This window comes from Amycolatopsis sp. NPDC049691, from assembly GCF_040675005.1.
Taxonomy (GTDB): domain Bacteria; phylum Actinomycetota; class Actinomycetes; order Mycobacteriales; family Pseudonocardiaceae; genus Amycolatopsis.
Map to the genome: position 1 here is coordinate 1 of NZ_JBFANX010000015.1, position 57,671 is coordinate 57,671.

The window sequence follows — 57,671 nt, forward strand, 5'->3', positions numbered from 1 at the left end:
GAAGGCCACCCCGGTTCCCCGGGGTGGCCTTCGCGCGTTTCCGGTCCGCCGTCAGCCCGGTGCCGGGCCGAGCTTGCGGTACACCGTCTCCAGCAGGCCCGCCGCGTCCGCCGCCGTGATGCCCAGCTTCTCCGCGATCGCCTCGATCGCCGTCGCGTCCGCGGCCAGCTCGGCGACCTTCAGCTCGGTTTCGGTGAGCAGCACGGTCACTGCGCGCTTTCGGCGTTGTCGAACTCGCCGGCCAGCGCGGCCCGGCCCGCGACGCCCAGCTTGCGGTACACGCGGGTCAGGTGCTGCTCCACCGTGCTCACCGTGATGTACAGCGACTCCGCGATCTGCCGGTTGGTCCGGCCCGCCACGGCCAGCTCCACCACCCTCAGCTCCGCCTCACTCAGCACGGACGCCGACGGCGAGACCGGCTCCGGGCGCCCCGCCGGGCGCGGGACCGGCGGCCGGGCCCGACCCTGACGTGGCACGTGCACCGCTTTCACCAGGCTCCCGGCGCGTTCCGCCCGCTGGCTCAGGTGGTTGATCGTGCGCATCGTCTTCGCCAGCTCGAGCCGGTCGCCGGACGCCTTGAACTCTTCCGCCGCCCGGTTCAGCAGCCCCGGGCGCGCCGCCGCGTCGCCCGCCAAGGCCAGCACCCGCAGCGCCGACCCGCGCGTGTATGCGTCGGCCGGGCCGGCCAGCGACTGCTTGGCCAGTTCGACGGCGACGGCGGTGTTGCCCAGCCGCAGGTTCGCGTCCGCGAGGTCGGCCTGCCAGGGCAGCACGGCCGGCAGCTCCAGGTCCTGCTCCTGCAGGATGCGACGGCACTGCCGCAGATCGCTCACGGCCGCGAGGCCGCGGTTGGTCGCCAGGTGGAAGTGACCGCGCGCCCGCAGGTACCGGACACCACCGAGGGTCCCCCACGCCGCGTCCGGCAGCGGGTGCCGCAGCACCGCCGCCGCGTTCTTGAACGCGCCCGAAGCGGTGTAGGCGATCAGCAGCGTGGCCAGCGGGTAGCTGATCGCGACGCCCCAGTTCGGCGCGTCCAGCGTGCCCAGCGCCCGGGTGCCGAGGTCCACCGCACCCGTGACGTCACCGCGGCGCAGCAGCAGGCTCGCGCCGATCGCGTCGAGCATCGCCTTCCACGTGATCGCGCCCCGGTACTCGGCTTCCTCGCTGAGCGACGTGCACCAGCCCTCCGCGCGGTCGGCCTTGTCGTCGTAGGCCAGCGCGAGGATCGCCGTGGACAGCGCTTCCAGCGAGGTGTCGGAAAGCCGGCAGTTCTGCAGGATCCGTTCCGCGCACGCCGAAGTCGTCTCGGTACCCCCGGTGTGCCAAACCGCGGCCAGTGAGGTCGCCGTCTGCAGCCAGGGATCGCCCGGTTCGGCCGTCGTCGTCGAGACGCCGTAGTGCCAGTGGCCGGCCAGGACGAGTTCCGCGCAGGTGCGCGGGTCGAGCGGTTCGCTGTCGTGTTCGAGCGCGGCGAACGAGCGCTCGAAGGTGTCGCGATCGCCGAGCCACAGCGACTGCCGCGCCAGCCCGATCCGGTCGGACCGGTCCAGCGAGCCCGCTTCGCGCAGCGACCGCAGGTGCGGTGCGGCGGCGGCCGGGTTGACGCGCCAGGTGATCTTGGCCAGCAGCTGGGAGATGGTCTGCTGCTCCCACCGCGCCGTCGAGACCGACGACGCGAGCTTCAGGCAGCGGGTGGCGAAGTCGATGTCGTCGCCGAGCATCACCTGCTCCGCGGCCGCGACCAGCACCGGCAGCGCCCAGTCGGCCGTCGCCTCGCCCGCCGCGACCAGGTGCCGGGCGACCTCGGCGGGGCTCAGCCCGCGGGCGTGCTTGACCTCGGCGGCCCGGACGTGCAGCCGGGCCTTCTCCGGCCCGCGCAGCCCGCCCACGACCGCCGCGGCGGCCGGCGGCCGGAACCGGACGCCGGCGACCAGGCCCGCGTCGGCGAGCCGCCCGGTGGACGCCTCGGCCTCCAGCGGGTCGACCCCGGCGACGATGGCCACGGCCTCGGTGGTGACGTCGCTGTCCAGCACCGCGATCGCCGTCGCGACCTCGCGCAGCGGCGAGCCGTAGCGGTGCAGCAGCCGCTGGACGGCTTCGGAGTACGCCGAGCCGGTGTCCGCGCTGTCGCGGTGGGCGTCGACCAGCGCGCGGACCAGCAGCGGGTTCCCGGCGCTCAGCTCGTGGATCCGCTCGGGCAGCCCGTCGTCCGGCACCAGCTCCGCGATGGCCTGTACCGACAGCGGCGTCAGCTCGACGTGCCGGTGCGGCAGCGAGGTGAACGGCGAGTCGGCGTACGAGCCGTCGGCGTGGTTGAGGACCAGCAGCAGCGCGGCGGACGGCGCCCGGCGCTGCAGGCGCAGCAGGAGCCGCGCCGAGGTCTCGTCCACGTGGTGGAGGTCGTCGACGGCGACCAGCACCGCGCGTTCGCGGGCCAGCCGGTGGATCGCGCTGCACAGCCCGGCGATCCGCTCGTCGGTGTTCCCGCCGTCGCCGCCGGCCGGGTGCCCGGTCAGCGACGGCGGCAGCAGCGGGCTCGCCAGCAACTGGTCGATCACGCCGCCGTCCACGTCCCGTTCGTCGGCGGCACCGGTGGCGGTGAGCGTGACGATGCCCAGTTCCTTCGCCCGCACCACCACCTGGTGCTGCAAGTGTGTCTTCCCGCTGGCCGGTCCCCCACCGACCAGCACCGTCTCTCCCACGCCGGCATCGCAGTCGATCAGCAGGCCCTCGAGAAAACCCAAGGCCCCCTGCGGATTTTCGCGGCGGTTCTGCCCCCAGATCGCGCCCATCGCAAGCTCCTCGAAGCAGGCGGTTGTCTTCCTGCCCCCACAACGTTCGCAGCAGGCGCCTAAGCAGGGCCAACAGCGATCTAAAGTCACCCAACGGAGTGAATTGGACACAGGTTCGGTAGGGGTTGCCAGAGCGCGGAAAGGCCCGAACACTTCGGAAACTGTGACTGCCCTGAACGAAAGAACGAGCCGGTGGATCCGGCGCTTCCACGCGGCCGACGACGCCGCCGTGCGGCTGGTCTGCCTGCCGCACGCGGGCGGGTCGGCGACGGCGTACTTCCCGTTCTCGCGCGCGGCCGCCCAAACCGGGCTGGACGCGGACGTCGTCGCCGTCCAGTACCCCGGCCGCCAGGACCGCCTCGGCGAACCCTGCTACGACGACGTCGGCGCGATGGCCGACGCGATCGCCGACGACCTCGGCCCGTGGTTCGACCGCCCGGTGGCGCTCTTCGGCCACAGCATGGGCGCGACGCTCGGCTACGAGGTCGCCCGCCGCCTCGAAGCGCGGGGCGCCAAGCCGCTGGGCCTGTTCGCCTCGGCTTGCCGGGCGCCGTCGGCCCAGCGGATCGAGTACGTCCACCAGCGCGACGACGACGGCCTGATCGCGGCGCTCAAGGAGCTCAGCGGCACCGACAGCGCCGTGCTCGGCGACGACGAGCTCCTGCGCATGGTGCTGCCGTCGATCCGCGGCGACTACACCGCGGTGGAGACCTACCGGCACCGCCCGGGACGTGAGCTGGAGTGCCCGATCCACGTGCTGGTGGGCGACGACGACCCGGTGACCGACCTGGCCGAGGCGGACGCGTGGCGGGCCCACACGACCGGCGAGTGCGTCGTGGAGGTGTTCCCGGGCGGGCACTTCTACCTGCACGCGCAGCTGGCGGGCGTGCTGGCCAGTGTCAAGGCCCGGCTGGGTGACTGGGGCCCCTGACCCGTGCCCTTAGGGGATGGGGAAACCCCAGCCGGAGATCAGGTGCCGACCCCATGGTCGGCCGGGCGCCGGTCCGCGAAACTGGGTACATCGAGAAAACGACCCGCCCCTCGGAGGTAGTCATGATGACGATCCAGACCGTTCCCGGTGTCACCCAGCGGATGCTCCCCAACGGCCACCTCCGGCTCAGCTGCCGCACCACGAGCCGCCAGATCGAGTGCGAGCCCGTGGCGGCGGCGATGTGGATCGCGCTGAAGCAGCACAACGGGGACATCGACCGGGCCAGCGCGGTGCTGGCGGCGCTGTGGGAGACCGACGTCGAGGACACCCGCTACGACATGGTGCTGCTGGCGGGCTCGCTGTGCTCGCTGGGGCTGCTCGCCGAGGTCTGATCGCCGCTTTCGAGGCGGTGCACGGTTCGGGTCGCCGTGCACCGCCTTTTTCGTGCCCGGAAACCGGTCACCCACGACCTGCCGCGCACGCAAAAGGACCGCTTCCGACGCCATTGGCGGAAGCGGTCCTGGTGTCCCGGCCGGGGGAGTCGGCCGGGAAGCTCAGCCCTGCGACTCCAGTTCTTCGTCGAGCATCGCGAACAGCTCGTCCGCGCCCGCTTCCTCGAGTTCGCGGTCCGCCGGGGAGAACGTCGCCACCAGCTCACGCAGGCGGGCCACCACCGAAGCGCGCTCGTCGGAATCCAGCGACCGCAGCTCGGCCTCCAGGTCCGTCAACCGGACCTCCACCGCCGACGGCGGGTCGGCCAGGCCGGCACCCAGGAACTCCGCCAGCGCCGAAGCCGACGGGTGGTCGAAGATCAGCGTCGCCGGCAAGCGTTGCCCCGTCACCGATTCCAGGCGGTTGCGCAGCTCGATCGCCGTCAGGGAGTCGAAGCCCAGCTCGATGAAGCCCTTGCGCGGGTCGACCGCGTCACGGCGTTCGTGGCCGAGTACCACCGCCGCCGTGCCGCACACCAGGTCCAGCACCGCGCGGCCGCGCTCCGCGGCCGGCCGGGCCACGATCCGGGCCCACGAGTCGTCCGCGGCCTCCGCGCGGCGACGACCGCCGCGGACCAGGCCGCGCAGCATCGCCGGGACGCTGTGCGCGTCCGCGCGCAGGCCCGACATGTCCAGCCGGACCGGCACCAGTGACGGCTCCGACGTCCCGAAAGTGGCGTCGAACAACGAAAGCCCGTCGTCGAACGACAAGCCGAACACGCCCGAGCGCGCCATCCGGATCAGGTCCGTCTCCGCCAGCTCGTTCGACATGCCGCCCTCGGACCACAGGCCCCACGCCAGCGACACCGCGTGCCGCCCGGTGGCGGCCCGGTGGTGGGCCAGCGCGTCGAGGAAGACGTTCGCCGCCGAGTAGTTCGCCTGCCCGGCCGCGCCGAGGGTGCCGCCGGCCGACGAGTACAGGACGAACGGGATGTCCAGGTCGGCGGTCAGCTCATGGAGGTTCCACGCCGCGTCCACCTTCGGCCGCAGCACCGCGTCCATCCGCTCCGGTGTCAGCGCCAGCAGGACGCCGTCGTCGACGACACCCGCCGTGTGCACGACCGCCGCCGGCTCGATGCCGGCGAGCAGCTCGGCCGCCGCGTCGCGGTCGGCGAGATCGCACGCCGCCAGGGAAACCTGGGCCCCCAAGGAAGTCAGCGACGCGACCAGCTCGCCGGCCCCCGGTGCCGCGGCACCACGACGGCTCGTGAGCAGCAGGTTCTTGACGCCGTGGTCGGTCACCAGGTGCCGGGCGATCAGCTGCCCCAGCACGCCGGTGCCGCCGGTGACCAGCACCGTTCCCTCGGGATCCAGGCGGCCCACGCCGGGCGTGGGCACGAACTTGGCCAGCCGGTGCACCAGCACCGCGCCGTCGCGCACCGCGACCCCGGGCTCGTCGGCGTACATCGCCCCGAGCACCGTGTCCAGCGGCAGGTCACCGCCGTCGACGTCGACCACCATGAACCGGTCGGGGTACTCCAGCTGCGCCGTCCGGATCACGCCCCACAAGGCGGCGTGCGTCAGGTCGTCGACGCCCTCGTCCGGTCGCGTCCCGATCGCCCGCTGCGCCACGACGACCAGCCTCGACGAGGCCAACGTCTCCTCGCCGACCCAGGCCTGGGCCAGGGCCAGCAGCCGGTGCGTGGCTGCTCGAGCCGCGGACGGCGACGCCGTCGACGGCGCCACGAACGGCGCGAACACCACGTCCGGCCGCACGCCGTCGGCGACCAGCGCCGCGAGGTCCACATAGGACTTGCCCGGCAACCCGAACCCGGTTCCGAGCACCGCCGACGAGACACCCGGAACGGCGTCGCCCGCGAACGGCTGCCACTCGACGCAAAAGAGCGAGTCGTCGACCGCCGAGCGCGTGCCCCGGAACGCGTCCGCCGCGATCGGCCGCAGCGACAGCGATTCGACGCTCAGCACCGGCGAGCCCGCGGTGTCCGTCGCGGTCAGCGACACGGTGTTCTCGACGTCCGAGGAAATCACGACCCGCAGATCCGACGCGCCGGCGGCGTGCAGTGCCACGCCCGACCACGCGAACGGCAGCACCGGCTTGTCCTCGGTCGGCCCGGCGAGGCCGATCGTTTGCAGTGCCGCGTCGAGCAGGGCCGGGTGCAGGCCGAACGCCGAAGCGTCGGTGCCCTCCGGCAGGGAAACCTCGGCGGCGAGGCGGTCGCCCGCCTGCCACACGCGGCGCAGCCCGGCGAACACCGGGCCGTAGTCGAAGCCCTGCGCGGCCAGTTCGTCGTACCGAGCGGTGACGTCGATTTCGGTCGCTCCCGCGGGCGGCCACTCGGCCCCCGCAGCCGGAGCGGAAGCGGCGGCGGACAGCCGGCCGCTGCCGTGCTGCACCCATTCCGAAGCGTCCTCGGCCTGCGAATAGATCGCCAGAGAGCGCTGCTCCGATTCGAGAGCACCGACGACGACCTGCAGCCGGACCGCCCCGTCGGCGGGCACGATCAGCGGCGCGGCCAGGGTCAGCTCGTCGAGCCGCCCGCAGCCGACCTCGTCGCCCGCGCGGATCGCCAGCTCGACGAACGCCGTGCCGGGGAACAGCATCGAGCCCTGCACGACGTGATCGGCCAGCCACGGCTGGGTCCGCGCCGAAAGCCGGCCCGTCAGCACCGCACCGCCCGATTCGGCCGCGACGACGACGGCGCCCAGCAGCGGGTGCCCGGCGTCGCGCTGCCCGACCTCGGCGACGCCGCGGACGCGGGCCCCGGTCGGGTTCTCCAGCCAGTAGCGCTTGCGCTGGAACGCATAGGTCGGCAGTTCGACCGGCGCGCCGCCGGCGTAGAACGCCGAGAAGTCCACAGTGGACCCGGCGACGAACAGCGCGGCCACCGCGGCGGCCGCCGACTCGCCTTCGGGCCGGTCCTTGCGCAGCACCGGGACGAACGTCGCCCGGTCGTCGTCGCCGAGGCACGTCTGGCCCATCGCGGTGAGCACCGCCGACGGGCCGACCTCGACGAACGTCGTGACCCCGGCGTCGAGCAGCGTGCGGATGCCGTCGGCGAACCGGACGGCGTCGCGGACCTGGCTCACCCAGTACTCCGGGGAGGTCAGGTCGGCGTCCGGCGAAACCGTCGAGACGATCGGGATCGACGGCTCGGCGAAGGTCAGGTTCCGGGCGATGAAGGCGAAGTCGGCCAGCATCGGCTCCATCAGCGCCGAGTGGAACGCGTGCGACACCTTCAGCCGCGAGGTCTTCTCGAACTTCGAAGCCACGGCCAGCACCGCGTCCTCGTCGCCGGACAGCACCACCGACGCCGGCCCGTTGACGGCCGCGATCGACACGCCGTCGGTCAGCAGCGGCAGGACATCGGCCTCGGCCGCCGCCACGGCGACCATCGCGCCTCCGGTGGGCAAGGCCTGCATCAGCCGCGCCCGGGCGGTCACCAGCGTGCACGCGTCTTCGAGCGAAAGGATCCCGGCGACGTGCGCCGCGGCCAGCTCGCCGATCGAGTGCCCCAGCAGGTAGTCCGGCGTGACGCCCCACGACTCGAGCAGCCGGAACACCGCGACCTCGACGGCGAACAGCGCGGGCTGCGTGTACCCGGTGTCGCCGGAGCCCAGGACGGTCCGCAGCGGCACGTCGAGGTGCTTGTCCAGTTCGGCGGCCACGACGTCGAAGGCCTCGGCGAACACCGGGTAGGCCGCCGCCAGCTCCACGCCCATCTCGGCGCGCTGCGCGCCCTGGCCGGTGAACAGGAACGCCGTGCGCCCGGCGGAAACCACACCCTCGACGACCCCCGCGGGCGTCCGGCCGGCCGCGTACTCGGTGAGCGCGCGGATCGCGGCGGCCCGGTCGGCGGCCACGACGCCGGCGCGGTGCTCGGCCGGCGTCCGGGTGGTCGCCAGCGAGAAACCGACGTCCACAATGGACACCTCACCGACGGCCAAGGCGAGCTTGCCCGCCTGCGCCCGCAGTGCTTCCGGGTCGTTCGCGGACAGCAGCCAGGTCACCGGCCCGTCATCCGAAGAACGGGTCACCGGGTCGCCCTGCTCGACGATCACGTGCGCGTTGGTCCCGCTGATGCCGAACGACGACACCCCGGCACGGCGCGGCCGCCCGGTCTCCGGCCACGGCTTCGGCTCGCTGAGCAGCGAGACGGTGTCGGTCCACTCGACGTGCGGCGACGGCTCGTCGGCGTGCAGCGTGCGAGGGAGTACGCCGCGCCGCAGCGCCTCCACCATCTTGATGACGCCGCCGACACCGGCCGCGGCCTGTGTGTGGCCGACGTTCGACTTGAACGACCCGACGTGCAACGGCCGCTCGGCGGTGGCCGCCTTGCCGTAGGTGGCGATCAGTGCCTGGGCCTCGATCGGGTCGCCGAGCTTGGTGCCGGTACCGTGCGCTTCGACGGCGTCCACATCGGACAGCTTGAGCCCGGCGTCGGCCAGCGCCGCGCGGATCACCCGCTGCTGCGCCGGCCCGTTCGGGACGGTGATGCCGCTGGACGCGCCGTCGGAGTTGACCGCGCTGCCGCGCAGCACGGCCAGGACGTGGTGGCCGTTGCGGCGCGCGTCGGAAAGCCGTTCCAGCAGCAGCATCCCGGCACCTTCGGAGCAGCCGACGCCGTCGGCGCCGCTGCCGAACGCCTTGCACCGGCCGTCCGGCGCGAGGCCCTGCTGCTCGCTGAAGTAGACGAACATGTCCGGCGTCACCATCACCGTGACGCCGCCGGCCAGGGCCAGCGAGCACTCACCGCGGCGCAGCGCCTGGGCCGCCCAGTGCAGGGCGACCAGCGACGACGAGCACGCCGTGTCCACCGACACCGACGGGCCTTCCAGCCCGAGGGTGTAGGAGATGCGGCCGGAGATGAGACTGCCGTCGCTGCTGCCGGCGCCGTAGTCGTGGTACATCACCCCGGCGAAGACGCCGGTCTTGCTGCCCCGCAACGTCGACGGCACGATCCCGGCGCGTTCCACGGCCTCCCACGCGGTTTCCAGCACGATCCGCTGCTGCGGGTCGAGCGTGCGGGCCTCGCGCGGGGAGATGCCGAAGAACTCCGGCTCGAAGTCGGCGGCGTCGTAGAGGAAGCCGCCTTCCTTCGAGTACGTCGTGCCGGGCCGCCCGGCGGGGTCGAAGAGCGCCGCGGTGTCCCAGCCGCGGTCCTCGGGGAACTCGCCGACGGCGTCGGTGCCGCCGTCGACGAGGTCCCACAGCTGCGCGGGCGTGGTGACCCCGCCGGGGTACCGGCAGCCCATCCCGATGATGGCGATCGGCTCGCTCATCGCCGCGGTGAGCTTCTGGTTGTCCGCCTTGAGCCGCTCGTTGTCCATCATGGACTGGCGCAGCGCGGCGACGATCTGCTCGGTGGACGGCGCGGTGGTCACTTGGACTCCTCTGTCTGGGTGCCCGCCATCGCGGACTTGACCAGGTCGGCCAGGTCCATGCCGGCGATGGCGGCCACTTCGTCGGTTCCGTTGGCCTCGGCCACTTCTTCGACCGGCTCGCCGAGTTCCGGCAGCAGCTCGCCGAGGAGGAACCGGGTCAGCGGCAGCGGGCTCGGGTAGTCGAAGATCAGCGTCGCCGGCAGGCGCAGCCCGCAGGCCGCCCCGAGCCGGTTGCGCAGTTCGAGCGCGGCCAGCGAGTCGATGCCCAGGTCGGTGAAGCCCTTCTCGACGCCGACCGCCGAAGCGTCGTCGTAGCCGAGGACGGCCGCCGCGTTTTCGCAGACCAGCTGCAGCAACGCGGCTTCCCGCTCGTCGGCCGACATCCCGGTCAGCTTGTCCGCGAAGCCCGCCTCGGGTGCCGCGGTCACCGGACCCGCCGCCGCGGCGGCCCGCCGCGGGCCGGCCGTGACCAGGCCGCGCAGGAGCGGCGCGATCCGGTCGGCCTCCCGCAGGTCGGCCAGCTTCACCGGCACCAGCGTCGGTTCGCCGGCCGCGAGCGCGGCGTCGAAGAGCGCGAGGCCGTCGGTGACGGCCAGCTCCGCGACCCCGTACCGGGCGACGTGCGTCAGGTCGACGGCGTCGCCGCTGCCTTCCCACGGACCCCAGGCCAGCGACGTCGCCGGGAGGCCCAGCGCCGTGCGGTGCTCGGCCAGCGCGTCGAGGAAGACGTTGCCCGCCGCGTAGTTCGCCTGCCCGGCGGCGAGCAGCAGGCCGCCCGCCGACGAGTAGAGGACGAACGCCTTCAGGTCCAGCGAAGCGGTCAGCTCGTGCAGGTGCCAGGCCGGGTCCACCTTGGGGCGCAGGACGTTTTCGACCTGCTGCGGGGTCAGCGCGGTCAGCACCGCGCTGTCCATCTGCCCGGCGGCGTGCACGACGGCGGTGAGGTCGGGCAGCGACTCGATCAGGCTGGCCAGCTCGGCCCGGTCGGTGACGTCGCAGGCCGCGACCGTCACCGAGGCACCCAGCTCCTCGACCAGCTCACGGGCACCCGGTGCGTCGAGGCCCCGACGGCTGGTGAGCACCAGCTTCCGGGCCCCGCGAGCGACGAGGTGCCGCGCGAGGTGGCCGCCGAGCAGGCCGGCGCCACCGGTGATGAGCACCGTGCCGTCGCCGTCCCACTCGACCGGGTCGCCGACCGTCGTGACCCTCGCCAGCCGCGGCACGCGCACCTCGCCGACCCGGACGATCGCTTCCGGCTCACCGGAGGCGACCACCGCGGGCAGGGCCCGCAACGACTGGGGCAGGTCGTCGACGTCGACCACCTGGACCCGGCCGGGGTACTCCGCCTGCGCGGCCCGCACCAGGCCCCAGACCGGCGCCTGAGCGAGGTCCGGGTTCTCGGCGACGGCGCTCCGCGTGACGACCAGGAGCTTGCCGTCGGACGGGCCGTCGAGCCAGGACTGCAGCTGCCTCAGCGTCGCCTGGACGGTCGCGTGGACCCTCGCCGGCACGTCTCCCTCAGCGGAGGTCACCGGCAGGACGAGGACGTCCGCGGCCACCGGGTCGGTGTGCGTCGGGACGCCGAGGCCGAGGTCGTCGGCGCCGAGCACGGCCCAGCCCTCGAGGGACTTGACCAGCCGGACCCCGGCGGCCGGCTGCCAGTCGATGCGGTGGAGCGAGTCGGGCACCTTGGCACCCAGCTGGCCCTCCGACACCGGCCGCGTCACCAGCGACTCGATCCGCGCGACCGGTGTACCGGCCGCGTCCGCGAGGGCCAGCGAGGCGTCCTTGCCTTCCTTGCGGACGTGCACCCGTAGCGTCGTGGCCCCGGAGGCGTGCAGCGAGACCTGGTTCCAGGCGAACGGGATCGTCGTCTCGGTCAGTGCCTTCGGACCGCCGGGGACGAGGAAGTCCGTCGCGCCCAGCGCCGAGTCGAGCAGACCCGGGTGCAGCCCGAAGTCCTTGGCCTCGGTGCCCTCGGGCAACGCCACCTCGGCGAAGACCTCCCCGTCGCGCAGCCACACCGCACGCAGGTTCCGGAACACCGGGCCGTAGCCGAAGCCGAGCCCGGCCAGGTCGTCGTAGAGCCCGGTGAGGTCGACGGCTTCGGCCTGCTCCGGCGGCCACACCGAGAGGTCGAACTCCGCCGGCTGGGCACCGGTGGCCAGCGTGCCCGCCGCGTGCTGCGTCCACCCGCTTTCGCCGCGGGAGTGCACCGAAAGCTCGCGACGGCCGTCCGCACCGGGAGCGCCGACGACGACGCGGATGTCGACGCCGCCCTCCTCGGGCAGCAGCAGCGGGGCCTGCTGGGTCAGCTCCTCCAGGAGGTCGCAGCCGACCTGGTCGGCGGCGTGCAGGGCCAGCTCGACGTACGCCGTGCCCGGCAGCATCGTCCGGCCCAGCACCACGTGGTCGGCCAGCCAGGTCTGCTTGTCGGCCGCGAGCCGCCCGGTGAGCACCGCGCCGCCGTCGGGCAGCTCCACCAGCGCGCCCAGCAGCGGGTGCGCGGCGGACTTGGCGCCCAGCGAGTCGACGTCGCCCGCCGGCTTCGTCGCGTTGAGCCAGTACTCCTTGTTCTGGAACGCATACGTCGGCAGGTCCACTGTGGACGCGCCGCGGCCGGCGAACAGGGCCCGCCAGTCGATCTTCGCGCCCCGCGAGTACACCGTGGCCAGCGCCGTGAACAGCGTCGGGACCTCGGCCCGGCCCCGGCGCAGCGCGGGCACGCCCACGACGCGGTCGGGCCGGTCGGCGACGGAGGTGTCGCACTCGCGGGCCATGCCGGTCAGGACCGCGTCCGGGCCCAGCTCGACGAACCGGGTGACGCCGGCCGAGAGCAGCGTGCCGACGCCGTCGGCGAAGCGCACGGCCTCGCGGACGTGGTTGACCCAGTACTCGGGCGAGCAGAGCTGCTCGGCGGTGGCGACCCGGCCGGTCACGTTGGAGACGACCGGGATCGCCGGGGCCGAATAGGTCAGCTTCTCCGCCACCACGGCGAAGTCGTCCAGCATCGGCTCCATCAGTGACGAGTGGAACGCGTGCGAGACCACCAGCTGCTTCACGCGCCGTCCGGTCTCCTTGAAGACCGCCATCGCGGCCTTGACCGCGCCCTCGGGGCCCGAGACGACCACCGACCGCGGGCCGTTGACCGCGGCGACGTCGACGCCGGCCGGGAGCGCGGCGCGCACCTCGTCCTCGGTGGCGGCGATGGCCGCCATGGCTCCGCCCGAAGGCAGTGCCTGCATGAGCCGTCCTCGGGCGGCGACCAGGGCACAGGCGTCGGCCAGCGAGAGCACCCCGGCGACGTGCGCCGCGGCCAGCTCACCGATCGAGTGCCCGGCGACGTAGTCGGGCGTGAGGCCCCACGACTCCACCAGGCGGTAGAGCGCGACCTCGATCGCGAACAGCGCGCACTGCGTGTACGCCGTCTGGTTGAGCAGCTCGCTGCCGTCCCAGATGACGTCCTTGAGCGGGACGTCGGTGTCGAACAGCCCGCAGGCCTCGTCGAACGCGCCGGCGAAGACCGGGAAGGCCTCGTACAGCTCACGGCCCATGCCCGGCTGCTGCGCGCCCTGGCCGGTGAAGAGGAACGCGGTCAGGTCGGCCGCGCTGGTCGTGCCGGTCACCGTGCCCGCCGGGGTCCCGCCGGTCGCGAGCCCGTCGAGGGCCTTCAGCGCGGAGTCGCGGTTCGCCGCCAGGACCACCGAGCGGTGGTCGAGCGCGGCCCGGCCGGTCGCCAGGGAGTAGCCGACGTCGGTCAGGTCCAGCTCCGGGTTCGACCGGATCCACGCCGCCATCCGGGCGGCCTGGTCGGCCAGTGCCGCGGCGGTCGCGCCGGCGATCGGCAGCGGCACCGACGCCAGCGGAGGCGCCGTGCGGCGCGGGCGTTCCACAGTGGACGGAGGCGCCTCCTCGATGATGATGTGCGCGTTCGTCCCGCTGATGCCGAAGGACGAGACGCCCGCACGGCGCGGGCGGCCGTTCGGCAGCCAGGGCCGGGCCTCGCTCAGCAGCTCGATGTCGCCGGTGGTCCAGTCGACGACCGGGGACGGCGCGTCGATGTGCAGCGACTTCGGCAGCATGTTGTGCCGCATGGCCTGGACGACCTTGATGACGCCCGCCGCACCGCCGGAGGCCTGCGCGTGGCCGATGTTGGACTTCACCGAGCCCAGGTAGAGCGGGTGCCCTTCGGGACGGTCCTGGCCGTAGGTGGCCAGCAGCGCCTGCGCCTCGATCGGATCACCCAGCTTGGTGCCCGAACCGTGCGCCTCGACCGCGTCCACTTCGGACGGCGTCAGCCCGCCGGCCGCGAGGGCCGCGTGGATCACGCGTTCCTGCGACGGACCGTTAGGCGCGGTGAGGCCGTTGGACGCGCCGTCCTGGTTGACCGCGCTGGAGCGGACCACGGCGAGGACCTCGTGACCGTTGCGCTGGGCGTCGGACAGCCGCTCCAGCAAGAGGAGGCCCGCACCCTCGGCCCAGCCGACGCCGTCGGACGCCGCGGAGAAGGACTTCGACCGGCCGTTGGGCGAAAGCACGCCTTGGCGGCTCGAGTCGACGAACAGGTCCGGCTGCGAGAGCAGCGTGACGCCGCCGGCCAGGGCCAGCCCGCACTCCCCCGCCCGCAGCGCCTGCACCGCGAGGTGCAGCGTGACCAGCGAAGACGAGCACGCGGTGTCGACCGTCATGCAGGGGCCTTCCAGCCCCAGCAGGTAGGAGATGCGGCCGGAGACGACCGCGCCCGAGCTGCCGTTGGGGATGTAGGCGGCGACGTCGGCGGGCGCGCCGGGGACGCGGCTGCCGTAGTCGTCGTACATGGCGCCGGTGAAGACGCCGGTCATGCTGCCGCGCAGCGCGGTCGGGTCGATGCCGGCCCGCTCGATGGCCTCCCACGCCGTTTCCAGCAGGAGCCGCTGCTGCGGGTCCATGGCCAGCGCCTCGCGCGGGCCGATGCCGAAGAACGCCGGGTCGAACTCCGTGCCGTGGTGGAGGAAGCCGCCTTCGCGGGCGTAGGTCTTGCCCCGCTTGCCGCGCTCGGGGTCGTAGATGCTGTCGATGTCCCAGCCGCGGTTGGTCGGGAACTCCGACACGGCGTCGACCTCGTCGACCAGCAGCTGCCACAGGTCCTCCGGCGACCGGACGCCACCGGGGTACCGGCAGGCCATGCCGACGATCGCGATCGGTTCCTGCATCGACGCGTTGGTCCGGGTCGTGGTCGCCGGGACCTTCGCGACCGCGCCGAGCAGCTTGCCCTTGACGAAGTCCGCCACCGCCTTGGCGGTCGGGTGGTCGAAGATCAGCGTCGCGGGCAGGGTCAGGCCGGTCGCGGTGCCGAGCAGGTTGCGCAGCTCGACCGCGGCCAGTGAGTCGAAGCCCAGCTCCTTGAACGCCCGTGCTCCGTCCACTTCGGACTTATCGGTGTAGCCGAGCACGGTCGCCACCTGCGTGCGGACGATGTCCAGCAGCACGCGGTCACGCTCGTTGTCGGCCAGCGCGGCCAGTTCCGCGGCGAGGGCGTTGTCGGCCGCCTTCGCCGCCTTGGCGGTCCGGCGGGCCTTGGCCGGGACGAACCCGCGCAGCAACGCGGGCAGGTCGTCGGTGCGGGCCCGCAGCGCCGCGACGTCGATCCGCAGCGGGGCGATCACGGCGTCGGCGGTCGCGGTCGCGGCGTCGAACAGCGCGAGCCCCTGTTCCGCGGTGACCGCGGGCAGGCCGAGCCGCGCCATCCGGGCGAGGTCCGCCTCGGCGAGTTCGCCGCCGAGGCCGGTGTTCTCGGCCCACAGTCCCCACGCCAGCGCCGTCGCCGGCTGACCGGCGGCCCGCCGGTGCGCGGCCAGGCCGTCGAGGAACGCGTTGGCGGCGGCGTAGTTCGCCTGGCCCGCGGGCAGCACCTGGCCGCCGGCGGAGGAGAACAGCACGAACGCGGCCAGGTCACCGGCCAGCTCGTGCAGGTGCCAGGCGGCGTCGACCTTCGACCGCAGGACCGAGTCGAGCCGGTCGGCGGTCAGCGAGTCGAAGACGCCGCTGTCGGCGGTGCCCGCCGCGTGCACCACGGCGGTCAGGTTGTCGATCGTGCCGAGCACGCTCTCGACCTGGGCGCGTTCGGTGACGTCGCACGCGGCGACCCGCACCCGGGCCCCGAGGTCCTTGAGGTCCTCGACCAGCTGCCGGGCGCCCGGCGCGCCGATCCCGCGGCGGCTGGTGAGCACCAGGTCGGTGACCCCGTGCTCGGCCACCAGGTAGCGGGCCAGCAGGCTGCCGAGCCCGCCGGTGCCCCCGGTGATCAGCACGGCTCCGGTGCCCCACGGCGAAGCGTCGCCGGCCTCGGTCTTGGCGTACCGCGGCACGACCACCGCACCGGCGCGGATCGCGGCCTCCGGCTCCCCGGCGGCGACGACCGCCGCGATCGTCCCGGCCGTGGTAGCCGCGTCGGCGTCGACGATGAACACCCGGCCCGGGTGCTCGGCCTGGGCACCGCGCGCCAGGCCCCACAGCAGGCCCTGCGTCACGTCCACAACGGACTCACCGGCCGGGACCGCGTCCTGAGTCACGACCGCCAGCTTCGTCACGGCGAACCGCGAGTCGGCCAGCCAGGCCTGCAGCTCGGCGAGCAGCCAAGCGGCGTTGGCCCGGGCGGTCTCCGGGACGTCGCCGGTGCGCTCGGGCACGCTCAGCGTGAGCAGGCCCGGCACCGGCTCTCCGCGGTCGATCGCGGCGGCGAGGTCGGCGAAACCGGCGTAGGTGGCAGCCACCCCGACCCGGCCGCGGCCCACGGCCACGACCTCGGCGTCGGACTGCGGCACGGAAACCGGCTGCCAGGCGATCTTCAGCAGCGATCCGTCCACTTCGGACGACGCGGCCAGTTCCCGGCGGACCGGGCGCGAGACCAGCGAGTCGATGGTCGCGACCGGGCGGCCGTCGCTGTCGGCCACCTCGATGGCCGACACTTCGTCGCCGTTCAGCCGCTCGATCCGCACCCGCAGCACCGAAGCGCCGGCGGCGTGCAGCGTGACGCCGTTCCAGACGAACGGCAGCAGCGTCGCCCCGCCCGGGTCGCCGAGGAGGTCGGCGTGCATCGCGATGTCGAGCAGCGCCGGGTGCAGGCCGTAGAGGTTCGCCGTCGACGCCGCCGGTTCCGGCAGCGCGACCTCGGCGAACACCTCGGTGCCCCGCTTCCAGGCGGCCGTGAGCCCCTGGAACGACGGGCCGTAGCCGTACCCGCGCTCTTCGAGCAGGTCGTAGGCACCCTCGACGACGATGGGGGTCGCCCCGGCCGGCGGCCATTCGGTGAGCCCGGCGGGCTCCGGCCGCGGCGCCGCGGACAGCGTGCCGATCGCGTGCTGGGTCCACTCGTCGCCGTCGGCCGGCCGCGAGAAGACCGTGATCGGGCGCCGGTCGCCGTCGGCCGGGCCGACCACGACCTGCAGCGCGACGGCGCCGTCCGGCGGCAGGACGAGCGGCGCCTGCAGCGTCAGCTCTTCGACCGTCGAGTGCCCGACCTGGTCGCCGGCCGCGATGGCCAGCTCGACGAACCCGGTGCCGGGCACCAGGATCGCGCCCTTGACGACGTGGTCGGCCACCCACGGCACCGACCCGGCGGACAGCCGGCCGGTGAGCACCGTGGTGTCCGAACCGGACAGCGGCACCACCGCGCCGAGCATCGGGTGCGGCAGCGGCTGCTGGCCGACCGCCGTCACGTCGCCGGACGGCGTCGCGTCGAGCCAGTAACGCTTGTGCTGGAAGGCATAGGTCGGCAGGTCGAGCCGGATCGGGCCGTCGCCGAGCACCTTGCCCAGGCCGGCGGCCCCACGGGCGTGGAGCCGGCCCAGCGCGGCCAGCGCGGTGCGCACCTCGTCCCGGTCGCGGCGGCCGAAGGGCACGAACGCGGCGTCCGGGTCGATCTGGCGGCCGAGCGCGGTCAGCACGCTGTCCGGCCCCAGCTCGAGGAACGTCCGCACGCCGTCGGCGGCCAGCGCCGTCACCACGTCGGCGAAGCGGACGGCTTCGCGGACGTGCGTGACCCAGTACTCGGGCGAGGTCAGGTCCGCGTCCGGCGAAACCGTGGAGAAGACCGGGATCTTCGGTTCGTGGAACGTCAGCCCGGCGGCGATCTCGCGGAACTCGTCGAGCATCGGGGCCATCAGCGGCGAGTGGAACGCGTGGCTCACGCGCAGCCGGCGCGTCCGGACGTCGGTCGCGCGCTCGATGCGGGAAACGACGTCCGCGACACCGGAGACGACGACCGACGCGGGTCCGTTGACGGCCGCGATGCTGACCTCGTCCTCGTGCCCGCGGATCAGCTCCCGCGCGGCCTCTTCGGTGGTGGCGAGGGAGACCATCGCGCCCGGCGGCGTGCTCAGCGCCCCCATCAGCCGGCCGCGGGCGGCGACCAGCTTCGCCGCGTCGGCGAGGGAAAGCACCCCGGCGACGTGCGCCGCGGCCAGCTCGCCGATCGAGTGGCCGGCGAGCGCGTCGGGGACGATCCCCCACGACTCGGCGAGCCGGAACAGCGCGACCTCGACCGCGAACAACGCGGTCTGGGTGTACTGCGTCTGGTCGAGCAGGCCGCGGTCGGCGAGCGCGGTCGTGCCGAAGACGACGTCGCGCAGCGGCACGTCGAGCAGCGGGTCGATCGCGGCGCAGACGGCGTCGAACGCCTCCGCGAAGACGGGGTAGGCCGCCGACAGCTCGGCGCCCATCCCGACCCGCTGCGCACCCTGCCCGGAGAACAGGAACGCGAGCTTGCCCTCGGTGACCGGCTCGCTGCCCTGCTCGCCGGTGGCCAGCGCATCGAGGCCGGCAGCCAGCTCGGCCGTGGTCCCGGCGACGACCACCGCGCGGTGCTCCAACGCGGCGCGGGTCGAGACGAGCGACCGCGCCAGCTCGGCGACTCCGACGTCCTCGTGGTCGGCGAGGTACTCGCGCAGGCGGGCGGCCTGGCCGCGCACGGCGGCCGCGGACCGGCCGGACAGCGCGACCGGGACGACGGCTTCCGGCTGCGGTTCGGCGGGCTGCTCGACCACGGCGTCGGCCGGGGCCTGCTCGATGATCACGTGCGCGTTGGTGCCGCTGATGCCGAAGGACGAGACCGCGGCGCGGCGCGGGTGGCCGTTCGGCGCCCAGTCCTGCGCTTCGGTCAGCAGGCGCACCGCACCCGTGTCCCAATCGACCACAGTGGACGGACGATCGACGTGCAGGGTCCGCGGCAGCTGCTCGTTGCGCAGCGCCATGACCATCTTGATGATGCCGGCGACCCCGGCCGCGGCCTGGGTGTGGCCGATGTTGGACTTGATCGAGCCCAGCCACAGCGGCTGGTCCTCGGCGCGGTCCTGCCCGTAGGTCGCGAGCAGCGCTTGGGCCTCGATCGGGTCACCCAGCGTGGTACCGGTGCCGTGACCCTCGACCGCGTCCACTTCGGACGGCTGGAGACCCGCGTCGGCCAGTGCCTTCGCGATCACGCGCTGCTGCGACGGGCCGTTCGGGGCGGTGAGGCCGTTGGACGCGCCGTCGTGGTTGACCGCGGAGCCCTTGAGCAGCGCGAGAACCGGGTGGCCGTTGCGCTGGGCGTCCGACAGCCGTTCGACGAGCAGCATGCCCGCGCCCTCGCCCCAGCCGGTGCCGTCGGCCGCGTCGGCGAACGAGCGGCAGCGGCCGTCGGCGGAGAGACCGCGCTGGCGGCTGAAGTCGACGAAGGTGTCCGGAGTGGACATCACGGTGACCCCGCCGGCCAGGGCGAGCGTGCACTCGCCGCGGCGCAGCGCTTGGACCGCCCAGTGCAGGGCAACCAGCGACGACGAGCAAGCCGTGTCGACGGTGACCGTCGGACCCTCCAGGCCGAGCGCGTAGGACACGCGGCCGGAGACGACGCTGGCGAGGCTGCCGTTGCCGAGATAGCCCGCGATGTCGTCGGACACGGTGCCGAGGCGGGTGCCCCAGTCGTGGTACATGACGCCGGCGAACACGCCGGTCGCGCTGCCGCGCAACGAAACCGGGTCGATGCCGGCCCGCTCGAACGCCTCCCACGACACCTCCAGCAGCAGCCGCTGCTGCGGGTCCATCGCGGCCGCCTCGCGCGGGCTGATCTCGAAGAAGTCGGCGTCGAACTCGGCGGCGTCGTGCAGGAAGGCGCCGTGCTTGACGTAGCTGTGGCCGGGCTTGCCGGGCTCGGGGTCGTAGAGGGCGTCGACGTTCCAGCCGCGGTCGGCCGGGAACGGCGTGAGCGCCTCTTCGCCACCCGCGACGAGCCGCCACAGGTCCTCCGGCGTCGCGACGCCGCCCGGGTAGCGGCAGGCGATGCCGACGATGGCGATCGGCTCCTCCGGGTCGGCCGTGGTCACCGGCGCGACCGGCTTGACCGGGGCCAGGCCGCCGAGCCGCGTGACGAGGTACTCGGCCAGCGCCCGCGGGGTCGGGTGGTCGAAGACGAGCGTGGCGGGCAGCCGCATGCCGGTGACCGAGTCGAGGATGTTGCGCAGCTCGACCGCGGCGAGGGAGTCGAAGCCGATCTCGCCGAACGGGCGGGCCGGGCTGATCGCGCTCGGGCCGTCGTGGCCGAGCACGGCCGCGACGTGCGTGCGGACCAGGTCGAGCACCGCGCGGTCGCGGTCGGCCTCCGACAGCGCGGCGAACCGCTCGGCGAACTGCCGCTCCGGGGTGAGCTCCCCCGCGACCGCGGCGATGCGGCGCCGGTTCGCGGGGACGAGGCCGCGCAGCAGCGCCGGGACGTCCTCGCGGGCGCTCAGCGCGGCGCGGTCGACGCGGGTCGGCACGACCGCGGCCGCCCCCGAGGCGACCGCGACATCCAGCGCGGCCAGGCTTTCGGCCGCGGTCAGCGGGGCGAGGCCCAGCCGCCCGATCCGGCCCAGGTCCTTTTCGGACAGTCCGGCGCTCATGCCGAGCGCGGCACCGCCGTCGGTCCACAGCCCCCAGGCCAGCGACGTCGCCGGGAGGCCCTGCTCACGGCGGTGCTCGGCGAGCGCGTCGAGGAAGGTGTTGCCGGCGGCGTAGTTCGCCTGGCCCGCGCCGTCGACCAGGCCGGCCGAGGAGGAGAACAGGACGAACGCGGCCAGGTCCTTCGTCAGCTCGTGCAGTGCCCAGGCCGCGTCGACCTTCGGCGCGAGGACCGCGTCGAGGCGCTCCTCGGTGAGCGAGCCGATCAGGGCATCGTCGAGGACGCCGGCGGTGTGGACGACGGCGGTCAGCTTTTCGATCTTCTTCAGCGCGGCCGCCAGCGACCGCTTCTTCGTGACGTCACAGGCGATGACCTGCACCGTCGCGTTCGCCTCCAGTTCGGCGACCAGCTCGGCCGCACCAGGGGCGTCGGCGCCGCGGCGGCTGAGCAGCACCAGGTGCCGGACGCCGTGCGTGGTGACGAGGTGCCGCGCGACCTGCGCGCCGAGGCCGCCGGTGCCGCCGGTGACCAGCACGGTGCCGTCCGGCTGCCAGGCGGGCGCGTCGGTGTGCAGGCGGACGAGCCGCGGGGCCAGCACCCGGTCGCCGTCGACGCGCAGTTCGGGCTCACCGGAAGCGAGCGCCGTGGCCAGCGTCGCGTCGGTGGTCTCGCCCTCGACCAGGACGATCCGGCCCGGGTGCTCGGCCTGCGCCGAGCGCACCAGCCCGCGCACCGCGGAGTCGGCCAGCGTGCCACGCGTCTGCAGCACGAGCTTGGCCGAGGTGACCTCGGCGAGGAACGACTGGAGGATCTCCAGGACGCGGTGAGCGGTCTGGCGAGCGGCGGCGGGAACCCGTCCGCGTTCGCCCGGCACACTCACGAGCCGCACCTCACCCGGATCCGCGGCCGAGGCCACGACCGGCGTCCATTCGACGGTGTGCAGCAGGTCCTGGGCCCGGGGGCCGAGGTCGGCGCCGCTGACCGGGCGGGAGCGGAACGACTCCACCGACAGCACGGGCGCACCCGCGGCGTCGGTGACGTCGATCGAGACCCCGCCGGTGGCGGGCGAGGTGATCCGCACCCGCACCTCGGCCGCGCCGGAGGCGTGCAGCCGCACGCCGGTCCAAGCGAACGGCAGGCGGATCTCGTCGGCCTCGCGGGCCTCGCCCGGGGCGAAGTCGGTGGCGTGCAGGACGGCGTCGAGCAGCGCCGGGTGGATCCCGAAGTCGTCGTCCCGTTCGGGCAGCGCGACTTCGGCGAAGACGACGTCACCGCGCTTCCACGCCGTGCGCAGGCCCCGGAACAGCGGGCCGTAGCCGTAGCCCTGAGCGGCCAGTTCGTCGTACAGCTCGCTCGTCGCGACGACCTCGGCGCCGGACGGCGGCCACTCGGTCAGCGGAGCGGGCTCGCCGGCCGCGGCCTCGGCCAGCACGCCGGTGGCGTGCCGGGTCCAGGCGACGTCCTGCTCGGCGCGCGAGTAGAACTCGATGGTGCGGCGGCCGTCCTCGACCGGGCCGACCACGGCCTGCACCTCGACCCCGCGCCCCTCCGGGACGGCCAGGGGTGCCTGCAGGGTCAGCTCGTCGACGACGTCGCAGCCCGCGCGCCCGGCGGCGTGCAGGGCCATCTCGACGAACGCCGTGCCGGGCAGCAGGGCCGTGCCGGCGATGGTGTGGTCGGCCAGCCACGGGTGCGAGCGCAGGCCGATGCGGCCGGTGAGGACCAGGCCGTCGTGGTCGGCCAGGCCGATCTCGGCGGCCAGCAGCGGGTGGCCGGAGGCGAGCTGGCCGAAGTCGGCGGCGTCGCCGCGGCCGGGCGCGGTGAGCCAGAAGTGCTTGCGCTGGAAGGCGTACGTCGGCAGGTCGACGACGTTCGCCGGGCCGAAGAACGCGGTCCAGTCGATCGCCACGCCGCGGGTGTGCAGCCGGCCGAGCGCGCCGGCCAGGGTCGTGACCTCGGCGTGGCCGCGGCGCTGCGCGGGCAGGAACGCGATGTCCGAGCCGTGCGGACCGGTCGCGGCGAGCGCCGCGAGAACGGCGTCCGGGCCGACCTCGATCGCGGTGGTGACGCCGGCCGCGGCGAGCGCGGCGACGCCGTCGGCGAACCGCACGGCCCGCCGCACGTGGTAGAGCCAGTAGCCGGGCGAGCACAGCTCTTCGGTCGTCGCCAGGCGGCCGGTGACGTTCGAGATCACCGGGATCTTCGGCGCCGCGAACTCGACGACCTCCAGGACTTCCCGGAAGTCGGCGAGCATCGGCTCCATCAGCGGCGAGTGGAACGCGTGCGACACGCGCAGCTCGCTCGTCTTGCGGCCCTGCGCCCGGAACACCTCGGCGACGGCGTCGACCTCGGCGCGCTCACCGGACACGACGACCGACGTGGGCCCGTTGATCGCGGCGATGCTGACGCCGTCGGTGAGCAGCGGGGCGACCTCGTCCTCGGTCGCGGCGATCGCGACCATGGCCCCACCCTCGGGCAGCGCCTGCATGAGCCGGCCGCGCGCGGCGACGACCAGGCACGCGTCCTCCAGGGACCAGACGCCGGCGATGTGCGCGGCTGCCAGCTCACCGATCGAGTGGCCGAGCAGGACGTCCGGCTTGACGCCCCACGACTCCAGCAGCCGCGCAAGAGCGACCTCGACCGCGAAGAGCGTGCACTGCGCGTACTGGGTGCCGTTCAGCTCCTCGGCGTCGTCGCCGAAGAGGACGTCCCGCAGCGGGCGGTCCATCTGGACGTCGAGGTGGTCGATGGCCTCGTCGAAGACCTCGGCGAAGACCGGGTACGCGAGGTACAGCTCCTTGCCCATGGCGAGCCGCTGCGAGCCCTGGCCGGTGAACAGCATCGCGAGCTTGCCCGGCGTGCGGGTGCCGGTGACGACCGACGCGTCCGGCTCCCCTGCGGCGAGCGCGCGCAGGCCGCGGACAGCGTCCTCAGTGGACTCGGCGACGACGACCGCACGGTGGTCGTGCGCGGCGCGCGTACCGGCCAGCGAGAAGCCGACCTCGGTCAGGTCCGCCGACTCCACAGTGGACACGAGCTTCCCGGCCTGCGCCCGCAGGGCTTCTTCGCTGCGGGCGGAGACGACGAGCGGGACCACCGGCAGCGGCTCGGTCGTGCCGTCGACGTCCGCGGTCGCGGGCGCCTGCTCGATGATGACGTGGGCGTTGGTACCGCTGACGCCGAACGACGACACACCCGCGCGGCGCGGACGCTCGACCTCCGGCCACTCCCGGGCCTCGGTCAGCAGCTCGACCGCGCCCGCGGTCCAGTCGACGTGCGGGGTCGGCGCGTCGACGTGCAGGGTCTTGGGCAGCCGGCCGCGGCGGATCGCCTCGACCATCTTGATCACGCCGGCCACGCCGGCGGCGGCCTGCGTGTGGCCGATGTTGGACTTGATCGAGCCCAGCAGAAGCGGCGTCTCGCGCTCCTGGCCGTAGGCGGCGAGCAGGGCCTGGGCCTCGATCGGGTCGCCGAGCCGGGTGCCGGTGCCGTGCGCCTCGACGGCGTCCACTTCGGACGGCGTGAGGCGGGCGTCGGCGAGCGCGCGGTGAATCACGCGCTGCTGCGACGGGCCGTTGGGGGCGGTGAGGCCGTTGGACGCGCCGTCGGAGTTGATGGCGGTACCGCGGACGACGGCGAGCACGGTGTGCCCGTTCGCGACCGCGTCGGACAGCCGTTCCAGGATCAGGACACCGACGCCTTCGGCGAACCCGGTGCCGTCGGCCGCCGCGGCGAACGCCTTGCAGCGGCCGTCTTCGGCGAGGCCGCGCTGGCGGCTGAACGCGGTGAACGTGCCGGGGCCGCCCATGACGGCGACCCCGCCGGCGAGCGCGAGCTGCGTCTCGCCGCGGCGCAGGGCCTGCACGGCGAGGTGCAGCGCGACGAGCGAGCCGGAGCACGCGGTGTCGACGGTCAGCGTCGGGCCTTCGAGGCCGAGCGCGTAGGCGACGCGGCCGGAGACGACGCTCGGCGCGTTACCGGTGAGCAGGTAGCCGTCGAGGCCGTCCGGAGCCTCGTGCAGGCGCGGGCCGTACTCCTGGGCCTCGGCGCCGATGAAGACGCCGGCGGGCGTGCCGCGCAGCGTCGTCGGATCGATCTTGGCGCGCTCCAGGGCTTCCCACGCCGTCTCGAGGACCAGGCGCTGCTGCGGGTCCATCGCGGACGCCTCGCGCGGCGCGATGCCGAAGAAGTCCGCGTCGAACTCGCCCGCGTCGGGCAGGAAGCCACCGGAGGTGACGTAGCTGCTGCCCGGCCGGTCGGGGTCCGGGTCGTAGAGGCCGTCGAGGTCCCAGCCGCGGTCGGTCGGGAACCCGGTGATGGTGTGCACCTCGTCTTCGACCAGCCGCCAGAGGTCCTCGGGCGAGGCGGTCCCACCGGGGTAGCGGCAGCCGATGCCGACGATCGCGACCGGCTCGTCGTGGTCACCCGCGGTCGGGAGTCCACTGTGGACGACGTCGGCCCCGAACACCGCCGCGTGCAGGAAGCGCGCGACGGCGGCCGGGGTCGGGTGGTCGAAGGCCAGGGTGACCGGCAGGTCGAGCCCGGTGGCGTCGGTGAGCCGCGCGTGCAGCTCCACCGCCGCCAGCGAGTCGAACCCGTGGTCGGAGAACGCCTTTTCCGGGTCGAGCACCGCCGGGACGTCCGGGCGCGCCGCCAGCAGCGCGGCCCGGGTGGCGTCGAGGACGACGTCGGCCAGGAATGCCGCGCGGTCACCGGCGGGCAGTTCGGTCAGCCGCTCCGCGAACCCGGACGCCCGATTCGATTCGGTCTCAAACTCACGCATTCCGCACTCCACCGCTGTAGCAAGCCAGCACTCATGGTCGTTCTGGTCGAATGTAGGTCGGCGCACACCGCCGCCGGATCCCCTGAAAAGCCATCTAGGGGCGGGAGATCACCAAGCGATGCGCAGAAGCGATGGCCCCCGCACGATCACGCCGTACTCCCACTTGACGCCCTCGCGGCCGTCCGCGAACCGCAGGTCCGGGAACCGCGCCAGGATTGCCTTCAACGCTTCCTGCAGCTCCAGCCGGGCCAGCTGCGCGCCGATGCAGTGGTGCGGGCCGTGCCCGAACGCCACGTGCGGGTTCGGCTTGCGCGTCAGGTCGATGCGGTCGGGGTCGGCGAAGACCTCCGGGTCGCGGTTGGCCGCGTGCAGCGCCGGCAGCACCGGGTCGCCCGCGCGCACGACGACGTCGCCGAAGCGGATGTCCTCGGTCGCGTACCGCGCGAACATCGCCGCGGTGTTGATCGGCACGTACCGCAACAGCTCCTCGATCGCCGTCGGCATCAGGTCCGGGTCCGCGCGCAGCTGGGTCAGCAACTCCGGGTTCGTCAGCAGCGTGAAGACGAAGCTGGGCAACGCCGTCGAGACCGTCTCGACGCCGCCGGTCAGCAGACCCGCACCCGCGATCGAGATCAGCTCGTTCTCGGTCAGCTTGTCGCCGGCGTCACGGGCGTAGACGAGCGCGCCGAGCAGGTCGTCGGTCGGCTCCTCGCGGCGCTGGGCCACCAGCTCGGCCACGTAGTTGTCGAGCTGGTCGCCGTAGACGTCCAGCACGTCGCCCTTGGCCGTGGCGTCGCTGACCAGCGCCTGCGTCCACTCGCGGAAGATCTTGTGGTCCTCCTGCGGCACGCCGAGCAGGTCGCAGATCACGGTGACCGGCAACGGCCGCGCCAGCTCCTCGACCAGGTCAGCACTGTCGCCGTGCGCCTGCATGTCGTCGAGCAGCCGGTTGACGAGGTCCTTGACGCCGTCGCGCATCTGCTCCAGCCGACGTGCCGTGAAGGCCTTCGAAACCAGGCGGCGCAGGCGGGAGTGGTCCGGCGGGTCCATCCCCATGATGCCGTCGCCCATCTGCTGGCGGCGCATCCGCGGCTGGTCGAGGCCCTGCGCGAGCTCCCGGCTGAACCGCGGGTCGGTCGTCACCAGCTTGACGTCGGCGTACTTCGTCGCCAGCCAGGCCGGTTCGCCGAAGGGCATCTGGACCCGGCTCATCGGCTCTTCGCGCTGCAGGACGTGGTACTGCTCGGAAACGGAGATCTCGTGCATGTCGAACGGATACGCACGGACTGTCCGGCGTGAACTCGTCACGACTCGCCCCCAATCGCTCTCATCGGTTGTTCCAGCGCCTCGGCGTCGAAGGCGTTCTGGACGTGGGAAAGCGCCGACATCAGCGTCGACGAGGTGATCCGGTCGGCGTGGCGGCGTTCCACCACGCGGTGCAGCGGCAGCGACCCGAGCTCCGACCAGCCGAGCCGGCCCGCCGGGTCGAGGTAGCTGCGCGCCTGCCCGGCGTTGTCCGGGTGCAGGCAGTACGGGACGTCGAGCAGGCCGCGCTTGAACGCGACGACGATCGCGCGGCCGAGGTCGGCGTGGCTGTTCAGCACGGCGTCGACGAGCGCGTACGCCTCGCGGTAGACCTGGTTGTCGGCGTCCACAATGGCCTTTTCGGCAATCCCTCGGGCCGCCGCGCCCGCGTGTTCCAGCGCCGAAACGTTTTCCGCGACGGTCGGGATCCGGTGCGCTTCGGCGGTCGTCTTGACGATCAGCCGTTCCGACCCGGTCGTCACGGCCAGCTCGGCCGCCCGCCCCAGCAGGCTCCGGGCGCCTTCGGAAGTCCGGGGGAACAGGCCCATGTAGGCGTAGACGACGACGTGCCAGGTGGCGTCGGGCAGCAGTTCGGCGCACAGCCGGCGCAGCGCGGCCACCGCCTCCTGGTCCTGCGCCATGTTCGTCTGCTGGGCGTAGCTCACCGAGAGGCTGCGCAGGCCCTTGCGGTAGAAGAACAACGCCTCCAGCACCGACAGCGCCACCAGCTCGCTCGGCGGGCACAGCTGGCCCATCATGCAGCCGCCGAACGTCTCCAGGTGCGGCCGGCCCGCCGGGTGCTCGGCGTCCAGGAGCAGGTCGCAGCAGTGCGCCCAGTTGCGCACGGACTCGTCGAGCGGCGTGCGGCTGTAGGGCAGGCAGTAGGACACCGGGCCGCCCTCGGTGGCGTGCAGGCCGGCGGCGATCATCGAGCGGAAGATGTCCGCCGGCCGCGCCGAACCGTGCCGCACCTGCACCGGGAACTCCGGGCCTTCGAGGCCGTCGAGCATGCCGCGGGTGACCTCGGACGGGTGGTTGACGATCGGGTAGCCGTTGAGCGCGACCCCGTTGCTCAGCGCGTGCGCCACGGAAGCCGTGTCGCCGACGCGGGTGTAGCTGTCGAGCGTGACGGTGCCGACGGTCGCGGCGGCCGCGTTCCTGGTCGCGGCCAGCCCGGCCCGCATGACGGCCGGGTCCGCGAACCCCATGCGGGGCTGGACCACCAGTTCGCCCGCGGCGTGGCGGCGCGCGACGAACTCTTCGAAGCTCACGCCTCCACCTGGGTGGCACCCGCCGACAGCGTGGCGGCGAACCGGCGGAAGGAACCCGCGCCCTGCTGGTCGTCGAACACCGCGTCGAACCCGGCGAGCAGCAGCTGCGCGGTCTCCTCCGCGGTCAGTGCCCCGCCGACGCCGAGCTTGCCGCCGATCACCACCGGCAGGCGGCGCAGCTCCGGGAGGGCGCGGATCCGCTGGATGACCCGCAGGCCGTCCTGGTGGCCGTGGCCGTTGACGCTGCTCAGCACGAGCATCGCCGGCCTGCGGCTCAGGCACTCCGACTCCAGCAGCTCGTCCGGCACGCAGGCGCCGAGGTTCACGACGTCGAAGCCGAGCTCGCCGACGAGCAGCTCGAGGTAGACGAGGTTCCAGGTGTGGGAGTCCGACGCCATGCTGCTGACGATCACCGTCCGCCGCGGCGGGTCCGTGACGACTCCGCCGCCGAACGAGTGCAGTTCTTCGGTCATGGCGAAACCTCGTAGACGCGCTGGTAGTCCAATCGCGACACCGAGAGGACCGTGCCGCCGCGGACCACGACTTCCGCCGGCGTCGGCCGGCCGAGGAAGCTGATCAGGCTCGCGGTGACGCCGTAGGCACCGACGTTCGGCACGGTGACGACGTCGCCGGAGACCAGCTCGGGCAGCTTCGCCGCCTTGGCGAGCGAGTCGCCGGGAGTACACAGTGGACCGACGAGGCTGCCGACGACGTCGCCGGTCTCCTCGACGCCGACGGCCGCGGGCAGCAGCCTGCCGATCCCGGACAGCCCGCCGACGGCGTTGATCCCCGCGTCGAGGACGACGAACCGGCTGCCGCGGCTGTCCTTGACGTTGACCACGCCGGCCAGCAGCGAACCGCAGCTGCCGGAGAGGTAGCGGCCCGACTCGCAGGCCAGCTCGATCCCGCCGTCCCGCCACTCGGGCAGGTGCAGGTCGAGCAGCGTTTCCAGGCCGGCGCGCAGCTTCGGGTAGTCCGTGCGCGGGCCGGGCACCGCGTACGGCGACGAGAAACCGCCGCCGATGTCCAGCACCTCCAAGGGCAGGCCGACTTCGTCGCGCAGCCGCGCGGCCGAGGTGAGCACGAACTCGTACTCGCCGAGCAGGGCGTCCTCGTCCTGGGCGTTGCTCATGGTGAAGAAGTGCGCGCCGACGACCCGCGTGCCCGGCACCGCCGTGAGCGTGGGCATCAGGTCGGGCAGGGTCTCGGCGTCGATGCCGAACTGCGACGGGCGGCCCATCATCCGGATGCCGGTGCCGCCGCTGCTCGCGGTGGTGTTGACGCGCAGCAGCGCGGACGCGGTGACACCCTGCTGCTGCGCCGCCGCGCCGACGTGCTGCAGGTCGGTCAGCGACTCGACGGAGAACAGCCGGACCCCGGCGGCGAGCGCGTGCTCCAGTTCGCCGGGCGTCTTGCCCGGTCCGGTGTAGAGGATGCCGGCCGGGTCGAACCCGGCTTCGAGGGCGTTGATCAGCTCCCCGGTGGAGCTGATCTCCGCGCGGCAGCCGCCCCGGCGCAGCTCGCGGCCGATTTCGGGATGGGGGTTGGACTTCAGCGCGTAAAAGAGCTGGAAGCCTTCGGGCAGCATGCCGAAGAGCTGGTCGCGCGACTCGGCGACGACGTCGAGGTCGTAGACGTAGGCGGGCGTGCCGTACTTCGCGGCGATACCGTCGTACTTGCTCATGCGCGGGCTCCCTCGACCAGCTGCGCGAGTTCCTTGGTGGCGTTCTTGCCGTGCGCCGTGAGCGGGAACTCCTCGACGACGTGGCACAGCGACGGGACCTTCTGCGGCTCGAGGCGCTTGGCCAGCTCGCGCAGCACGGTCGTGGGCGGCAGGTCGGTCTCGACGCAGATGGCGAGGTCCCGCGTCTCGCTGGGCGGGATCGCGCCGGCCGCGCGGACGCCGGGGATGTCCATCGCCGCGGCTTCGATCTCCAAAGTGGACATCCGGATGCCCTTGCGCTTGAACATGTCGTCGCGGCGGCCCTCGAAGTAGAGGTAGCCGTCGGCGTCGAGGCGGCCGTAGTCGCCGGTGTGCAGGCGCAGCTCACCGGTGGTCTCGTCGCGGCGGAAGGCGCGCGCGGAGATCTCGGGCGCCCGCCAGTACCCGGGCATGACGTGCGGGCCGGCGGCGACGATCTCGCCGATGTCCCCGGCGGGCAGCTCGGTCCCGTCGGCGGCGAGGATCAGCACGGAGGTGCCGGGCAGCGGCAACCCGGACGAACCGGGGCGCTCGGTGTCCTCGTCGGGGGGCATGATCGTGATGCGCTTGCACTCGGTCTGGCCGAACTGGCGGACGACCTTGACCCCGGGGAACGCTTCGCGCAGCTGCGTGATGGTGGCGTCGGGCAGGGCCGCGCCGGTGTTGGTGAACAGGCGCACGGGCGCGGCGGGTTCGGTGTCGCGCTGCGCGAGCGTGGCGATCATGGTGGCCAGCGAGGGGACGATCGGCACCACGGTGGCGCCGACCTCACGCATCCGCTGCAGCAGCCGCAGGTCCGACTCGGCGTCGGCGAGCACGATCTCGCTGCGGCCGAGGGTGCTCAGCAGCACCTTGTAGAGGCCGTAGTCCCAGGACATCGGGAACCGGCAGAAGACGACGTCGTCCTGGCGGTAGCCGAGGACCGCCTGGATGGCGCGCGAGGCGAAGGTGACCTGGCGGTGCGGGCCGATCACGCCCTTCGGCGCGGCGGTGCTGCCGGAGGTGTAGACGAGGACGGCGATGTCGTCTTCTTGGATTACCGTGACTTCGGCTTCTCGGCCCTGCGCCTTTTCGACTTCCGTCCAAAAGGGACCGAAGTTTTCGGGGGTGAGCACGAGGACGGGTTCGGCGTTGGCCACGACGGAGTCGAAGTGGAACTTCTTCATGGCGGGGTTGATCGGCACGAAGACCGCCCCGCGGCGCGAAGTCCCGTAGAAGAGGGCGACGAGCGCCCGATCGGTGGGCAGCTGCACGACAACGCGGTCGCCGTGCCCGACACCGCGCCGAGCGAGCACGACGGCGACGGCGTGGCTCCACGCCTGGACCTCACCATAGGTCCAGGAACCGGCACGGTCCCGGACGGCCGACGCCCCGGCCGCATCGGCCGCCGCGGCGTCGAGCAGAGAATGGACCAGAGAATCGTTCACGACTGCCACTCCGTAGGACTCGAAGGATGACCGGGCCGGCGTGGAAGACACACCTGGAGACGTACGGAAAGCTAGCCGCGCCGACCTGCGGATCCACACCCCTAACGGCCCCTAAGCCCGGACCGGCCGGGGTCCGGGCACGCCAAAGCGGTCGTGAGGGTTCAGGGCGGTTCTAACCGCCCTGAACACTCACGACCAAGCCGCGGGAGACTGCTCAGGCCGCCAAGATCTCCGCCGCCCGAGCAGCCAACGTCTTCCGGTCGATCTTGCGGTTCGAGTTCAGCGGAAACTCCTCGACGTGCCGGTAGTGCCGCGGGATGACCCCCTCCGGCAACACCGCCCGCAGCGCCCGGACCAGCTCCAGCACCGGCCGCTCGCCACCCGTGTAGAACACGAACAGCTCCGTCCCCGACTCCCCCGCCACGCCCAGCGCCACCGCGTCCTGGATGCCGCAGTCGCGCAGGGCGTGCTCGACCTCCGTCAGCTCGATGCGCCACCCCAGCACCTGCACCTGGGAATCCAGCCGGCCCAGGTACGCCAGCCCGTCGGACAGCCGGCGCACCCGGTCCCCCGTGCGGTAGAAGCGCTTGCCGTCGCGGTCCAGGAACCGGCCCCGCTCGTCGGCCGGGTCCAGGTAGCCCGGGGTCATCTGCGGGCCCGCGATGCACAGCTCGCCCTCGACGTCGTCCCCGTCCAGCAGGACGTAGTCGTGCCCCGCGTGCACCGCGCCGATCGGCACCACGCCGTTCACCGCCACCCGCGGCGTCACGACGTCGTCCCAGCGGTAGCCCGACACCGTGATCGTCAGCTCGGTGGGCCCGTACAGGTTCTCCACCAGCGACGACGACGCCGCGGCCCGCCAGTCCGCCGTGTCGCGGACCGTCAGCGCCTCGCCCGCGAAGAAGCTCCACCGCAGCCCCGGCAGCGCGCCCGGGGTCAGGCCGCCCGTGCGGCGGACCAGGTCGATCGCGCTCGGCGTGGAGAACCACACCGTGAGGCCGCGCTCGGCCGCGAATCGCGGCAGGTTGCGGTACGCCCCGCCCGGCAGGACCACCGCCGGCGCCCCCGCGCCCCACGCGCAGAACAGGTCGAACATCGCGCAGTCGAAGTTCAGGTCGAACGTCTGCGAGAACACGTCGTCCGGGGTGAAGTCGTACCGCTCGTCCAGCAGGCCGAAGTAGTGGTCGACCGCCGCGTGCCCGATCCGGACGCCCTTGGGTCGCCCGGTCGAACCCGACGTGAACAGCACGTACGCGGTGTCCGACGTCGGCGCCAGCGGTGCCGACAGGGCCCGGGACACCGGCGGCGAGCCGAGCACCGGCACCCCGGCCGGAGCCACCGCGCGCCCCCGCTCGTCGGCGATGAGCACGTCGACCCCGGCGGCCTCGACCATCGCGGCGGTCCGCGCGGCCGGGAAGTCCGGACGCAGCGGGACGATCGTCGCACCGGCGTACAACCCGGCCAATATCCCCGCGTAAGCCGTGACTCCCTTGCCCGCGAGCACCCCTACCGTGCGGGCGCCCGCTTCGGCGAGCGCACCGCCCCAGAGCAGCGCCAGGTCGTTCAACCGCTCGTAGGTCAGCGCCTGGTCGCCGACGTGGACGGCCACGCCGCCACTCGCGCGCTCGAGGCCGCGCAGGAACCGCGTGTGCAGCCCGCTGGTGAGACCGGTGTCCATCGTGATCCTCCGCGTGAATAGGGGTGCCGATGCGTCGATCCGGGACGGCGACGCGCGGTAGAGTCCGAAACCGAACCGGGCGGTCGGTTTCCTCTCGGTAGATCCCAACCTAGCGATCCGGAGTAAGCCATGTGGGACAGCACTTTCGACGAGACGCTTCGCACGTTCCTCCCCTTCCTGCCCGCCGAGGAGGCGCTGACCGAAGAGACCCCGCTGCGCGAGTACGGGCTGGACTCGCTCGCCACCGTGGAGCTGCTCTCCGTGCTGGAGCAGAGCTACAACGTGCGGTTCGAGGACGACGCCCTGAACCTGGAGACGTTCGAGAACCCCGGCCGGCTGTGGACCACGCTGTCCGCGCTGCAGCCCGCTAGCTGACCCGCGACGGTCCTGCGCCCCGGCGGCGGGGTTGCAGGGCCATGCGCGGGTTGACCGTCACGACCTCGAAGCGGCTCGTGGTCACGCGGACGCGCCCGAACAGCGTGTCCGGCCCGGCGACCCACAGCTTGCGCACCCCGTTGTCCGCCAGCGTGTGCACCACGTCCGGCCAGCGCATCGGCTTGACGATGCTGTCGAGCAGCATCGTGCGCACCTGGTCACCGGTGCGCAGGATCGCGCCGTCCTGGTCGGCGACGATCGGCAGCAGGGGGTCGTGGAACTCCAGGTCGCCGAGCACCTCGTCCTCCGCCTTGCGGCGCAGCGCCCCGAACGCGCGCGAGTGCAGCGGCGGCCGCATCGTGTAGAGGGAGAGCCCGCCCATGCTCCGGACCGTCTGCTTGAGCCAGTCGAGGTTCTTCTCGCGCACGGAAACCATGTAGAAGTCGTGGTCGATGTAGCACGAGATGTCGAACCACTCGCCCTTGGCGTCCAATTGGGACAGAGCGTCCGTCAGCTTCTCTTCCGGGGTGCGGACGAACGAGTGCGTCACGACGTCGGTGTACTCGGTGTCGAAGAACTCGGTCAGGCAGCGCGCGAGCTCGGCGGTCATCCACACCGCGTCCGAGAAGGTCAACGACCCGGCGTACACGCTGGCCGGCTTCTCGCCGAAGCTCGGACCGGCGCAGAAGTCGGGGTTCATCCCCTGCTCCTCTTCGGCCCATTCGGCCAGCGCGACGCAGGTGAGCATGAACCCGACCTGCGCGTACGCCGAGTAGTCGCCTTCGGTTTCGCGGAAGCGGTCGACCAGCGAGTAGCCGAGCCGCTCGTTCGCCTCCGAGATCAGCCGGCGGGCGAAGGGGTTGATCAGCAGGAACTTGCCGAAGTCGGCGAAGCGACACGGGCTCATCCCGGGGAAGACGACCGCCGATCCCGGCCGGGTGGCCTCATCCATGACTGGCGACCTCTCGTTCGACCCGGCTCGCGGGTGCGGTGGGGTGGACGTCCCGCAGGAACCCCAGCAGGACTTCGCGGAACCGCTCGGGCTCCTCGAGGTGCGGGACGTGGCTGGAGTCCTCGAAGATCTCCCAGCGCACGTCGTGGATCCGGTCGAAGTACGGCTGGACCGTGACGGGGGTGGCTTCGTCGTGGCGCCCGGAGATCAGCAGCGTCGGCACTTCGATGTCGTCGAGCTCGTCGATCACCGAGTAGTCCTTGAGCGTGCCGGTGACGGTGAACTCGCTGGGCCCGTTCATGGTGGCGTAGACGGTGTTGTCGTCGGCCATCTCCATGAACGACGCCAGGTAGTCGGCGGGCCACGGCAGCACACGGCAGACGTGCCGGTCGTAGAACGCGCGCATCAGCTCGAAGTACTCCGGCGCGCCCGTGGTGCCGGCGGCCTCGTGCGCCCGCAGCTGGTCGTCGACGCCCGGCGGCAGCTGGGCGCGCAGCACGTCCATCTCCTGGCGCCACAGCGGATAGGACGCGGGCGAGTTCGCGATCACCAGACCGCGCAGGCCGTCCGGCCGCTGCGCGGCGTGCCGCGCGACGACCAGGCCGCCCCACGACTGTCCGAACAGGACGTAGTTGTCCTCGATGCCCAGGTGCTGCACCAGGTTGTCCAGCTCGTCGCCGAACAGCTCCGGAGTCCAGAAGTCCGCGGCCTTGCCCGGCAGCCGCGTCGAGCCGCCGCTGCCCAGCTGGTCGTAGTGGACCACCGGGAACCCGTGCCCGGCGAGCGAGCAGAGGTTCAGCAGGTAGTCGTGCGTGCTCCCCGGCCCGCCGTGCACCACGACGACAGCGGGCGCTTCGCCCCCGGTCTCCCCGGTGACGCGGTACCAGGTGCGGTACCCGCCGAAGGGCGCCCAGCCCTTCGTGATCGGTGCCACGGCCATGCTCATCACCTCGTTCGTATCCCTCGCCCCGGCACACGCGGCCGGACCCACGTTCATGTCTAGCCGTCGCGGGCCCGCCGGAACCAGCCCCTAAGGGGCGTCTAAAGCCGTTCCAAACCCACCCGAACACCTAGCGCACGGCGGGCACCGGCGGAAAGGATTCCGTGGCCGAACAGGGGTTGCCGACCCCTACCGCCGCGTTGCCGGGTCGGCCTGACGGCCCACGCGCACTACTTTCGAGGACAGCAGAAGCCGACTTCCGGGGAGTGCGTCCATGCGCGTCATGATGATGGTGTTCCCGACGAGGACGCACGTCTACAGCATGGCCCCGGTCGGCTGGGCGCTCGCCGCGGCCGGGCACGAGGTCCGGTTCGTCGGCCAGCGCAACCCGCGCGAGGTGGCGTCGTTCGCCGAAACCGGCCTCGACGCGATGTGGTTCGGCGACGAGCTGGACATCGCGCGCCACCGGCAGCTGCAGATGGACGGCGACAACGCCATGCAGGGCGGCTTCCGCATCTCCGAGAGCCGGCCGGAACGCTACACCGAGGAGTACGTCCGCACGGTCTACGAGCACTGGGTCGAGGTCTTCCGCTGGACCACCCCGGACTCGCTGCTCGACGAGCTGGTGCGGTTCGCCAAGGGCTGGCAGCCCGACCTGATCGTCTGGGACCCGATGATCTACGCGGCCCCGATCGTCGCGCACGTCATCGGCGTCCCGCACCTGCGGATGATGTACGCCGCCGACCAGACCGCGCGGATCGCCGCGCAGTACCGGGACCTGCGCGCGAGCCACCCCGAAGACACGACGCCGGACCCGTTCGTCGAATGGATGTCCGCCGCGGCCGGGCGGTTCGGCGCCGAGTACGACGAGGCGCTGCGCCACGGCGTGAAAACCCTCGACTGCCACCCGTCCTACCTGCGCTACGAAGGCGTCGACGTCGACTACGTGCCGGCGCGGTTCATCCCGCAGAACAAGCCGATGGCGATTCCCCGCTGGGTGCTGGAGACGCCGGAGCGGCCGCGCGTGATGCTGACGCTGGGCATCTCGAACCGCCAGGTGCTCGGCGTCGAGGAGACGTCGGTGGCCGACCTGCTCGACGGCCTGGCCGACCTCGACGTCGAAGTCATCGCGACGCTCAACGCGTCCCAGCTCGCCTCGGTGAAGCAGATCCCGGACAACGTGCGCGCGGTGGACTTCGTGCCGATGTACGAGCTTCTCGCGAGCTGCTCGGCCATCGTGCACCAGGGCGGCGGCGCGACGATCGGCAACGCCGTCGTCAACGGCGTTCCCCAGCTGGTCATCCCGGGCACCACGTGGAGCGAGCGGGTTTCCGCCGTCGCCCAGGAGAAGCGCGGCAACGGCCTGGTGCTCGACCTCGAGGACGTCACGCCGCAGTCCGTCCGAAGTGGACTGGAAAGACTGCTGACCGAACCCTCGTTCCGGGCCTGCGCGCTCGAGGTCCGCGACGAGATGCTGGCGACGCCGACCCTCGACGACCTCGTGCCGGAGCTGGAACGGATCGCGCGATGCCGGTGACCGGGCGGCCGAAGGTGGTGCGCACCATCGGCTTCCTCATCGCGAGCCTGCCGCTGCGGATCTTCGGCTTCGTGCTGGTGCTCGTCACGATGGTGCTCGGCATCGCCACCACCATGCTGTGGATCGGCATCCCGATCCTGATCGCCGCCACCTCGCTCGTCCGCGGTGTCGCGGACCTGGAACGGCGCTGGGTGGGAACCATGCTCGACGCGGACGTCCCGGCGCCACGGCGGCGGCCGCACGGGCCCGGGCTGCTGCAGACGTGGCAGGCCCGGCTGGTCGACCCGGTCACCTGGCACGAGGTGAACTACGTGCTGCTCGCCTTCCCGCTGGGCATCGTGGAGTTCGTCGCCGGGATCGTCTCGGTCGCCGTGCCGCCGTTCGGGATCTTCGTCGCGCCGCGGATCGGGGCACTGCACGCCGCGCTGACCGCGTCGATGCTGGGACCGAACCGGACGCAGCAGCTCGAAGCCCGCACGCGGCAGCTGAGCGACTCGCGCGCCCGCGGGGTCGACGCCGTCGAGGCCGAACGCCGGCGCATCGAACGCGACCTGCACGACGGCGCGCAGCAGCGGCTGGTGGCCGTCGCGATGAGCCTGGGCCGGGCCCAGCTGAAGCTCGACAACGACGACTCGGCGGCCGTGCGCGAGCTGATCGGCGCGGCGCACGCGGACGCCAAGCTCGCGGTGTCCGAGCTGCGCGACCTCGCCCGCGGGATCTACCCGCCGGTGCTGCAGGACCGCGGCCTGGACGCGGCGTTGTCGTCGCTGACCGCGCGGCTGCCGATCCCGGTCGACGTCGAGGTGAGCGTCGAGCCGCGGCCGCCCGCGCCGGTGGAGACCACGACGTACTTCATCGTCAGCGAGACGCTGACCAACATCACCAAGCACGCGGGCGCCGACCGCGCGACGGTGCGGGTGACCCGCGACGACGAGACCGTCGTCGTCGAGATCGTCGACAACGGCCACGGCGGCGCGTCCGTGCGCCCCGGCGGCGGCCTGGCCGGGCTCGCCGACCGCGCCGCCACGATCGACGGCGTGCTCACCGTGGTCAGCCCGGCGGGCGGGCCGACCGTGGTGCGCGCCGACCTGCCCGTCCGCTGGTGAACCCCCTGGGAGTGGGAACAATGCGTGTCGTCATCGCCGAAGACTCCGTCCTGTTGCGGGCGGGCGTGCAGAGCCTGCTCGCCGACGTCGGCATCGAGACCGCGGCGGCGGTGTCCAACGGCGACGACCTGCTGGTCGCCGTCCGCGAGCACCGCCCGGACCTGGTCATCGCCGACGTCCGGATGCCCCCGACGTTCACCGACGAGGGCCTGCGCGCGGCGCTCGCGGCCCGCAAGGAGGTGCCGGGCCTGCCGGTGCTGGTGGTGTCGCAGTACGTGGAAGGCAGCTACGCGGTGGATCTGATCGCCGAGGGCACGTCCGGCGTCGGGTACCTGCTGAAGGAGCGCGTCGCCGACGTGCGCGAGTTCCTGGAGGCGGTCCGCCGGGTGGCGGGCGGCGGCTCGGCGATCGACCCGGACGTGGTCGCGCAGATGCTGTCCCGCAACCGCGACCCGCTGCACGCGCTGACGGCGCGCGAGACGGAGGTCTTGGGTTTGATGGCGCAGGGCCTGTCGAACGCGGCCATCGCGAAGCAGCTGGTCGTCACGCAGGGGGCGGTGGAGAACCACATCAGCAACATCTTCGCCAAGCTGGGGCTGGAAGCCAGCCGTGACGAGAACCGCCGCATCCGCGCGGTGCTGACCTATTTGGACAGTACGAACGTCCGGGCCTGAAAGACGTCGTGAGTGTTCGGAGCGGTTGGCACCGCCCCGAACACTCACGACAACTTGCGCTCAAACGCGGACGCCGCCCAGTTCGGCGGCCAGCCGCCCGAGGATCACGCCCTGGTGGCGGGTCAGGAAGAAGTGCCCGCCGGACAGCTCGACCAGCTCGAAGCCGCCGGTGGTGTGGTCCGCCCAGGAGGCGACCTCGTCGACGGTCGCCATCGGGTCGTCGGAGCCGGTGAAGGCGACGATCGGGGTCGCGAGGGGCTCGCCCGGGGTGTCCCGGTAGGTCTCGACGGCGCGGTAGTCGTTGCGCACCACGGGCAGGATCATCCGGACGACGTCGTCGTCGCCGAGCAGGTCCATTTCGGTCCCGCTCAGCTTCCGCAGCTCGTCGAGCACGCCGGCGTCGGTCCGGGTGTGCACGCTCTCGTCGCGCACCCGCGAAGGCGCGCGCCGCCCGGAGACGAACAGGCCCGCGACGGGCACGCCGTCCCGTTCGAGGCGGCGGGCGGTCTCGTAGGCGACCATCGCGCCCATGCTGTGCCCGAAGAGGGCGAGCGGGCGGTCGGTCTTGTCCCGCAGCAGGTCCGCGACACGGTCGGCCATCGCCCCGATGCTGGTCAGGAACGGCTCGTGGCGCCGGTCCTGCCGGCCCGGGTACTGGACGGCGAGGACCTCGACGGCCGGGGCCAGCGCCTTCGCCACGGGGAAGTAGAAGCTGGCCGAGCCGCCGGCGTGCGGCAGGCAGACCAGCCGTGCCTTCGCCTCGGGTGACGCGGCGAACCGGCGGAACCAGTTCTCCTCGGCGTTGTCGCCTGCGACCATGTCGTCCCCCGCCTTCCGGGTCGGAGCCTCCGTCCGGCCAAGCTAGCCAGAGCGAAGGCGGCTCAACGACCCCTAACGGCCCCTAAGGTCCCCGCCGAACGCGTGAGTAAATGCCGCCGGACCGGGTACGCCGACTGCGAGCGTGCCGCGCTCGTGGGGAAGCGCGGTGTCGGGAGGAGTCGCACTGTGCACGTGAGCTGGACCGGAGCCGATCAGGAGGGGTGGCACGTGCTGGACGTCGCCGGCGTCGACCGGCCCGGGCTGACGGCCGCCCGGCGGTGGGCCGAGGCCCGGCTGGGCACGCTGCGCGAGACGGACCTGATCGACGCGCTGATCGTCGTCGGGGAGCTGCTGGAGAACGCGTACGTCCACGGCGGCGGGCCGCGGCAACTGCGGATCCACCACGCGCACGACCCATGCGAGGTGACGGTGGCCGTGGCCGACGTCGGGACCGAGGAGCCGAAGATGCGCGTCCCGGACCACGGCGGCGGCCGCGGCCTGCTGCTGGTGGACCAGCTCAGCCTCGACTGGGGCGTGAGCCACCACGACGACGGCAAGCTCGTCTGGGCCCGCGTCGGTTGCGAAGAGGGTTAGCAGCCCACCGGCTCAGCGCTTCTTCGTAGGGAGCCGGCGGGGCAAGCCGGAGGTGTTCCGCGCTAGCGCGACCCACAGGAGGAGCGGGGTGGTCATCCCGTCGCCTGAGGCCGTGAAATCACTTTGAGCCGGGCCCGCAACCCACAGACCAAGGCGAGAAAGCATGCCAAGCTTGCGGGCCCGGCTCAAAGTGATAGGCCTCAATCAGGCGACGGGATGACCACCCAGCGGCCCACCTCGACAAGGTGAGAAGACAGCGGCACGAGAGGTCATCCCGGAGCCTGCCCGTCCGGCGAGGACAGCTTTTTTCTTTGAAGCCACGGCAGAAACCCCGGCTCAGCGGGTCCGACCTCCCCCGCCCTCCGTTCGGATTGTCCGTCGCCGCCCGGGTTTGTCAAGGCGGGAAAGCGTGCCTTGACAAACCCGGTCGTCGACTGGAAAGCGGCTTGGGAGGAGGGCGGGGGAGGTCTGGTGACCTCGTGGTCGGCTTGCGTTGCCGACTCCCGTTTACGGCCGCCGCCGGAAGTCCCACCGAAACCAGGCCGGCAAGGTCCGGCGACGCCGCGCCCTCCTCGCGCTACCGGCTCCCGTTCACAGCCGCCGCTGGGAGTCACGCCGGAACCGGGCGGGCGTGGTGCCGAGCTCGGCGCGGAAAGCGCGGGTGAACGCCGACTCCGACCGGTACCCGACCCGGTCCGCGACGGTCGCCACCGGCGTGTCCGTGGTGGTCAGCAGCTCGGCCGCCGCCATCATGCGGGCGCGGGCCAGGAACGCTCCCACGGTCGTCCCCGTCTCCCTGGCGAACCGCCGCAGGAAAGTCGCGCGGGACATCGATGCCCGACGGCTGAGCCGCTCGATCGGCCAGTCCTGCCCCGGGTCGGCCAGGACGCTCCCGACCGCGTCCGCGATGCCCGGGTCGGTCACCGCCGTCCACACGACGTTCTCCGCGCCGCGGGCCGTGCGGAGCACCATCGCCAGGAGCACCGTGCACAGCGCGGCGAGGATCGCCGCCGTGCCCGACCCTTCGCGGCTCGCCTCCGCGCGCATCAGCGAGCTGAGGCCGCGCAGGACTTCGTCGGACTGCCCGAACGCCACGTGGATCGCGCCGGGCAGGCTGCGGAACAGCAGCGCGCCGGCGCCCGCGTTGACCGTGTAGTGCCCGCAGAACAGGTCGATCACCGGGTCGCCGCCGCGCTCGCTGCGCGTCGTGGCGAACGCGTCCCCGTCCATCTCGACGATCCCCCGCGGCCGGCCCGCCCCCGCCGTGACCACGCGGTGCGCCGCGCCGCTCGGGATCAGCACGACGTCGCCCGCCCGCAGCTCGAACACGTCGTGGCCGACGTACAGCAGGCACTCGCCGTCCAGGAGGACGTGGAACGGGACTTCGAGCTCGCCGTACCGGGCGATGTCCATCCGCGTGCCCGCCCCGAGCAGGCAGTGCTTCTCGAGCGTCGCCCCGAGCTGGGCCATGCGCAGCAATCGGCTGACGGTGTCCACGGTGATACTTTGGGGCAGTTTTCTGAGACTCGCAAGCCTGGTCGGATCAGTCCATCCGAAGCAGACTCGGGTGCATGGAAACCACCCAGCTGACCGCGGACGTCCTGGTCATCGGCTTCGGCAAAGGCGGGAAGACCGCCGCGCACGCCCTCGGCGACGCCGGCAAGCGCGTCGTCCTCGTCGAACGCTCCGCGAACATGTACGGCGGCACCTGCCCGAACGTCGGCTGCGTGCCGACCAAGATGCTCGTCCACTACGCGAATGGCCGCCGCCTCGAGGACGACGCGCAGGAGTTCTTCGCCCGCTCGATCGCCGGCGTCCGCGAGTTGACCAGTGCGTTCCGCGCGGGCAACTTCGCTTCGCTCGACGGGAAGGACACCGTCACCGTCATCACCGGCACCGCCCGGTTCACCGACCCGCACACCGTCGCCGTCGGCGAAGGGGACGACCGGATCACCGTCACCGCGCCGACGATCATCCTCAGCACCGGCTCCGCGCCGGTCGTGCCGCCGATCCCCGGCCTGGCCACGAGCAAGCACCTGGTCAGCAGCACCGAACTGACGCAGGCGGCCACGCTGCCCGAGCGGCTGGTGGTCGTCGGCGGCGGCTACCTCGGGCTCGAGTTCGCGTCGATCTACCAGCACTTCGGCACGCACGTCACCGTCCTCGAAGGAGCGGAGCGGCTGCTGCCGCGCGAGGACGAAGACATCGCCGAGGTCACCCGCGAAATCCTCGAAGGCGACGGCATCCGGATCATCACCGGCGCGAAGATCACGAAGGTCGAGGACAGCGGCGCCGTCGCGAAGGTGGTCTACGAGAAGGACGGCGAGACGCACGAAGTCGAGGCCGGCGCGCTGCTGCCGGCCACCGGCCGCCGTCCCGTCACCGACGGGCTGCGGCTCGACGCGGCCGGCGTCCGGACCACGCCGTCCGGCGCCGTCGAGGTCGACGAGCACCTGCGCACCAGCCAGCCGCACATCTTCGCCGTCGGCGACGTCAACGGCGGGCCGCAGTTCACCTACGTGGCCCTCGACGACGCCCGGATCGTGCTGGACCAGCTGCTCGGCGAGGGCAAGCGCACCACGGCCGACCGGGTGGCCGTGCCGCACACGCTGTTCACCACCCCGCCGCTGGCGACCGTCGGCCTGACCGAACGCGAAGCCCGTGCGCAGGGCCGGAACATCAGGGTCGGCAAGAAGCGGGTCGCCGACATCGTCGCCATGCCCCGGGCCTACACCGTCGAGGAGACGCGCGGGATCATGAAGTTCGTCGTGGACGCCGACACCGACCTGGTCCTCGGCGCGGCGCTGCTGAGCATCGACGCCCAGGAGGTCGTCAACACCGTCGCGCTGGCCATCCGCCACGACGTCACCGCGACCGAGCTGCGGAACGCCATCTACACGCACCCCAGCTCGACCGAGGCCTTCAACGAGGTCATCCCTGTGGGGTAGGCACACCCGCGGCGGCCTCCGGTGGGGACTTTCCCCATGGCCAGACCGGCGCCGCCGCCCTAGCGTGGGAACCCGGTGACGAGGAGGTTCCCGCGGATGCTGATCGACGACCTGGCCGCCGTGCTGCCGGCGGACCGGCTGGTCCGTGACCCGGACGTCGTGGCGGGCTTCGCCCACGACGAGGCCGAGTGGGCGCCCTTCGGCCGGCCCGCGGTGGCCGTCCGGCCGCACACGGCCGAAGAGGTCCAGGCCGTCGTCAAGGCGTGCCTGGAGCACCGGACGCCGCTGGTCACGCGCGGCGCGGGCACCGGCCTCTCCGGCGGGGCGAACGCCGTCGACGGCTGCGTCGTGCTGGTCACCGACCGGCTCACCGCGATCAAGGAGATCGACGAGCGGGAACGGTACGCCGTCGTCGAGCCCGGCGTCGTCAACGACGACCTGCGGGCCGCCTGCGCCGCGCGGGGCCTCTGGTACCCGCCCGATCCGGCCAGCTCGCCGTGGTCGACCATCGGCGGCAACGTCGCCACCAACGCCGGCGGCGTCTGCTGCGTCAAGTACGGCGTCACCCGCGACTACGTCCTCGGCCTGCAGGTCGTCACCGGCACCGGCGAGCTCGTCCGGCTCGGCCGCCGCACCGCCAAGGGCGTCGCCGGCTACGACCTGACCGGGCTGATGGTCGGGTCGGAAGGCACGCTCGGCGTGGTCACCGAGGTCACCGTGCGGCTGCGGCCGGCCCGCGCGGCCGAGCGCACGGTCGCCGGGTACTTCGACACGACCGTCGCCGCCGGGCAGGCCGCCGCCGCGGTCGCCGCCCGGGGCGTGCTGCCCTCGGCGCTCGAGCTCGTCGACCGGCACTGCCTGGCCGCCGTCGACAAGTGGAAGAACATGGGGCTCAGCGCCGACGCGAACGTCGTGCTCCTCGCCCGCACGGACGCCCCCGGCGCGCTCGGCGAGCACGAGGCCGCGGAGATCCTCGACTGCTTCGAGCAGGCGGGCGCGACCTGGGCCGCGCAGTCGACCGACCAGGCCGAGGCCGACGCGCTGTTCGCCGCCCGGCGCCTGGCCTACCCCGCGCTCGAACGGCTCGGCCCGCTGCTCACCGAGGACGTCTGCGTGCCGACGCAGGCGGTGCCCGAGATGCTCGCCCGCATCGACGCGGCGGGGCGGCGCCACGGCGTCCACATCGCGAACGTCGCGCACATCGGCGACGGCAACCTGCACCCGCTGCTGGTCACCCCGGCCGGCGACGACACCGCGCGGAAGAACGCCCAGGCCGCGTTCGACGACATCATCGCCGGCGCCCTCGACCTCGGCGGCACCGTCACCGGCGAGCACGGCGTCGGCCTGCTCAAGCAACCCGGCCTCGTGCGCGAGCTCGGTCCCGCCGTGGTCGAGATGCACCGCGCGGTCAAGAAGGCCCTGGACCCGCACCACATCCTCAACCCCGGCAAGGTCTTCCCCGAAGGGACACCCGCATGATCGTCGGCACCACCTCCGGCGACGTCCGCGGCGAGCCGATCGCCACCGGCGTCCGGTTCCGCGGCATCCCCTACGCCGCCGCGCCCGAAGGCGAGCTGCGGTTCGCCGCGCCGGTCCCGGCGCGGGCGTGGGACGGCGTGCGCGACGCCCGCGAGGCCGGACCCACGGCGCCGCAACGACACCGGACGATTCCCGGCCTCGACCTGTCCGCCGTGGTCGGCGACGGCTGGCGACCGGGCCCGGAGTACCTGACGGTCGACGTCTGGACCCCGGACCCGGGCGCGTCGGGGTTGCCGGTGCTGGTGTTCGTGCACGGCGGTGCGTTCATCGGCGGCACTGGCTCGGCCCCGGTCTACGACGGCACGGCCTTCACCCGCGGCGGCGCGGTGCTGGTGACCGTGCAGTACCGGCTCGGCGTCGACGGCTTCGTCCCCTTGGACGGCGGCGAGACGAACCTCGGCCTGCGCGACCAGCTCGCGGCGCTGCGCTGGGTCCAGGAGAACGTCACGGCGTTCGGCGGCGACCCGGCGAACGTGACACTCTTCGGCGAGTCGGCGGGCGCGATCAGCGTCGCGTGCCTGCTCGGTTCGCCGCTGTCGACCGGCCTCTTCCGCCGGGCGATCGTCCAAAGTGGACATGCCAACATGGTCCGGGGCCGCGCGGAACTCGAGCGGCTCGCCCGCGTGGTCGCCGACGGCCTCGGCGTCGAACCCACCGCGGCCGCCTTCCGGAAGCTGCCCACCGAGCGGCTGCTCGACGCGCAGGACGCCGTCCTCAAACCCGGCGGCGGCCCCGACCTGCGTGGCGAAGACGGGCTGGACCGCAGCTACGGCCTCAGCCCGTTCCTGCCGCTGGTCGGCGACGACGTCCTGCCGCGGCACCCCGGCGAGGCGATCCGCGCCGGTGCCGGCGCGGACGTCGACCTCGTCGCCGGCACCTGCCGCGAGGAGATGCTGTTGTACTTCGGCCCGACCGGGCTGCTCGACGTCCTCACCGACGCCCACGCCGTGGCCATGCTGTCGGCGTCGCACCCGGACGCGGCGGGCGTCCTGCGCGGCTACGGCCTAGGCGAACGGAAAGCGGGCGAGGTGTTCGTGGAGGCCATGACCGATCTGGTGTTCCGCGACGGCGTGAAGGAACTCGTCGAGAGCCATCAGGGCCGTTCGTTCCGGTACGAGTTCGAGTGGCGGGCACCGCGGCTCGGCGCGTGCCACGGCATGGAGCTGCCGTTCGTGTTCGACTCACTGGCCGCGTCCGCCGCCATCGTCGGCGACGAGCCGCCGGCCGAGCTGGCCCGGGAGATCAACGCCGCCTGGACGCGGTTCGCTGCCACCGGCGACCCGGGCTGGGCTCCGGCCGAGACGACGCACCTGGGCTGATGGACGCCCATGGCCTGCGCGAGCTGTACGACCTCGTCCTGCGCCTGTCGGCGGTCCACGACCTCGACGCGCTGGTGCAGGAGGTCGTCGACCACGCGCGGCGGCTGCTCGGCGTCGACGTCGCCTACCTCGCACTGTCCGAACCGGACGGTTCGCTCGTCATCCGGGTCACCGACGGCTCGCTCGGCCCGCGGCTGCGCGGCGTCGTGCTGCCGCCGCACGGCGGGCTGGCCGGGCAGGTGGCCGACACGGGTGAGCCGGTGCAGAGCGCCGACTACCTCGGCGACGCCGCGTTGACGCACCTCGGCGAGGTCGACCGCGTCGCCCAGGACGAGGGCCTGCGCACGATCCTCGGCGTGCCGCTTCGGTTGCGCGGCAAGGTGGCCGGGGTGCTGATGGTTTCGCAGCGTGCGGTGCGCCGGTTCACCGCGGCGGAGTCGTCGCTGCTGACGTCGCTCGGCTCGTTCGCCGCGATCGCCATCGAGAACGCGAAGCTGGTCACCGCGCTGGCGGAGGCGAACGACCGGCTGGAGCGGGCCGTCCGGCTGCACGACCGGCTGTCGGAGGTCGCCCTGCGCGGTGGCGCGCCCGAAGACGTCGTGATCGCGCTGTCGGAGCTGGTGAGCGGTCTGGTGCTGGTCGCCGACGAGCACGACGAGGTCCGCGCGGCCGCCCGCGCCGGCTCGCTCGTCGAGGCGTCCCTCGACGGCAAGCCGTCGACGCTGTTCGCGTCGACGCGGCGGACTCGCGTCGACGAGCGTTCGGTGACCGTCCCGGTCGCGTCGGCGAACGCGTATTTCGGTGCTCTGCAAGTGGTTCCCGACGCGCCGCTCGCCGAGGCGGACGTCCGGCTGCTGGAACGCTCGGCGACGACCATCGCGCTGGTGGCGTCGGTCGAGCGCGCCGAACGCCGGACGGCCGAGGAACTGGTGGAGCACCTGGTGACCCGCCGGGTTCGCGAGATCCCGGCGTACGCCCGCGACCTCCGACGCCCGCACCTGGTCGTGGTGAGCGAGGATCCGCGGCTGCGGAACCAGGTCGCTTGGTCCTCCACAGTGGACGGTCGCTGGGTCGCGCTGGTCCGCGCCGACGAGGCGGAGGTCCGCTCTTGGTCGTTGGGCACGACGGGCCTGGCGGGACCGGCGACCGGAGCGGTCGCGTTGGCCGACGCGTACGACGACGCGGTCGCGTGTGTCCGGGTCCTGAATGCCTTGGGGCGCAGTGGTTCGACGGCGTCACCCGCCGACCTGGGCCCGTACCGGTACTTGCTGAGCCAAGCCGGGCGCGAAGAAGCGAGCACGTTCGTCGCCCGCACGCTCGGTCCGCTGCTGGCCCACGACGAGGAGCGCGGCACGGACCTGGTCCACACGGCCGAGATCTTCCTGCGGTGCGGCCGCCGCAAGACCCCGGCGGCCGAGGAGCTGACGATCCACCCGAACACGCTTTACCAGCGCCTGGACCGAATCACGGCGCTACTGGGCGCGGATTGGCAGGACGGCGACCGGGCTCTCGACGTCCACTTGGCGCTGCGCATCCACCGCCTGGCCGCCGACCTCGGGTAACACCCCTACGTCAACCCCTGTCCGGGCCGATTGACACGGCGAGCGCACGTCAGGGATCGTCGAGAGACGAAGAACACATTCGCCGCTTTCCTCCGCGCCGACGAACACACGGAGATGACTCATGACGAATATCAAGGTGACGCTTTCCGGCGGTCCGGCAGAACTGGTCGAACGGCATCCGGAGTGGACGGTCGGCGGCCTCGGCGAAGTCGCGAAGGTGAGCTTCGGCGCCGGCTACGAGCACTTCTCCCACGCGGGCGAGTTCACGACGACCAGCGGCGGCGACCAGGTCCCGGTGTTCGCCTGGTGCGGCCGCACCAGACTCGCCGAGTAACCCTTACCCGAGCCCCCTACCGCGGTTGTCGTGAGTGAGAAACAGGGTTAGAACCCTGTTTCTCACTCACGACATCTTTAGCCGTCGGATTCGGCCGAGGGGAGGTACGCCCCCGGGACCTGCTCGGGCGCGAACACCTGGTTCTCACCCGGGTACGGCACCTGCCAGCCGTGCGTCTGGTACCACGTGAAGTGGTTCATCTGCGCGGGGTTGGCGTAGTCCGCGACGGCGTTCGGCCCGGTGAGACGCTGGTGCGTCGTCCACTCCTGCCACTGCGCCGCCACCTGCTTCTTGTCGGCGGGCACCGCCGACGACGGCACCGGCGCCGCGGCCGGGTTCGCCGCGGCCGGCGTGTCCGGCCCGCACGACGGCTGGGTCGCCAGCCCGCCCGTCAGCGACGTGCGGTTCGGCAGCGCGGTGAACGGCGTGAAGTCCGGCTTCTTGGTGAAGGCCGCACTCATCGGCGTCGCCGCGCTGTCCTTCTGGTTCATCGGCTTGACCCCGAGGATCTGCTCGATCGTCCGGATCATCGTGATCTGCGAGTAGTAGTGGCTGTCGACGACACCGTGCTGGGCGTACGGGCTGATGATCTGCACCGGCGCCCGGTGCCCGTCGACGTGGTCGAGACCGGCCTGGGAGTCGTCCTCGACGACGAAGATCGCCGAGTCCTTCCAGTACTGGCTGTGCGAGATCTCGTCCACGATGCGACCGACGGCGAGGTCGTTGTCGGCGACCTGGGCGGCCGCGTTCGGCGGGCCGCCAGTGTGGTCGCTGGACAGCCAGAACATGTTCAGGTTGGCCGGCCCGTTCTTCTCGAAGTCGTCCTTCCAGATCTGGTAGCGGTAGACGTCCGGCACCGACGTGTCGAACTTCGGGAAGCCCGGCACCGAAACGTTGTTCAGCGACGGGATCGGCGACGACGACACCAGCGGGTAGGCCGTCGGCTCTCCGGTGGCCGCCATGTTCTTGGCGTCGCAGTACAGGTTCTGCCAGCTCGCCCCGGCGGGCTTGGTCAGGAACTGCTGGAACTCGCCGAAGTCCCGCACCGACTTGCCAGCCGCCTGCGCGCCGGTCCACAGGAACCCGGTGCTCTGGTGGCCGAGCGCGTCGTCCTCGGTGTCGTAGCTGCGCAGGTACTCCCCCGCCGACGACTCGGTGTACTCGGGGTTGTCGGCCTGCATCAGCCAGTTGTGGCCCTCGGCCGAGTTCGTGCCGATGTCGTAGGTGTTGTCGTACAACCCGAACTGCTTGGCCAGCGCGTGCTGGTTCGGCGTCACGTTCTCGCCGAACTGGGTCACGCTCGGGTCGCCGTTGCCGCGCGGGTCGTCGCCGAAGACCTGGTCGTAGGTACGGTTCTCCTTGACCAGCAGGAAGACGTGCTTGATCGTCGACGGGTCGCCCAGCCGCGCGGGCACCGGAACCGGGCTGCGGTGGCCGTTGTCCGTGGCGAGCTGGACCGAGTTGTCCATCCACCCGTTCTGCTTGAACACCTGCGCGGTGTAGCCGCGGATCGCGCGGTCGTCCGGCAGCCGGAACCTCTGCACGCTCGACGTCGTGTCGTGCGTGCCGTGCCCGGCGGCCGTCGTGGGCCGGAGGGCGTCGATGCCGCGGGTGTTCGAGACGACGACGTCCTGGCCGACCGTGGTGATCGCGGTCGGGAAGTAGTCCGTCGGCAGCAGGCCGACGTAGCTCACCGGCTCCTGCGCCCGCTGGAAGCGGTAGACGGCGACCGCGTTGGCGCGGCCGAGCGTCACCAGCAGGTGCCCGTCGCCGGTCAGGGTGATGCCGTCCGGCTCGTACCCGACCGAGGCCTGCGGCCACGGCTGGGTCGCGATGGTCTGGACGACCTGGTCGCGGGCGGGGTCGATGACCGAAACCGTGTTGCTCGCGGTGTTCGCCACGAACAGCGCGCCCTTGGCGGAGTACACCGCGGTCGGGTGCAGGCCGACGTCGATGCTCTTCGGCGCGGCGGCCGCGTTCGCCAGGTCGATGACGCTGACCGTGCCGCTGGTGGTGGCGCCGGTGAACTGGCTGGCCGGCACCTGCGTGTTGTACGAGTTCAGCGTCGGCTCACCGGGCTTGGCCGGGTGGCCGCCTTCGTTGCTGACGTACAGCTTGTTGCCGACCTTCACCAGGTCGCGCGGCGCGTTGCCGACGGCCCAGCTCTGCTTGATCGCGCCGGTCGCGGCGTCGAGGGCGACGACGCGGTTCTGGCCGTTGACCGCCGAGTACACAGTGGACCCGTCGGGAGAGAAGACCGCCTGCGCCACCAGGGCGTGCTTGGCGCCGTCCGCCGGAATCTTGACCGACGTCGGGGAAGTGACCGTGCCGTCGGGGTTGACGGTGAAGCGCGTGTAGCCGTCGGTCTGGGCCAGCCACAGCGACTTGCCGTCCGGCGAGTACGTCGGGCCTTCCTGGCCGACGTCGTTGCCGGCGATGCGCAGGTTCGCCGTCGCGGAGTTGCCGACGAGCTGCTGCACCTTCCAGTTCTTCAGATCGACGACGGTGAGCGCGATGCCGCCGTCGGTGGTCAGCGCGGCGAGGTGGCTGCCGTCCGGGCTGACCGCGGAGGCCATGATCTTGCCGTTGTTGACGACCAGGCGGTCGCCGATCGGCTTGATGTACTGGTCCGCGGAGACGACCTGGCCGTTCTCGGTGACCTGGCCGACGTGCTCCTCGCCGAACTGCGCCGTCGACGCGACACCGACGCCGGTGCCGGTGGCGACGAGCACGAGCGTGGCGGAACCGGCCGTCGCGTAGCGCAGCCGGCGGCCGCTGCTCCGGCTCTTCCCGGCACGCCGTCTGCGGCGTGTTACCTGCATCGGGGTTATCCCTTCGTGGTGGTGAGCAGCTCGACGTTCCCGTCGAACTGCCAGAGCGGGTTGGGTTGGTCCCCTGCCGGGGTCCGCACCTGGAAGTAGCCGTTCACTTCCTTCGGTCCGTCGCCGTCGGCGACGTACCGCCCGTCCGAGGTGATGTCCAGCTGGTAGATCGCCTGTCCCGTCGCCGCGACGTCCGGCAGGTGCCAGGAGACGACGCAGCGCCAGTCGTTACCCGGGCCCGCCGGCTCGACCAGGCCGTCGCCCTTGGTGCACGCGGCCGTGGCGGCCAGCTGCTCCTCGGTGACGTCGGGCCGGTTGAGCTGCCCGGCCTGCAGCCGGTAGAGGTGGGCGAACGCGGTGGCGACCGACCGCTGGACCTTGTCCAGGTCGATCCCGGACCCGGTGGCCGGCGTGGCCACCGCGACGATCCCCGCCGTCACGGCGAGCAGCGCGACCAGCGGCAGGACACCGAGGGTGAGCGCGTGGCGGCCGCCGCCGTCGTGGGCGGGGTTGGTGAAGTCGCGGCGCACGAAGAGCAGGTAGGCCAGCGCCGTCGCGACGACGGCCCACGCGAGGCTGACGCCGACCGCGATCAGCAGCGGCCCCAGCTGCGCGGGCTCGGTGAACAGGCCGTTCCACGCGATGAACGCGTAGCTGGGCAGGGCGAGCCGGACCGCGACCGGCAGCGGCAGCAGCTGGGCCAGCGCCAGCACGAGCGCGACGACGGCGGGCAGCAGCAGCCCCATCGGCGAGCGACCCCAGAGCACCGATCCGAGCAGCCCGATCGCGCCGAGGGCCAGCGTCGGGGCGAGCACGCAGACCCACGCGAGCAGGACCTGCACCGCGGCATCGCCCGGGGCCAGCGCGTGGCCGTCGAGGCCGACCAGCGGCCGGCTCCCGGCGGCGAGCACCCCGCCCACCGCACCGGAAACGGCCATCCCGGCCACGAGCACGAGGATCACGGTCAGGCTGGCAAGCGCTTTCGCGACGAAGATCCGGCGGGGCGAGCGGACCGCCACCAGCAGGTGGCGCCAGGTGCCGAGCCGGTCTTCGGAGGCGAAGACGTCCCCGGCGACGACCGACGTCAGCAACGGGAGCGCGTAGGTGCCCGCGAACCCGAGCATGACCAGCGGCCCGGCCCAGCCGGTGGCGTTCATCCACCGGCCGAAGAGCGTGTCGACGGGCAGCGAACTCTGCTCGCTCACCACGGCGACGAACAGCGCCGGCGCGAGCCAGCAAGCCAGCACCAGCAAGCGGATGCGCCAGGCGGCGAACAGCTTGACGAGCTCGAAGCGGTAGCCGCGGGCCACCGGGACGGGCCGCTCGGCTCCGGCGAGGGTCGCGGTCATCGGCCGGCCTCCGGCTGTTCGGTGAGGGCGAGGAAAGCGGCTTCGAGCGGGGACACGACGGGCGCGAGCTCGCGCACCGCGATGCCGTCCTTCGCCAGCCGCAGCACCAGGTCGTCGAGCGCGGGGGTCAGCGCGCGCACCACGAAGACGTCGGCGTCGGGGTCGGCGAGGCGGATCCCGGGCGCGCCGGCGACCACCGCGCGGGCCCTGCCCGGGTCGGCAGTGCGCAGCCGGTAGTCGAGTTCGCCGTTTTCGGCGGAGAGCTTGCCGAGCGGGCCGGTGAAGACGACGCGCCCGGTGGCGAGGATGGTGACTTCGGAGCACAGCGCTTCGAGGTCGTCCATCCGGTGGCTGGAGAGCACGACGGTGGTGCCCTCGGCGGCGAGCCGGTCGAGGACGCCGTGGACGTGCTTCTTGCCGGCCGGGTCGAGGCCGTTGGCCGGCTCGTCGAGCACCAGCAGGCGGGGTTCGGTGAGCAGGGCCGCGGCCAGGCCGAGGCGCTGGCGCATGCCGAGGGAGAAGCCGCGCACGCGGTCGTCGGCGACGTCGGTGAGCCCGACCTCGCCGAGGACGTCGTCGATCTTCGGCGTCTTCCGGTCGCGGCCGCGCAGGGCCAGCAACGCGGCGAGGTTCTGCCGGGCCGTGAGCGAGGGGTAGAGCCCGGGACCGTCGACGAACCCGGCGACCCCGCCGAGGTTCCGGCCGACCGGCGCGCCGAGGATCTCGAGGCTGCCCTCGTCGGCGACGGCCAGGCTGAGCAGCAGGCCGAGCAGCGTCGTCTTGCCGGCGCCGTTCGGGCCGACGAGGCCGTGGATGTGGCCGGGCGCCACGTCGAAGTCGATGCCGTCGAGGGCGACGACGTCACCGAAGCACTTGGTGATCCCGCGCGCTCTCACTGCCAGGGGTGCGTCCATGGGTTCCTTGCTTTCGCTCTGCGGCTCGAGCAGGAAACTTAGGCACCGCAAATTACGGCGGCGGGCGAGCGGGGTGAACGCAGTCCGAACGGCAGCCGACCGGCGGCCGCCACGGCGGTGAAATGTCCGGGTTAAGCAGGTCTCTTACGGCGAGTTAACCACCCGCTTGTCTGTCCACAATGGATCAATGGGGGATCTCCACCCTGATCTCCACCCGGCGGAGGTCCTGCTCCACCCGGGTGCCGCCCTAGCGTTTCCCCCGTCGGAACACGGGAAGGGAAACGGACATGGGTGAAGTCGTCCAGTTCATGCTGCTGCGGTTCGCGATCATCGGCGGCGGGATCCTGCTGCTGCTGATCGTGCTCGGGGTGATCGCCGTCGTGGTGAAGAAGGCCGGGCGGTGATCACCGCTTCGGGTGCAGGCCGTGCTGCTCGGCGTAGCGCAGCGCCTCGACGCGGTTGCGCACGCCGATCTTGGCGAAGGCGTTGTTGATGTGCGTCTTGACGGTGGCCTCGCCGATGAACAGCTCGGCGGCGATCTTGCCGTTGGTCAGGCCGGCGGCGATCAGGCCGAGGACTTCGCCCTCCCGCGCGGTGAGGCCGTCCGGAAGGCGTTCCGTGCGCGGTTTCGCCCCGGAAAGGGCCCCGGCGACCTGGCGCGAGACGTCGGCCCCGAAGGTGAGCTGCCCGGCGACGACGGCCCGCAGCGCGGCCCCGATCTCGTGCCGCCCGGCGTCCTTCGTCAGGTAGCCCTTCGCCCCCGCGGCGAGCGCGCCGGCGATGGACTCGTCGTCGGAGTAGGTGGTGAGCACGAGGACGGCGACGTCCGGGTGATCGCGGGTGAGCCGTCCGGTCGCCTCGACCCCGCTCAGGACGGGCATGTTCAGGTCCATCAGCACGACGTCGAGGCGGTCGAGTCCGGCGGCCAGCTCGAGCGCCTGCTCGCCGTTCGCGGCCGAGCCGACGACGTCGACGTCGTCGAGCAGGCCCAGCAGCGCGACCAGGCCTTCGCGCACCACCTGCTGATCGTCCACCACCAGCACCGCGATCGTCATGATCGGCAGTCTGCCGCATCCGGGAGGATGACCGGGTGCAGATTCCCGAAAGAGTCAAGACGCACTGGTGGCGCGCCGCGCTCGTGGTGGCGGCGGTGGTCGTGGCCTGCTTCTCGACGAGCCCGTTCGCCGGCCTGTTCGGCGTGGTCCCGATTGTGGTCTGGTGCCTGCTGGCACCGTCGCGGCGGTCCGGGCTGATCGTCGGGGCGGTGCTGCTGGTGCTGCTGGCGTGGTTCGTGCTGCCGGGTGCGCTGGGCTTCGCCGGCCACTGGGTGCCGGCGCCCATCGAGGTGTACTGGCTGCACACGACCATCGCGGCGGTGGTCTGCGCGATCGGCGCGCGGCGCGGGTTCATCGGGCTGTTCCTGCTGGTCGTCGCGGGGTTCGTCGTCACCGGCGGCGCGCTCTTCGCAGCCTACGAGTCGCCTCCCGGCGACGAAGGGGTCGCACCCGGTCCCGCCGGGCTGCGGATCACCCGGGACTTCAACTGCGGCTCCCACAACTGCTGGGGCGTCCTGGAGGCCACCGGCGACCGCGCCTCCGAGGTGCTTCGCGACTACGTCACGGCCCGGAACTTCACGCCGGCGCCCTCGTTGACGGGGGTCGCGCGGTTTTGCCGGCACACCGGGCTCGTCGTGGACCACGAGGTCTGCACGGACATCCGACCGCTCGGCCCCGCCGCGGCGCGGCTGGAGTGGTACGTGAACTGAGGGAGGTGGCGCGGCGGGTTCCGGAGCCGCCGCGCCACCGGGCCTCAGCCGGGCGCGACGGCCCGGCCGGTCTGCGGCGAGATCATGCCCGCGCACAGTCCGCGGCTCGCCAGGGTCTGCGCGATCCGCGGGATGGCGGAGAGCGTGTTGGCGGGCCATTCGTGCATGAGGATGATCTGGCCGTTGCCGAGGCGGGCGTTGGCCTGCACGATCGCGTCGACGCTTGCGTTGTTCCAGTCCTGCGAGTCGACGTCCCAGATGATCTGCCGCAAGCCGTACTTGGCTTCGACGGCCTGCAGTGTCGCGTTGGTTTCCCCGTAGGGCGGCCGGAACAGCTTGGGCGTCCCACCACCGGCGGCCGAGATGGCTTGCTGGGTACGGGAAACCTCGGAGTCCATTTGCGACTGGCTCTGCTGCGTCAGGTGCGGGTGGGTGTAGCTGTGGTTCCCGACCCACATCCCGGCACCGACTTCGGCCCGCACTTGCGCCGGATAAGCGGCGGCGTACTGACCTTCGTTGAACATGGTGGCGCGCAACCCGTTCTGCCGCAAAGCGTTGAGCAGCGCGGGGGTGTGCGCGTTCGAGGGTCCGTCATCGAAGGTGAGGCCGACATAGCCACCGCAGGCGGCGGCTTGCGCTGGTGTTGTGCTCGCGACGCTCGTCAGCGCGAGCAGCGCGGCGCCGAGGATTGCCTTGCGCATCGCCTCAGCCCACCGAGATGTTGGAGTTGCCGCTGCTCTGGTAGCCCTCGGTGGCGAGGATCATGTAGTAGTTGAAGCTGCCCATGCGCATGCCGTAGCGGGCCCAGGCGTCGAAGTGGTTCCCGGTGGTGATGGTGCCGCCGGTCTTCTTCTGCTGCCGCACGGACCAGTACTGGTTGAAGGTCTTGGTGCCCTCGACGGAAGGCGCGTTGTAGCGGGTGGTCTGGTAGATGTCGTAGGTGCCGCCGTCGCTGGTGACGGTGCCCTTGTAGGTGCCGGTGGGCCGGTAGGTGCCCCAGTTGTCGACGATGTAGTACTCGACGAGCGGGTTCGAGGTCCAGCCGTAGAGGGCGAGGTAGCCGTTGCCGGAGGGGTTGAAGCTGCCGGAGTAGTTCACGGTCCGCCGGCTGCCGTTGCTCCATCCCTTGCCACCGACGAAGTTCCCGACGTTGCTCCAGTTCATCCGGTAGTTCCCCCCGGAGCCGAGGGTCATCTGGACGGAACCGCCACCATCGGTCCAGAAGGAGTAGTAGTAGCCACCGTTGTTCCCGGTCTGACTGGTGGTGATGACGGTATCGGCCCGGGCAACCCCGGGAAGGAAGGTGGCGACCAGCGCAAGGGCGGCCCCACCGGCGAAAACCCTGAAGCGGTTCTTGGTGAGCATGCTTCCTCCTCATCGAGGCCTGGCGATGGGGAAAGCATGTGATCGACGTCTTCGGTGGGGCAATAACTTTCGGGAAGTTTCGGGAGTACGGCAGGGGTTGCCGAATTCGCTCACGGGATCCGCCACACCGGCATCAAACGATCGGACAACGTCACACCGTCGAGTCACTGCGATAGCTATACTTAACAATCAGGTGTAGTCTTCGGTTACCGTAACCAGCTGCACCTCCCCGTTCGGCCACAGAGGATCGAAGTGCCACAATCGCCGGTAGTCGCCTCCTGGGAACTCGCGTTGCGCTTGAAACGGCGGCGGTGGCAACTGGGTATCGAAGTCAGAACCATCACCGAGACGCTCGGCTTCACCCGCAACTACTGGTCAGCCGTGGAAAACGAGCGCAAGATCCTTTCGGTCGAAAGCCTCACCCGCCTGATGGATCTGTTCGAGTTCGACGACGAGGAGAGGCAGGAGCTCCTTCAGCTTCGCGCCACCGCAAGGGAACGCGGGTGGTGGACTCGCTACCCCGCACTCTTCGACGCCGAACTCCAGCGCCTGTTCGGCTTGGAACAAGGAGCCCGGAGCGTCCGGGACTACGAGCCCCTGCTCATACCCGGCTTGCTGCAGACGGCCGACTACATCAGAGCCATCACGATGCCGGACATCACGATTCGCCAGGTGGAGGTCGACCAGCGAGTGGAGGCCAGGTTGCGGAGACAGGAACGACTCCTCGACCCGGACGACCCGTTCACCCTGACGGCAGTCATCAGCGAGGCCGCCATCCAGCAGCAGATCGGCGGAAGGGCAGTCCTCCGAAGTCAGCTCCGCCATCTTGCCGAGCTCATCGAGACGAGGGCACACAGGCTCAATGTCCGCATCATCCCGTTCAGCGCGACCGGGTGCGGCCTCTTCGGTTCCGGCACCGTCAACTTGATCGACTTCGACAACCCTCAATTGCCCACCGTCGCGTGGCAGGAAACAGTGACCGCCTGGGGTGTAATCGACGACCCGACACAGGTGCGCAACATCTCGAGCACCTTCGAAGACGCGTACAGTCGCGCGGCAACTCGAGAAAAATCGCTGCAGATGATCATAAAACGAGCCGAAGAGCTGGACTAGAGAAGCCAAATGGCCAAGGATATCTCCTCGCATCATCGCCGCACGGAGTTGCGCGACAGCTACGATGCGGCCTTTTCGTACTCCGGAGCGGACCGCGGCTACGTGGAGGCCACCGCCAAGAAGTGCGAGGCACGCGGCGTCAAGATCTACTACGACCGAAACGAGACGACCGACCTGTGGGGGGAACATTCAGTTCGACGTCTGCGCTCGGTTTTCGGCCAGGATGCCGCCACCTACGCGATCGTCTTCCTCTCGTCGCACTACCTCGCCGGCAACTACACCATGGACGAACTCAATGCCGCGATCGCGGAAGGTATCAAACGCAAAGGGCCATATATCTTACCGGTCCTCATGCACGACCTCAACGTGCCGCCGGACCTTCTCAACCCGGCAGTCATCTACCTGGAAGCGAAGGACTACACCCCCGATCGCCTGGCCAAGGTGATCGCCGAGAAGGTCGACAGGTCCGCCAAAAGGATAAACCACCCCGGTGCAGCGGATGACCCCGGCGATCGGGACCATCGGATCAGACTGCCTCAGATCGCACCCGCGCACTTCGACCGGCAAGCGAAACTGAATTCGACTCTGAAGTTCCTGGGACAACGGTTCCAACTCGCGTCCAACCACCTGGACCCCTTCGAATACTTCGGGGAGGTGCACACTACGGAAACGGCGGTGAACGTCCGCATCAAGGGCCGTACATCCTCCGTTTGCGAGTTGCAGGTCCGCCGCGACGACCACTTCGGGAACGGTCGTCTGGCGACGAGCTTCGGCTGGCCTAAGATCGTCACCACCGCGGTCGACGGTCTCTTGGACGCGACCTGGGATTTCGAGGCGAAACAGGCGAGGCTGGTCTACGTCGACCTCGGCGCCACTACGGCGGCGCAGCCGGCCACGTCGTTCGTGACCAAGTACGAACTCTTCGACCTGCTCTGGGAGAAGATCGTCCGACTGCTGGAGACACAAGGGCCGCACCGGTGAACGGCCAGCGGCCACCCGGGGGCAGACCGCTGGCCCGCTGTTCTACTCC

Annotated in this window: 36 protein-coding genes (1 of these 36 running past the window's edge); 15 read left to right on the forward strand and 21 right to left on the reverse strand. The window is 72.0% G+C overall.

Going from position 1 to position 57,671, the window contains the following annotated elements; all coding sequences use genetic code 11:
• Positions 1-51 precede the first annotated feature (51 nt).
• Together AB0J40_RS29950 and AB0J40_RS29955 are read right to left on the reverse strand one after the other, a co-directional pair.
• The gene (locus AB0J40_RS29950; protein ID WP_364459251.1) at positions 52-204 is read right to left on the reverse strand and encodes a hypothetical protein; all 153 of its coding nucleotides are present in this window, start codon (positions 202-204) and stop codon (positions 52-54) included.
• Between the two features lie 2 nt (positions 205-206).
• Positions 207-2,792: a LuxR C-terminal-related transcriptional regulator gene (locus AB0J40_RS29955; RefSeq protein ID WP_364459253.1), complete on the reverse strand. Its 2,586-nt coding sequence runs from the start codon at positions 2,790-2,792 to the stop codon at positions 207-209.
• 163 nt (positions 2,793-2,955) lie between these two features.
• Here AB0J40_RS29955 and AB0J40_RS29960 point away from each other — a divergent pair, with 163 nt between their 5' ends.
• Together AB0J40_RS29960 and AB0J40_RS29965 are read left to right on the forward strand one after the other, a co-directional pair.
• The gene (locus AB0J40_RS29960) at positions 2,956-3,723 is read left to right on the forward strand and encodes an alpha/beta fold hydrolase (protein WP_364459256.1); all 768 of its coding nucleotides are present in this window, start codon (positions 2,956-2,958) and stop codon (positions 3,721-3,723) included.
• Between the two features lie 125 nt (positions 3,724-3,848).
• Positions 3,849-4,115 carry a hypothetical protein gene (locus tag AB0J40_RS29965; protein ID WP_364459259.1) on the forward strand — a complete coding sequence of 89 codons (267 nt, stop codon included), beginning with the start codon at positions 3,849-3,851 and terminating at the stop codon, positions 4,113-4,115.
• Positions 4,116-4,277: 162 nt separating this feature from the next.
• Here AB0J40_RS29965 and AB0J40_RS29970 read toward each other — a convergent pair whose 3' ends face one another.
• The 8 genes from AB0J40_RS29970 to AB0J40_RS30005 all read right to left on the reverse strand — a co-directional run bounded on the left by AB0J40_RS29970 (position 4,278) and on the right by AB0J40_RS30005 (position 32,614).
• Complete coding sequence (locus tag AB0J40_RS29970) at positions 4,278-9,557, reverse strand: type I polyketide synthase (protein ID WP_364459261.1); 5,280 nt, start codon at positions 9,555-9,557, stop codon at positions 4,278-4,280.
• A complete protein-coding gene (locus AB0J40_RS29975; protein WP_364459263.1) occupies positions 9,554-25,231 on the reverse strand; it encodes a type I polyketide synthase in 15,678 nt (5,225 codons plus the stop codon). The genes AB0J40_RS29970 and AB0J40_RS29975 overlap by 4 nt, the downstream gene beginning before the upstream one ends.
• 108 nt (positions 25,232-25,339) lie before the next feature.
• Positions 25,340-26,497, reverse strand: a complete 1,158-nt coding sequence (locus tag AB0J40_RS29980) for a cytochrome P450 (RefSeq protein WP_364459266.1) — start codon at positions 26,495-26,497, stop codon at positions 25,340-25,342.
• 38 nt (positions 26,498-26,535) lie between these two features.
• Entirely contained in the window at positions 26,536-27,807 is a 1,272-nt protein-coding gene (locus AB0J40_RS29985) for a methylaspartate mutase (RefSeq protein ID WP_364459269.1), read from the reverse strand.
• Entirely contained in the window at positions 27,804-28,280 is a 477-nt protein-coding gene (locus tag AB0J40_RS29990; protein WP_364459271.1) for a cobalamin-dependent protein, read from the reverse strand. Before AB0J40_RS29990 ends, AB0J40_RS29985 begins: the two co-directional genes overlap by 4 nt.
• Positions 28,277-29,491 carry a type III PLP-dependent enzyme gene (locus tag AB0J40_RS29995; protein WP_364459274.1) on the reverse strand — a complete coding sequence of 405 codons (1,215 nt, stop codon included), beginning with the start codon at positions 29,489-29,491 and terminating at the stop codon, positions 28,277-28,279. Before AB0J40_RS29995 ends, AB0J40_RS29990 begins: the two co-directional genes overlap by 4 nt.
• A complete protein-coding gene (locus AB0J40_RS30000; protein WP_364459276.1) occupies positions 29,488-30,936 on the reverse strand; it encodes an AMP-binding protein in 1,449 nt (482 codons plus the stop codon). The genes AB0J40_RS29995 and AB0J40_RS30000 overlap by 4 nt, the downstream gene beginning before the upstream one ends.
• 214 nt (positions 30,937-31,150) lie before the next feature.
• Positions 31,151-32,614: an AMP-binding protein gene (locus tag AB0J40_RS30005; protein ID WP_364459278.1), complete on the reverse strand. Its 1,464-nt coding sequence runs from the start codon at positions 32,612-32,614 to the stop codon at positions 31,151-31,153.
• Positions 32,615-32,743: 129 nt separating this feature from the next.
• On the opposite strand from AB0J40_RS30005, the gene AB0J40_RS30010 reads away from it, so the two are divergent.
• Positions 32,744-32,989 (forward strand): phosphopantetheine-binding protein, encoded by a 246-nt coding sequence (locus AB0J40_RS30010; protein WP_086674110.1) that lies wholly within the window; start codon positions 32,744-32,746, stop codon positions 32,987-32,989.
• On the opposite strand, the gene AB0J40_RS30015 is transcribed toward AB0J40_RS30010, so the two are convergent.
• Together AB0J40_RS30015 and AB0J40_RS30020 are read right to left on the reverse strand one after the other, a co-directional pair.
• Entirely contained in the window at positions 32,982-33,941 is a 960-nt protein-coding gene (locus AB0J40_RS30015; protein ID WP_364459281.1) for an ACP S-malonyltransferase, read from the reverse strand. The genes AB0J40_RS30010 and AB0J40_RS30015 overlap by 8 nt on opposite strands.
• Positions 33,934-34,881 carry a proline iminopeptidase-family hydrolase gene (locus tag AB0J40_RS30020; RefSeq protein WP_364459284.1) on the reverse strand — a complete coding sequence of 316 codons (948 nt, stop codon included), beginning with the start codon at positions 34,879-34,881 and terminating at the stop codon, positions 33,934-33,936. The genes AB0J40_RS30015 and AB0J40_RS30020 overlap by 8 nt, the downstream gene beginning before the upstream one ends.
• A 274-nt stretch (positions 34,882-35,155) precedes the next feature.
• On the opposite strand from AB0J40_RS30020, the gene AB0J40_RS30025 reads away from it, so the two are divergent.
• The 3 genes from AB0J40_RS30025 to AB0J40_RS30035 are packed head-to-tail and all read left to right on the forward strand — an operon-like array spanning position 35,156 to position 38,198.
• Entirely contained in the window at positions 35,156-36,418 is a 1,263-nt protein-coding gene (locus AB0J40_RS30025) for a nucleotide disphospho-sugar-binding domain-containing protein (RefSeq protein WP_364459287.1), read from the forward strand.
• Positions 36,409-37,524, forward strand: a complete 1,116-nt coding sequence (locus AB0J40_RS30030) for a sensor domain-containing protein (RefSeq protein ID WP_364459289.1) — start codon at positions 36,409-36,411, stop codon at positions 37,522-37,524. The genes AB0J40_RS30025 and AB0J40_RS30030 overlap by 10 nt, the downstream gene beginning before the upstream one ends.
• A 20-nt stretch (positions 37,525-37,544) precedes the next feature.
• Positions 37,545-38,198: a response regulator transcription factor gene (locus tag AB0J40_RS30035; RefSeq protein ID WP_364459292.1), complete on the forward strand. Its 654-nt coding sequence runs from the start codon at positions 37,545-37,547 to the stop codon at positions 38,196-38,198.
• Between the two features lie 60 nt (positions 38,199-38,258).
• Here the strand turns inward: AB0J40_RS30035 and AB0J40_RS30040 are convergent, their stop codons facing one another.
• Positions 38,259-39,017: an alpha/beta fold hydrolase gene (locus AB0J40_RS30040; RefSeq protein WP_364459295.1), complete on the reverse strand. Its 759-nt coding sequence runs from the start codon at positions 39,015-39,017 to the stop codon at positions 38,259-38,261.
• Positions 39,018-39,209: 192 nt separating this feature from the next.
• Here AB0J40_RS30040 and AB0J40_RS30045 point away from each other — a divergent pair, with 192 nt between their 5' ends.
• A complete protein-coding gene (locus AB0J40_RS30045; RefSeq protein WP_364459298.1) occupies positions 39,210-39,611 on the forward strand; it encodes an ATP-binding protein in 402 nt (133 codons plus the stop codon).
• 591 nt (positions 39,612-40,202) lie between these two features.
• Here the strand turns inward: AB0J40_RS30045 and AB0J40_RS30050 are convergent.
• Positions 40,203-41,108: an AraC family transcriptional regulator gene (locus tag AB0J40_RS30050; protein ID WP_364459301.1), complete on the reverse strand. Its 906-nt coding sequence runs from the start codon at positions 41,106-41,108 to the stop codon at positions 40,203-40,205.
• 74 nt (positions 41,109-41,182) lie between these two features.
• Here AB0J40_RS30050 and AB0J40_RS30055 point away from each other — a divergent pair, with 74 nt between their 5' ends.
• The 5 genes from AB0J40_RS30055 to AB0J40_RS30075 all read left to right on the forward strand — a co-directional run bounded on the left by AB0J40_RS30055 (position 41,183) and on the right by AB0J40_RS30075 (position 47,313).
• Complete coding sequence (locus AB0J40_RS30055; protein ID WP_364459304.1) at positions 41,183-42,559, forward strand: FAD-dependent oxidoreductase; 1,377 nt, start codon at positions 41,183-41,185, stop codon at positions 42,557-42,559.
• Between the two features lie 96 nt (positions 42,560-42,655).
• Positions 42,656-44,038, forward strand: a complete 1,383-nt coding sequence (locus tag AB0J40_RS30060; RefSeq protein ID WP_364459307.1) for an FAD-linked oxidase C-terminal domain-containing protein — start codon at positions 42,656-42,658, stop codon at positions 44,036-44,038.
• Entirely contained in the window at positions 44,035-45,417 is a 1,383-nt protein-coding gene (locus tag AB0J40_RS30065) for a carboxylesterase family protein (protein WP_364459310.1), read from the forward strand. Before AB0J40_RS30060 ends, AB0J40_RS30065 begins: the two co-directional genes overlap by 4 nt.
• Positions 45,417-46,979, forward strand: a complete 1,563-nt coding sequence (locus AB0J40_RS30070; protein ID WP_364459313.1) for a GAF domain-containing protein — start codon at positions 45,417-45,419, stop codon at positions 46,977-46,979. Before AB0J40_RS30065 ends, AB0J40_RS30070 begins: the two co-directional genes overlap by 1 nt.
• A gap of 121 nt (positions 46,980-47,100) precedes the next feature.
• On the forward strand, positions 47,101-47,313 hold the full coding sequence (locus tag AB0J40_RS30075; protein ID WP_364459316.1) for a DUF5988 family protein: 213 nt from the start codon (positions 47,101-47,103) through the stop codon (positions 47,311-47,313).
• Between the two features lie 77 nt (positions 47,314-47,390).
• On the opposite strand, the gene AB0J40_RS30080 is transcribed toward AB0J40_RS30075, so the two are convergent.
• The 4 genes from AB0J40_RS30080 to AB0J40_RS30095 form a co-directional block, all read right to left on the reverse strand.
• Positions 47,391-50,135, reverse strand: a complete 2,745-nt coding sequence (locus AB0J40_RS30080) for a bifunctional YncE family protein/alkaline phosphatase family protein (RefSeq protein WP_364459319.1) — start codon at positions 50,133-50,135, stop codon at positions 47,391-47,393.
• Positions 50,136-50,140: 5 nt separating this feature from the next.
• Complete coding sequence (locus tag AB0J40_RS30085; protein ID WP_364459322.1) at positions 50,141-51,484, reverse strand: ABC transporter permease; 1,344 nt, start codon at positions 51,482-51,484, stop codon at positions 50,141-50,143.
• On the reverse strand, positions 51,481-52,398 hold the full coding sequence (locus tag AB0J40_RS30090; RefSeq protein ID WP_364459325.1) for an ABC transporter ATP-binding protein: 918 nt from the start codon (positions 52,396-52,398) through the stop codon (positions 51,481-51,483). Before AB0J40_RS30090 ends, AB0J40_RS30085 begins: the two co-directional genes overlap by 4 nt.
• Positions 52,399-52,802: 404 nt before the next feature.
• Complete coding sequence (locus AB0J40_RS30095; RefSeq protein WP_364459328.1) at positions 52,803-53,453, reverse strand: response regulator transcription factor; 651 nt, start codon at positions 53,451-53,453, stop codon at positions 52,803-52,805.
• A gap of 35 nt (positions 53,454-53,488) precedes the next feature.
• On the opposite strand from AB0J40_RS30095, the gene AB0J40_RS30100 reads away from it, so the two are divergent.
• Positions 53,489-54,163, forward strand: a complete 675-nt coding sequence (locus AB0J40_RS30100; RefSeq protein WP_364459331.1) for a hypothetical protein — start codon at positions 53,489-53,491, stop codon at positions 54,161-54,163.
• A 44-nt stretch (positions 54,164-54,207) separates the two neighbouring features.
• Here the strand turns inward: AB0J40_RS30100 and AB0J40_RS30105 are convergent, their stop codons facing one another.
• Together AB0J40_RS30105 and AB0J40_RS30110 are read right to left on the reverse strand one after the other, a co-directional pair.
• Positions 54,208-54,864, reverse strand: a complete 657-nt coding sequence (locus tag AB0J40_RS30105; protein ID WP_364459334.1) for a polysaccharide deacetylase family protein — start codon at positions 54,862-54,864, stop codon at positions 54,208-54,210.
• Between the two features lie 4 nt (positions 54,865-54,868).
• Complete coding sequence (locus AB0J40_RS30110) at positions 54,869-55,528, reverse strand: glycoside hydrolase family 11 protein (protein ID WP_364459337.1); 660 nt, start codon at positions 55,526-55,528, stop codon at positions 54,869-54,871.
• 252 nt (positions 55,529-55,780) lie between these two features.
• Between AB0J40_RS30110 and AB0J40_RS30115 the strand changes: the two genes are divergently transcribed.
• Both AB0J40_RS30115 and AB0J40_RS30120 read left to right on the forward strand, forming a co-directional pair.
• Positions 55,781-56,641 (forward strand): helix-turn-helix transcriptional regulator, encoded by an 861-nt coding sequence (locus tag AB0J40_RS30115; RefSeq protein WP_364459340.1) that lies wholly within the window; start codon positions 55,781-55,783, stop codon positions 56,639-56,641.
• Between the two features lie 9 nt (positions 56,642-56,650).
• Entirely contained in the window at positions 56,651-57,622 is a 972-nt protein-coding gene (locus AB0J40_RS30120; protein ID WP_364459343.1) for a toll/interleukin-1 receptor domain-containing protein, read from the forward strand.
• Positions 57,623-57,664: 42 nt separating this feature from the next.
• Here AB0J40_RS30120 and AB0J40_RS30125 read toward each other — a convergent pair whose 3' ends face one another.
• Positions 57,665-57,671, reverse strand: the 3' portion of a protein-coding gene (locus tag AB0J40_RS30125) for an ABC transporter permease (RefSeq protein WP_364459850.1). Its footprint extends 2,516 nt past the window's final position; 7 of the gene's 2,523 nt are visible here — the last part of the coding sequence; its start codon lies off the right edge, out of view — the gene reads right to left on this strand; its stop codon occupies positions 57,665-57,667.

Coding starts and splice junctions, on each gene's coding strand:
- AB0J40_RS30070 (WP_364459313.1), top strand. CDS start 45,417: ATGGACGCCCATGGCCTGCGCGAGCTGTACGACCTCGTCCTGCGCCTG.
- AB0J40_RS29955 (WP_364459253.1), bottom strand. CDS start 2,792: ATGGGCGCGATCTGGGGGCAGAACCGCCGCGAAAATCCGCAGGGGGCC.
- AB0J40_RS30005 (WP_364459278.1), bottom strand. CDS start 32,614: ATGGACACCGGTCTCACCAGCGGGCTGCACACGCGGTTCCTGCGCGGC.
- AB0J40_RS30085 (WP_364459322.1), bottom strand. CDS start 51,484: ATGACCGCGACCCTCGCCGGAGCCGAGCGGCCCGTCCCGGTGGCCCGC.
- AB0J40_RS29990 (WP_364459271.1), bottom strand. CDS start 28,280: ATGACCGAAGAACTGCACTCGTTCGGCGGCGGAGTCGTCACGGACCCG.
- AB0J40_RS30075 (WP_364459316.1), top strand. CDS start 47,101: ATGACGAATATCAAGGTGACGCTTTCCGGCGGTCCGGCAGAACTGGTC.
- AB0J40_RS30095 (WP_364459328.1), bottom strand. CDS start 53,453: ATGACGATCGCGGTGCTGGTGGTGGACGATCAGCAGGTGGTGCGCGAA.
- AB0J40_RS30080 (WP_364459319.1), bottom strand. CDS start 50,135: ATGCAGGTAACACGCCGCAGACGGCGTGCCGGGAAGAGCCGGAGCAGC.
- AB0J40_RS29965 (WP_364459259.1), top strand. CDS start 3,849: ATGACGATCCAGACCGTTCCCGGTGTCACCCAGCGGATGCTCCCCAAC.
- AB0J40_RS30055 (WP_364459304.1), top strand. CDS start 41,183: ATGGAAACCACCCAGCTGACCGCGGACGTCCTGGTCATCGGCTTCGGC.
- AB0J40_RS29995 (WP_364459274.1), bottom strand. CDS start 29,491: ATGAGCAAGTACGACGGTATCGCCGCGAAGTACGGCACGCCCGCCTAC.
- AB0J40_RS30015 (WP_364459281.1), bottom strand. CDS start 33,941: ATGGATGAGGCCACCCGGCCGGGATCGGCGGTCGTCTTCCCCGGGATG.
- AB0J40_RS30035 (WP_364459292.1), top strand. CDS start 37,545: ATGCGTGTCGTCATCGCCGAAGACTCCGTCCTGTTGCGGGCGGGCGTG.
- AB0J40_RS30010 (WP_086674110.1), top strand. CDS start 32,744: ATGTGGGACAGCACTTTCGACGAGACGCTTCGCACGTTCCTCCCCTTC.
- AB0J40_RS30065 (WP_364459310.1), top strand. CDS start 44,035: ATGATCGTCGGCACCACCTCCGGCGACGTCCGCGGCGAGCCGATCGCC.
- AB0J40_RS30040 (WP_364459295.1), bottom strand. CDS start 39,017: ATGGTCGCAGGCGACAACGCCGAGGAGAACTGGTTCCGCCGGTTCGCC.
- AB0J40_RS30030 (WP_364459289.1), top strand. CDS start 36,409: ATGCCGGTGACCGGGCGGCCGAAGGTGGTGCGCACCATCGGCTTCCTC.
- AB0J40_RS30110 (WP_364459337.1), bottom strand. CDS start 55,528: ATGCTCACCAAGAACCGCTTCAGGGTTTTCGCCGGTGGGGCCGCCCTT.
- AB0J40_RS29980 (WP_364459266.1), bottom strand. CDS start 26,497: ATGCACGAGATCTCCGTTTCCGAGCAGTACCACGTCCTGCAGCGCGAA.
- AB0J40_RS30090 (WP_364459325.1), bottom strand. CDS start 52,398: ATGGACGCACCCCTGGCAGTGAGAGCGCGCGGGATCACCAAGTGCTTC.
- AB0J40_RS30105 (WP_364459334.1), bottom strand. CDS start 54,864: ATGCGCAAGGCAATCCTCGGCGCCGCGCTGCTCGCGCTGACGAGCGTC.
- AB0J40_RS30020 (WP_364459284.1), bottom strand. CDS start 34,881: ATGGCCGTGGCACCGATCACGAAGGGCTGGGCGCCCTTCGGCGGGTAC.
- AB0J40_RS30025 (WP_364459287.1), top strand. CDS start 35,156: ATGCGCGTCATGATGATGGTGTTCCCGACGAGGACGCACGTCTACAGC.
- AB0J40_RS30060 (WP_364459307.1), top strand. CDS start 42,656: ATGCTGATCGACGACCTGGCCGCCGTGCTGCCGGCGGACCGGCTGGTC.
- AB0J40_RS30120 (WP_364459343.1), top strand. CDS start 56,651: ATGGCCAAGGATATCTCCTCGCATCATCGCCGCACGGAGTTGCGCGAC.
- AB0J40_RS29975 (WP_364459263.1), bottom strand. CDS start 25,231: ATGCGTGAGTTTGAGACCGAATCGAATCGGGCGTCCGGGTTCGCGGAG.